This window comes from Corynebacterium sp. MSK150, from assembly GCF_030229215.1.
GTDB lineage: Bacteria > Actinomycetota > Actinomycetes > Mycobacteriales > Mycobacteriaceae > Corynebacterium.
Genome location: NZ_JASPHM010000011.1, coordinates 1 through 55,227 on the forward strand (window position 1 = coordinate 1; position 55,227 = coordinate 55,227).

Annotated in this window: 61 protein-coding genes and 1 riboswitch (1 of these 62 only partly in view); of the genes, 38 read left to right on the plus strand and 23 right to left on the minus strand. The window is 63.4% G+C overall.

Translation table 11 applies throughout. The annotated features are described in order from the left end of the window. From QP941_RS07910 to QP941_RS07930, 6 genes are all read left to right on the plus strand, one after another. The coding region (locus QP941_RS07910) for a hypothetical protein (protein WP_284868610.1) at positions 1-751 on the plus strand (751 nt) is incomplete at its 5' end. A 373-nt stretch (positions 752-1,124) separates the two neighbouring features. Continuing rightward, positions 1,125-1,403, plus strand: a complete 279-nt coding sequence (locus QP941_RS11640) for a pentapeptide repeat-containing protein (protein ID WP_350309236.1) — start codon at positions 1,125-1,127, stop codon at positions 1,401-1,403. Positions 1,404-2,195: 792 nt separating this feature from the next. Next, complete coding sequence (locus tag QP941_RS07915) at positions 2,196-3,530, plus strand: DUF445 domain-containing protein (protein ID WP_284868611.1); 1,335 nt, start codon at positions 2,196-2,198, stop codon at positions 3,528-3,530. A 19-nt stretch (positions 3,531-3,549) separates the two neighbouring features. Next, on the plus strand, positions 3,550-3,987 hold the full coding sequence (locus tag QP941_RS07920; protein ID WP_284766097.1) for a CGLAU_01105 family protein: 438 nt from the start codon (positions 3,550-3,552) through the stop codon (positions 3,985-3,987). A 5-nt stretch (positions 3,988-3,992) separates the two neighbouring features. Beyond that, a complete protein-coding gene (locus tag QP941_RS07925; protein WP_284766096.1) occupies positions 3,993-4,283 on the plus strand; it encodes a DUF2516 family protein in 291 nt (96 codons plus the stop codon). Next, entirely contained in the window at positions 4,283-4,792 is a 510-nt protein-coding gene (locus QP941_RS07930; protein WP_284868612.1) for a beta/alpha barrel domain-containing protein, read from the plus strand. The genes QP941_RS07925 and QP941_RS07930 overlap by 1 nt, the downstream gene beginning before the upstream one ends. Here the strand turns inward: QP941_RS07930 and QP941_RS07935 are convergent. The 3 genes from QP941_RS07935 to QP941_RS07945 form a co-directional block, all read right to left on the minus strand. Then, the gene (locus QP941_RS07935; RefSeq protein ID WP_284868613.1) at positions 4,789-5,640 is read right to left on the minus strand and encodes an LmeA family phospholipid-binding protein; all 852 of its coding nucleotides are present in this window, start codon (positions 5,638-5,640) and stop codon (positions 4,789-4,791) included. The genes QP941_RS07930 and QP941_RS07935 overlap by 4 nt on opposite strands. A 64-nt stretch (positions 5,641-5,704) precedes the next feature. Continuing rightward, positions 5,705-6,517 carry a class I SAM-dependent methyltransferase gene (locus tag QP941_RS07940; RefSeq protein WP_284868614.1) on the minus strand — a complete coding sequence of 271 codons (813 nt, stop codon included), beginning with the start codon at positions 6,515-6,517 and terminating at the stop codon, positions 5,705-5,707. 20 nt (positions 6,518-6,537) lie between these two features. Further along, the gene (locus tag QP941_RS07945) at positions 6,538-7,029 is read right to left on the minus strand and encodes a DUF2505 domain-containing protein (RefSeq protein ID WP_179387320.1); all 492 of its coding nucleotides are present in this window, start codon (positions 7,027-7,029) and stop codon (positions 6,538-6,540) included. A 24-nt stretch (positions 7,030-7,053) separates the two neighbouring features. On the opposite strand from QP941_RS07945, the gene QP941_RS07950 reads away from it, so the two are divergent. Beyond that, a complete protein-coding gene (locus QP941_RS07950; RefSeq protein ID WP_284868615.1) occupies positions 7,054-8,160 on the plus strand; it encodes a UDP-N-acetylmuramate dehydrogenase in 1,107 nt (368 codons plus the stop codon). A 136-nt stretch (positions 8,161-8,296) separates the two neighbouring features. Here the strand turns inward: QP941_RS07950 and QP941_RS07955 are convergent, their stop codons facing one another. Further along, positions 8,297-8,773, minus strand: a complete 477-nt coding sequence (locus QP941_RS07955) for an S-ribosylhomocysteine lyase (RefSeq protein ID WP_239230480.1) — start codon at positions 8,771-8,773, stop codon at positions 8,297-8,299. 71 nt (positions 8,774-8,844) lie between these two features. On the opposite strand from QP941_RS07955, the gene QP941_RS07960 reads away from it, so the two are divergent. Next, complete coding sequence (locus tag QP941_RS07960) at positions 8,845-10,128, plus strand: YihY/virulence factor BrkB family protein (protein ID WP_284868616.1); 1,284 nt, start codon at positions 8,845-8,847, stop codon at positions 10,126-10,128. Here QP941_RS07960 and QP941_RS07965 read toward each other — a convergent pair. The 4 genes from QP941_RS07965 to QP941_RS07980 all read right to left on the minus strand — a co-directional run bounded on the left by QP941_RS07965 (position 10,125) and on the right by QP941_RS07980 (position 15,659). Continuing rightward, positions 10,125-11,663: an AMP-binding protein gene (locus tag QP941_RS07965; RefSeq protein ID WP_284868617.1), complete on the minus strand. Its 1,539-nt coding sequence runs from the start codon at positions 11,661-11,663 to the stop codon at positions 10,125-10,127. The genes QP941_RS07960 and QP941_RS07965 overlap by 4 nt on opposite strands. An 11-nt stretch (positions 11,664-11,674) precedes the next feature. Continuing rightward, on the minus strand, positions 11,675-13,384 hold the full coding sequence (locus QP941_RS07970) for a long-chain-fatty-acid--CoA ligase (protein WP_284815376.1): 1,710 nt from the start codon (positions 13,382-13,384) through the stop codon (positions 11,675-11,677). Positions 13,385-13,456: 72 nt separating this feature from the next. Next, entirely contained in the window at positions 13,457-13,942 is a 486-nt protein-coding gene (locus QP941_RS07975; protein WP_284868618.1) for a methylated-DNA--[protein]-cysteine S-methyltransferase, read from the minus strand. Position 13,943: 1 nt separating this feature from the next. Next, a complete protein-coding gene (locus QP941_RS07980; RefSeq protein WP_284766087.1) occupies positions 13,944-15,659 on the minus strand; it encodes a long-chain-fatty-acid--CoA ligase in 1,716 nt (571 codons plus the stop codon). A gap of 66 nt (positions 15,660-15,725) precedes the next feature. On the opposite strand from QP941_RS07980, the gene mshA reads away from it, so the two are divergent. The 4 genes from mshA (at position 15,726) to QP941_RS08000 (ending at position 19,807) form a co-directional block, all read left to right on the plus strand. Then, a complete protein-coding gene (gene mshA / locus QP941_RS07985; protein ID WP_284868619.1) occupies positions 15,726-16,991 on the plus strand; it encodes a D-inositol-3-phosphate glycosyltransferase in 1,266 nt (421 codons plus the stop codon). Positions 16,992-17,030: 39 nt separating this feature from the next. Continuing rightward, on the plus strand, positions 17,031-17,777 hold the full coding sequence (locus QP941_RS07990) for a phosphoglyceromutase (protein WP_238800529.1): 747 nt from the start codon (positions 17,031-17,033) through the stop codon (positions 17,775-17,777). Positions 17,778-17,840: 63 nt separating this feature from the next. Next, a complete protein-coding gene (locus QP941_RS07995; RefSeq protein WP_284868620.1) occupies positions 17,841-19,103 on the plus strand; it encodes a sensor histidine kinase in 1,263 nt (420 codons plus the stop codon). After that, complete coding sequence (locus tag QP941_RS08000) at positions 19,100-19,807, plus strand: response regulator transcription factor (protein ID WP_284868621.1); 708 nt, start codon at positions 19,100-19,102, stop codon at positions 19,805-19,807. Before QP941_RS07995 ends, QP941_RS08000 begins: the two co-directional genes overlap by 4 nt. Here the strand turns inward: QP941_RS08000 and QP941_RS08005 are convergent. Next, positions 19,804-20,730 (minus strand): DUF3109 family protein, encoded by a 927-nt coding sequence (locus QP941_RS08005; protein WP_284868622.1) that lies wholly within the window; start codon positions 20,728-20,730, stop codon positions 19,804-19,806. The two genes, QP941_RS08000 and QP941_RS08005, sit on opposite strands and share 4 nt — an antisense overlap. 33 nt (positions 20,731-20,763) lie before the next feature. Here QP941_RS08005 and QP941_RS08010 point away from each other — a divergent pair, with 33 nt between their 5' ends. From QP941_RS08010 to QP941_RS08030, 5 genes are all read left to right on the plus strand, one after another. Continuing rightward, the gene (locus QP941_RS08010; RefSeq protein ID WP_284868623.1) at positions 20,764-21,693 is read left to right on the plus strand and encodes a Ppx/GppA family phosphatase; all 930 of its coding nucleotides are present in this window, start codon (positions 20,764-20,766) and stop codon (positions 21,691-21,693) included. 9 nt (positions 21,694-21,702) lie between these two features. After that, positions 21,703-22,701, plus strand: coding sequence for an Rv0497 family membrane protein (locus QP941_RS08015; RefSeq protein ID WP_284868624.1), 999 nt, complete (start codon positions 21,703-21,705; stop codon positions 22,699-22,701). A gap of 71 nt (positions 22,702-22,772) precedes the next feature. Then, positions 22,773-23,564: a pyrroline-5-carboxylate reductase gene (gene proC, locus QP941_RS08020; protein ID WP_284868625.1), complete on the plus strand. Its 792-nt coding sequence runs from the start codon at positions 22,773-22,775 to the stop codon at positions 23,562-23,564. Between the two features lie 225 nt (positions 23,565-23,789). After that, a complete protein-coding gene (locus QP941_RS08025; protein WP_005276651.1) occupies positions 23,790-23,978 on the plus strand; it encodes a helix-turn-helix domain-containing protein in 189 nt (62 codons plus the stop codon). Between the two features lie 250 nt (positions 23,979-24,228). Beyond that, the gene (locus QP941_RS08030; protein WP_003855542.1) at positions 24,229-24,330 is read left to right on the plus strand and encodes a 30S ribosomal protein bS22; all 102 of its coding nucleotides are present in this window, start codon (positions 24,229-24,231) and stop codon (positions 24,328-24,330) included. A gap of 86 nt (positions 24,331-24,416) precedes the next feature. On the opposite strand, the gene QP941_RS08035 is transcribed toward QP941_RS08030, so the two are convergent. Further along, the gene (locus QP941_RS08035) at positions 24,417-25,454 is read right to left on the minus strand and encodes an HAD family hydrolase (RefSeq protein ID WP_005327220.1); all 1,038 of its coding nucleotides are present in this window, start codon (positions 25,452-25,454) and stop codon (positions 24,417-24,419) included. Positions 25,455-25,542: 88 nt separating this feature from the next. Between QP941_RS08035 and QP941_RS08040 the strand changes: the two genes are divergently transcribed. The 9 genes from QP941_RS08040 to QP941_RS08080 all read left to right on the plus strand — a co-directional run bounded on the left by QP941_RS08040 (position 25,543) and on the right by QP941_RS08080 (position 34,659). Then, on the plus strand, positions 25,543-25,785 hold the full coding sequence (locus QP941_RS08040; protein ID WP_198492452.1) for a glutaredoxin family protein: 243 nt from the start codon (positions 25,543-25,545) through the stop codon (positions 25,783-25,785). A gap of 73 nt (positions 25,786-25,858) precedes the next feature. Beyond that, complete coding sequence (locus QP941_RS08045; RefSeq protein WP_284868626.1) at positions 25,859-27,193, plus strand: glutamyl-tRNA reductase; 1,335 nt, start codon at positions 25,859-25,861, stop codon at positions 27,191-27,193. Further along, positions 27,194-28,081 (plus strand): hydroxymethylbilane synthase, encoded by an 888-nt coding sequence (hemC, locus tag QP941_RS08050; RefSeq protein ID WP_284868627.1) that lies wholly within the window; start codon positions 27,194-27,196, stop codon positions 28,079-28,081. It begins immediately after the preceding gene. Between the two features lie 208 nt (positions 28,082-28,289). After that, entirely contained in the window at positions 28,290-29,966 is a 1,677-nt protein-coding gene (locus tag QP941_RS08055; RefSeq protein ID WP_234447402.1) for a bifunctional uroporphyrinogen-III C-methyltransferase/uroporphyrinogen-III synthase, read from the plus strand. Between the two features lie 28 nt (positions 29,967-29,994). Next, a complete protein-coding gene (hemB, locus tag QP941_RS08060) occupies positions 29,995-30,978 on the plus strand; it encodes a porphobilinogen synthase (RefSeq protein WP_005322998.1) in 984 nt (327 codons plus the stop codon). A 9-nt stretch (positions 30,979-30,987) separates the two neighbouring features. Beyond that, positions 30,988-31,719, plus strand: coding sequence for a hypothetical protein (locus QP941_RS08065; RefSeq protein ID WP_284868628.1), 732 nt, complete (start codon positions 30,988-30,990; stop codon positions 31,717-31,719). After that, complete coding sequence (locus QP941_RS08070; RefSeq protein WP_239193833.1) at positions 31,716-32,207, plus strand: tellurium resistance protein TerC; 492 nt, start codon at positions 31,716-31,718, stop codon at positions 32,205-32,207. The genes QP941_RS08065 and QP941_RS08070 overlap by 4 nt, the downstream gene beginning before the upstream one ends. A gap of 37 nt (positions 32,208-32,244) precedes the next feature. Next, the gene (gene hemE / locus QP941_RS08075) at positions 32,245-33,279 is read left to right on the plus strand and encodes a uroporphyrinogen decarboxylase (protein ID WP_284868629.1); all 1,035 of its coding nucleotides are present in this window, start codon (positions 32,245-32,247) and stop codon (positions 33,277-33,279) included. Next, a complete protein-coding gene (locus QP941_RS08080) occupies positions 33,280-34,659 on the plus strand; it encodes a protoporphyrinogen oxidase (protein WP_284868630.1) in 1,380 nt (459 codons plus the stop codon). A 70-nt stretch (positions 34,660-34,729) separates the two neighbouring features. Here QP941_RS08080 and QP941_RS08085 read toward each other — a convergent pair whose 3' ends face one another. After that, on the minus strand, positions 34,730-35,767 hold the full coding sequence (locus QP941_RS08085) for an HNH endonuclease signature motif containing protein (protein ID WP_284868631.1): 1,038 nt from the start codon (positions 35,765-35,767) through the stop codon (positions 34,730-34,732). A 116-nt stretch (positions 35,768-35,883) separates the two neighbouring features. Then, positions 35,884-36,732, minus strand: a complete 849-nt coding sequence (locus tag QP941_RS08090; protein ID WP_284844339.1) for an NAD(P)-dependent oxidoreductase — start codon at positions 36,730-36,732, stop codon at positions 35,884-35,886. A 31-nt stretch (positions 36,733-36,763) separates the two neighbouring features. Then, positions 36,764-36,829, plus strand: a riboswitch (guanidine-III (ykkC-III) riboswitch). Positions 36,830-36,837: 8 nt separating this feature from the next. On the opposite strand from QP941_RS08090, the gene QP941_RS08095 reads away from it, so the two are divergent. The 8 genes from QP941_RS08095 to QP941_RS08130 all read left to right on the plus strand — a co-directional run bounded on the left by QP941_RS08095 (position 36,838) and on the right by QP941_RS08130 (position 44,130). Next, positions 36,838-37,152 carry a DMT family transporter gene (locus QP941_RS08095; RefSeq protein WP_284766068.1) on the plus strand — a complete coding sequence of 105 codons (315 nt, stop codon included), beginning with the start codon at positions 36,838-36,840 and terminating at the stop codon, positions 37,150-37,152. 607 nt (positions 37,153-37,759) lie between these two features. After that, complete coding sequence (hemL, locus tag QP941_RS08100; protein WP_284868632.1) at positions 37,760-39,070, plus strand: glutamate-1-semialdehyde 2,1-aminomutase; 1,311 nt, start codon at positions 37,760-37,762, stop codon at positions 39,068-39,070. 22 nt (positions 39,071-39,092) lie between these two features. Further along, the gene (locus tag QP941_RS08105; RefSeq protein ID WP_284868633.1) at positions 39,093-39,701 is read left to right on the plus strand and encodes a histidine phosphatase family protein; all 609 of its coding nucleotides are present in this window, start codon (positions 39,093-39,095) and stop codon (positions 39,699-39,701) included. Further along, on the plus strand, positions 39,701-40,312 hold the full coding sequence (locus tag QP941_RS08110; protein ID WP_284868634.1) for a TlpA disulfide reductase family protein: 612 nt from the start codon (positions 39,701-39,703) through the stop codon (positions 40,310-40,312). Before QP941_RS08105 ends, QP941_RS08110 begins: the two co-directional genes overlap by 1 nt. Continuing rightward, entirely contained in the window at positions 40,313-41,116 is an 804-nt protein-coding gene (locus QP941_RS08115) for a cytochrome c biogenesis CcdA family protein (protein WP_284868635.1), read from the plus strand. 7 nt (positions 41,117-41,123) lie between these two features. After that, positions 41,124-42,755, plus strand: a complete 1,632-nt coding sequence (locus QP941_RS08120; RefSeq protein ID WP_284868636.1) for a cytochrome c biogenesis protein ResB — start codon at positions 41,124-41,126, stop codon at positions 42,753-42,755. A 94-nt stretch (positions 42,756-42,849) separates the two neighbouring features. Beyond that, a complete protein-coding gene (gene ccsB, locus QP941_RS08125; RefSeq protein ID WP_179387345.1) occupies positions 42,850-43,869 on the plus strand; it encodes a c-type cytochrome biogenesis protein CcsB in 1,020 nt (339 codons plus the stop codon). Further along, positions 43,870-44,130: a helix-turn-helix domain-containing protein gene (locus QP941_RS08130; protein ID WP_284868637.1), complete on the plus strand. Its 261-nt coding sequence runs from the start codon at positions 43,870-43,872 to the stop codon at positions 44,128-44,130. Here QP941_RS08130 and QP941_RS08135 read toward each other — a convergent pair. Further along, positions 44,127-44,372 (minus strand): hypothetical protein, encoded by a 246-nt coding sequence (locus QP941_RS08135; RefSeq protein ID WP_179387346.1) that lies wholly within the window; start codon positions 44,370-44,372, stop codon positions 44,127-44,129. The genes QP941_RS08130 and QP941_RS08135 overlap by 4 nt on opposite strands. 38 nt (positions 44,373-44,410) lie before the next feature. On the opposite strand from QP941_RS08135, the gene QP941_RS08140 reads away from it, so the two are divergent. After that, a complete protein-coding gene (locus QP941_RS08140) occupies positions 44,411-44,737 on the plus strand; it encodes a DUF4229 domain-containing protein (protein ID WP_284766061.1) in 327 nt (108 codons plus the stop codon). On the opposite strand, the gene QP941_RS08145 is transcribed toward QP941_RS08140, so the two are convergent. Beyond that, on the minus strand, positions 44,734-45,624 hold the full coding sequence (locus QP941_RS08145; RefSeq protein WP_284766060.1) for a 1,4-dihydroxy-2-naphthoate polyprenyltransferase: 891 nt from the start codon (positions 45,622-45,624) through the stop codon (positions 44,734-44,736). The two genes, QP941_RS08140 and QP941_RS08145, sit on opposite strands and share 4 nt — an antisense overlap. A gap of 214 nt (positions 45,625-45,838) precedes the next feature. Here QP941_RS08145 and QP941_RS08150 point away from each other — a divergent pair, with 214 nt between their 5' ends. Continuing rightward, positions 45,839-46,510, plus strand: a complete 672-nt coding sequence (locus QP941_RS08150; protein ID WP_502869203.1) for a metal-dependent transcriptional regulator — start codon at positions 45,839-45,841, stop codon at positions 46,508-46,510. Here the strand turns inward: QP941_RS08150 and menE are convergent, their stop codons facing one another. The 9 genes from menE to QP941_RS08195 form a co-directional block, all read right to left on the minus strand. After that, positions 46,511-47,644, minus strand: a complete 1,134-nt coding sequence (gene menE / locus QP941_RS08155) for an o-succinylbenzoate--CoA ligase (RefSeq protein WP_005322961.1) — start codon at positions 47,642-47,644, stop codon at positions 46,511-46,513. A 56-nt stretch (positions 47,645-47,700) separates the two neighbouring features. Then, the gene (locus tag QP941_RS08160) at positions 47,701-48,528 is read right to left on the minus strand and encodes a metal ABC transporter permease (RefSeq protein ID WP_005322960.1); all 828 of its coding nucleotides are present in this window, start codon (positions 48,526-48,528) and stop codon (positions 47,701-47,703) included. Further along, positions 48,528-49,358: a metal ABC transporter permease gene (locus QP941_RS08165; protein WP_049377866.1), complete on the minus strand. Its 831-nt coding sequence runs from the start codon at positions 49,356-49,358 to the stop codon at positions 48,528-48,530. Before QP941_RS08165 ends, QP941_RS08160 begins: the two co-directional genes overlap by 1 nt. Further along, a complete protein-coding gene (locus QP941_RS08170) occupies positions 49,358-50,044 on the minus strand; it encodes a metal ABC transporter ATP-binding protein (protein ID WP_005322958.1) in 687 nt (228 codons plus the stop codon). Before QP941_RS08170 ends, QP941_RS08165 begins: the two co-directional genes overlap by 1 nt. A gap of 6 nt (positions 50,045-50,050) precedes the next feature. Then, complete coding sequence (locus tag QP941_RS08175; protein WP_049377867.1) at positions 50,051-51,217, minus strand: metal ABC transporter substrate-binding protein; 1,167 nt, start codon at positions 51,215-51,217, stop codon at positions 50,051-50,053. A 169-nt stretch (positions 51,218-51,386) separates the two neighbouring features. Then, positions 51,387-51,575 carry a hypothetical protein gene (locus tag QP941_RS08180; RefSeq protein WP_284868638.1) on the minus strand — a complete coding sequence of 63 codons (189 nt, stop codon included), beginning with the start codon at positions 51,573-51,575 and terminating at the stop codon, positions 51,387-51,389. Between the two features lie 91 nt (positions 51,576-51,666). Continuing rightward, a complete protein-coding gene (locus QP941_RS08185) occupies positions 51,667-51,816 on the minus strand; it encodes a hypothetical protein (protein ID WP_005322953.1) in 150 nt (49 codons plus the stop codon). A gap of 15 nt (positions 51,817-51,831) precedes the next feature. Beyond that, positions 51,832-52,800 carry a 1,4-dihydroxy-2-naphthoyl-CoA synthase gene (locus QP941_RS08190; RefSeq protein ID WP_284868639.1) on the minus strand — a complete coding sequence of 323 codons (969 nt, stop codon included), beginning with the start codon at positions 52,798-52,800 and terminating at the stop codon, positions 51,832-51,834. Between the two features lie 292 nt (positions 52,801-53,092). Next, positions 53,093-53,554: a DIP1984 family protein gene (locus tag QP941_RS08195; RefSeq protein WP_284868640.1), complete on the minus strand. Its 462-nt coding sequence runs from the start codon at positions 53,552-53,554 to the stop codon at positions 53,093-53,095. Between the two features lie 75 nt (positions 53,555-53,629). On the opposite strand from QP941_RS08195, the gene QP941_RS08200 reads away from it, so the two are divergent. Continuing rightward, entirely contained in the window at positions 53,630-54,670 is a 1,041-nt protein-coding gene (locus QP941_RS08200; protein WP_502869204.1) for an o-succinylbenzoate synthase, read from the plus strand. A gap of 87 nt (positions 54,671-54,757) precedes the next feature. Further along, positions 54,758-55,227 carry the 5' portion of an ATP-binding cassette domain-containing protein gene (locus tag QP941_RS08205; RefSeq protein WP_284868642.1) on the plus strand. The gene runs 1,933 nt beyond the window's last position, so only the first 470 of its 2,403 coding nucleotides appear in the window; its start codon is at positions 54,758-54,760; its stop codon lies off the right edge, out of view.

Here is a 55,227-nt window from a genome sequence, read left to right on the forward strand (position 1 = left end):
CGCATCCTGGTCAAATTTTCTCGGCATATTCCAGATTTTCCCATCTACTCAAACGGAACAAAACCTGGGACACTTCACTACTGGAGAGAAATGGGTAGCAAACAATGGAAGCTTAAAAATAAACGAAGGATCCTTACTTCCACAGCAGGACAGCATAATCAGTCCGGCGCCATCGAAGAACGCAGGAACAAAGACGAAGTTAATAGAGCGCGAAGATGGCAATCAGCTAGTTAGCATTAGCGATGGAGGCGTCCCTTTGGAACTTTCTTTTGAGTTCTCAGATTCTTTTCTTGAAAAGCTTCCAAGTGGGCACATTCTAGTACGTCCAGCAGAAGGTGAGGAACCTAGCGCATACATTGAACCTGCTTGGGCCAAAGACATAGATGGAAACGAGGTAAATACTCACTTTTCAATCGATGGAGATAGGATAATCCAGCACATCTCGTCGAGCCCTGCCGGCAAGCCGGTTACTTCAGATCCCTATATCCGAGACGTTCATGGCTGGGGAAAGAAAATCGGACAAGAGCTAGTCTTTTCCAAAGATGAGACGAGCGGGATCGCCATAGGAACCGCTTACTGCGCCGGTCGAGTAGTAGGAGTTGGCCTAGGTACCTGGCTAGCCAAAGGTGCGTGCGCAGGCGCTGCCGCAGTAGCAGCTCACGCCACTAATACAGGTCGATGCCTTACCATCCGAGCCCTCGGAGGAAAATACTCTCCAAACATCGTATTCCCGTATGCAACTCGATGCTAGAGACAAGAAATACAGTTTCGCTTTTCACTGTGAGTAGACATGGAAAATAGCAAAGTTCTTGTTTTAATTGGAATCACCCTAATTATTTGGTGCGCGTTATACAGGTACAGAACAACCACCGCTAAATGGGTTTTTATTGCAGCCTCTTTAAGCACCTGTCTAGCGTTTGTCCTAGGTCTATCAGGATTTCTAGGGTTAGGTCATGGTTACATCGATTTGTTGTCTCTAGTAAACGTATTTTTAAACGCATTTATATTGTTGGCCATAGGCCAGTTCCACAATCGAAACAGATCGGACCACGTAAAAGATGTATAGAGCAATGCCCCAAACGTGGGTCACGGGACTCGCTGGTAAAGACATTTCCGGAAAAGATATGTCCAACTATGACCTGACGGATATCAATCTCGAAGGAAGCATATGTAAAGGATGCTCTTTCCGCGGCTCCATGGTGGCATGGGCTAACTTGAAATCGGCAGATTTCACCGACGCAGATTTTACGAACGCAATTCTTAGCGAGTCAGACCTTCGTGGAGCGACGTTAACGCGCGCTAATTTTACGAACGCATATCTAGTACCTGTTACCGCCAATCCAAGGCAATTCTCTGGATGTACAGGTTTGGATGCAAGGAATGCGATATTTTATAGCCCTTGATTGCGCCTACACGAATTCCGTTTGAACCCTTTTTTATAATGAGCATTGAAAACGTGTAAACAACGCAATGTGAGGGTAAATCAGCGCACTCGCCGAGCCCGCCATAAATCAGAACATATGCTAAAGCATATGTTCTGATTTGTGGTTTTAGCTGCTGGTTTCCCTAGAGAAGATGAAAGCAAGGGGCAAATCGACATGATAATGCGTGTCTCTGGGTGAACCTGGGCGGATTTTTACTTTGCGTACTTCTGGGCATTAAAAGCCTCTGACGCTGCTTCCGGGAAAGTTGGAATTGGGGATGTGGTTATGACACTACGGTTGGGCTCTATCCAGCAATCGCTTTCGAGGGGATAGCCTTCTGCTGCTCGGACACGTCACCGCGTTTCGTGATGCGGACGTTCTCTTGATCAATAAATTCGCTGCGCCAGCAGAGTGTCAGCGCAGCGATGTGCAGAGACAGAGACGAGGAGGCCGAGGATTAGTCGTCCTTCAGGCCGCCGATAACCTTGTTGGCCTTATCCTTCATACCCTCGGCAGCATCGAAGAGCTTATCCTTAGCCTCGGAAGCGACCTGGTCAACCCCATTAAGACCACCTGCTTAGATTAACGAAGTTAGTGTTTGTGCTGGTGGGTGTCTATCTTCTCTAACAGAACAGAGCCTGGGCCCCTTCAGTTCAGATTCTTTGTCGTCCATAAACTCAATTACTGAAGGCAGAGGTCGAGTGCTTTTAAGTACGCACTAGTCTTAATGGTCGAAGCCCGAATACACCTTCACAACCTCAAGGAGAACTCATGACGCACCGCGCGGAGGAAGGCCTCGAGATGGCTACGGCATCGGCATCGTCGGGTGCAGCTCCCGTACCGCAGGCTGGCAACCAAGAGGCCCGGCGTGCGGACCTGCGCCGGTGGAAGGCGATTGCGCTGTCGTTCCTGATTGGTGCAGCGGTGATCTTTTTGGGGTGTTCGTGGTGGCAGGCGTCGGAAAGCGGAGCTCCGGTATGGGTGGGCTACGTGCGTGCAGCGGCGGAGGCCGGCATGGTGGGCGGTCTGGCGGACTGGTTTGCGGTGACTGCGCTATTTCGCCGGCCGATGGGGCTGCCCATCCCGCATACGGCGCTGATTCCGAATAATAAGGACCGCGTGGGCGATGCCTTAAGTGACTTTGTGGAGGAGAACTTCCTGACCGCGGATGCACTCAGCGCCAAGGTGCGCGAGGCGGAGCTGCCGCTATGGCTGGCGCGCCAGGGTGTGGAGCCCGGAAAGGCGGAGGAGGTCTCCGCGTGGATTGGCGAGCGTGCCGCCAGCGTGGTGGAGGATCTCGACCCCGAAGAAGCAGAGCAGTTCATCCGCACCCAAGTCATGGACCGCCTGGCCGAGCCTGAGTGGGGCCCGCCGCTGGGTAGGTTGCTGGAGGGCTATATTGCTGACGGCAAGGCTCGTCCGCTGGAAGACGACCTCATCGAGTGGGCGCACGGCAAGATTCTGAGCATGGAGCCCACCGTGGTCACCGCCATCGATGAACGCATGCCAGGATGGGCGCCGCGCTTTGCCCGCGAGATGGTGGGGGAGAAGGTCTATACCGAGCTCGTGGAATTCGCCGATGAAGTGCGCCGCAATGGCAACCACGAGGCCCGCCTGGCCATTCGCCGCAACCTGTCCAAGCTGGCCGCGGACCTGCAGTGGGATGCGGACATGCGCGGGCGCATCGAGGGCATCAAGCAAGAGATGCTCACCTCCGACCAAGCCCAGCAGGCACCGGCGGCCATGTGGCGCACGGTGTCCACCACGCTCATTGACCAGCTCAATGACCCAGAGTCTTTCCTGCGCCTGAAGATTACGGCGAAGGTAAAGGAGTTGGCGCACCGTCTGCTCGAGGACTCCGAATTCCTGGCCCAAGCCAATGCGCTCGTGGATAAGGCCGCGCGCTACGCCGTGGAGAAATTCGCGCCAGAAATTATCGCGATTATCCCGGAGACCATCAAGCGCTGGGATGCGGAGGAAGCCTCCCACAATATCGAGCTCATGGTGGGCAAGGACCTGCAATTTATTCGTTTGAACGGCACTATCGTCGGTTCCCTGGCAGGATTGGTGATATTCGCGATCAACCACCTTATCTTTGGTGCTTAAACACAAGGAGTAATGAGCAATGAGCGATAATAAGAAGATTTTTGATTCCCTAAAGGATGCCGGCAGCGCCGCTTTCGACGTAGCCAAGGACTTTGGCGGACGCCTGCAAGAAGAGCGCACCCAGCACGCTCATGGCGCGCAGGCGGAGAGCCCCTATGGCAGCACTGGCAAGGACGGCCTAGTTGATAAGGCCACCGCCACCGCGAAGGAATTTGGTGCTTCCTTAAAGAAGGCCGCGGACGGCACCCGCGAGTCCGCGTCTTTCGCTGACGCCAAGGGCAAGTTCACTACCGCCTATCAAGAGACCCGCGAGGGCGTCGTAGACGCCTATAACTCCGCCCAGGCCCGCCGCGCGGAGAAGAAAAATGGCCCGCGCCCCGGCCAGAATTCGGCTCCTTCGCAGGGCGATAATATTATCGATGGCGAAGTAATCGACACCGACGACCCACAGAATTAATCTGCATGTATTTACTTTATGATCTTGTCCTGAATCTAGACAGGTACATCTTCCAAATCCTCGCCCTGACTGCCATCGTCGGCGCGGTGATTGCCGCCGCCACGCGCGAGGATGCCTTCCGTGCCGGCGACCGCCAGGGCAAGTGGGTGTGGGTTGGCCTGCTGGCGGGCTCGGCCGTAGCGATGGCCACCGGTATGCCCTTCTTGTCATGGATTGGCGCGGTCATTACCGGCGTGTACTGGTTTGATGTGCGCCCGCAGCTCAAGGCCATCATCAACGGCGATTACAGCTACTAATGCTTAACCTGCTTGCTGCCCCGGCCGCGACGGTCAAGGACTGCGCCGCCGATAACACCGTCGTGGTCTCCCCGCACCATGTTTCCATTGCCGCGGGGGCCGGCGCGACCGATATCATCTCCGTCGCCGGCTATCCCACCGGCCGCCACCACACGCTCATCAAGGCCTCTGAGGCGCGCTTGGCCATCCAATCGGGCGCCAGCGAGGTGTGGGTCAGCCTCGATGAGACCGTGTCGGATGCCAATGCCGTGCTCTCCGAGCTCATCGCCATCCGCGAGGCCTGCCCGGATCCGGCCCGCTTGGGCCTCATCGTCCCAGACGCCCCGCTTGCCGACGCCACCCTCAACGCCGCCCACCAAGCCGGCTACCAGCGCCTCATTGTGCGCAGCTCCGCGGCCGCAGCCGAGGACCGCGCGGAATCCGGCGCCGGTGAAGAAGACAAGAAAAAAGGACCGGAGTTGGCCGCTGCCACACTTCCGGTCCTCGAGTTTCCCGCTCCCGCGGTTTAGGCGGCTTTCTCCTGCGCGTCCTGCTGCGGCGCGCCCTTGCCCGTGGCCCCGCTCTGGCCCGCGGAGTCACCGCCGCCGGCGAACTTATCCATGTCCTTCATCGGAACATCGGTGCCGGTGATGGTGAGCTTGAGTTCGCCATCGAGCACCTCCACGGAATCGACGTTCATGTCCGAGCCCACGAACTGATCCGACATGCCGTTTTGCAGCGCGGAGGAGATGGCTTCGGTGGCCTGATCCGGCAGCTCGAGGCCGAAGATGGAGGCCTCGGTGGCGCGGATATCGAGCTTTCCATCGTGGGCAGTGGGCTCCAGCGAGAGGTTGGCCAGGCCGCCGGCGAACTTCACGTCCAGCACATGGTCCTGCTCATTGGCGGTAATCTCCGTGACCACCATATTGCCCACCTTGTCGCTGCCGGCTTGCTCGGAAATACCCTTCTGGAAGGAGGCCAGCAGGTAGTCATCCGGCACGGTGGTAGAAGCGCGCAGCTTGCCGGCCACCGGGTTGTCCTGGTCCGTGCTCATATCTTCCACGTGGATCTCGGAGGCAGGCTGGCCCTTGATCTCGGTGCCGTCGATTTGCAGGGTGGACGGCGTGGTCATATCCATCTGGGAAATGGAGCCCTGAAACAGGCCCCACAGGAGCGGGCTGCCGCCGAAGCTGACGGAGGGGTCTTCTTTGACCTGGATGCCCTCTTGCTCAGCGGCCTCGTTGAACTGCGAGGTCATCTGGTTGCCGATGAACCAGCGCAGGCCAAACTCAGCCAGCAGAATGAGCACGAGAAGTGCTACGAGGATGCCAATGATGATTTTCCAGGCGAGTGAACCCGCCGATTTCTTCGAAGCCATGCGTACCAGTGTGGCGCATGAGACGGCGCGGGGCAAAGTCTGCGGCGAAGTTAGCAGCACATTTTTAGCCTTGCGGCGCCACCGATTCCCAGTCCACGGTGAGCACATTATCGCGCAGGCGCCGGCGGATGGGGTGGATGTTAAAGGGGGCGTCGGCAAGCATGGCGCGCGCCCTACGCCAGCGCACGCGCGGACCGTAAGGCGCCCAGCCAGCCGCGCGGTCCCAAGCTTCGTCGGCGGCCTGAAGCAGCTCGTGGATGGGCTCACCGGGTACGTTGCGGTGGATGAGGATTTTGGGCAGGCGCTCGGCAATATCGGAGGGGTGCGCCACATCGAACGGGTCCCACGCCAGGGTGAGCGTCCGCGGACCATGGGCATCGAGCAACAACCAGGCCGCGCGCCGGCCGAGCTCATCGCAGGTGCCCTCCACAAAGAAACCGCCTGGGGCGAGGCGGGAACATACCGTCTGCCAGGCCTCTTCCACCTGGTCCACGTCATACTGGCGCAGCACATTAAACGCGCGCACCAGCTGCGGCCGGTAGCCAGCCAGCTCAAAGCCTCCCAGCTCGAAGCGCACGCCATCGCGCGGCGGCAGCACCCGGTCCGGGTGGATCTCCAACCCGCGCACGTCTACCCGCGGATTCGCCCGGCGCAGCCACCCTGCCCACTCCACGGTGGTGGCATGCGAGGCCCCGTAGCCCACGTCAAGCGCCAGCGGCGTATCCACATGCCGCAGCAGCGCGGAAATCTCCGGGTGCGCGAGCATCCACCTATCGCAGCGCCGCAGCCGATTGTGGTTGGTGGTGCCGCGGGTAATAACGCCAAAAGGCCGACCCGCAGCTGCGCTGGCGCGCAGATTATGTGCGTGGTCGGCCATAGATTTTGGGTCTTTAGAGCTTAGGCGTTCTCAGAAATCCACTGTTCGGTCAGCTTGCCCTCGTTATCGAAGAGCTCGCCCAGGGACTCGCCCACCTTCGGCTCGATGGCGGCGCCCATCATCGGAATGTTGACGGAAATCTCGTTGACGTAGGACAGCTTGGTCATCTCGCCCTCGCCGGCCAGGGAGATATCGCCCTTGAAATCAACCGGGGTGCCCTTGACATCCGCGGTGTAGTTAACGTCAGCAGCCTCACCGTTGAGCTCGCCAACGGTAACCACGCGCTTGACCTTCAGGTCCTGGGAGACCATGGCGCGCACTGCCTCTGGCAGCAGGGTGGTCGGCAGAACCTCGAAGAGGGTGGCTACGTTATCGCTGAAGTCGTGCACCTGGCCCGCCTCAGGGGAGAGGTTGGCCACGATGTACTCCCAGTATTCCTTGGTGAGCAGCGCCTTGTGAACCTTTTCGATGGGCTGATTGATGGTTACGGTGTTTTCACTACGGGTTGACATGCCTAACAGACTACCTTGGTAGGCGTGCTTGATAAATCTTTGACGCAACAGCTCACAGAGATCGACGGCGTGGAACTGGACCCCGCCGCCACCTTCGCGGACCTGACTACGCTGCGTGTAGGCGGAAAACCGCAGGCCGCACTGCGCTGTTCGCAGCCAGAGGCTGCCGTCGCCGTGGTGCGTGCCCTTGATCACGCCGAAGTGAAATTCATCGTCGTTGGCGGCGGCTCCAACCTCTTGGTGGCCGATGGTGCAGTGGATCTCGTCGCGGTTATCCTCGACTTCGATGAGGTCTCTATGGACACCGAGACCGGAGTGGTGCGCGCACAGGCGGGCGCCGTCTGGGATGACGTGGTGGCTCGCTCCGTGCAGCTCGGCCTGGGTGGTATCGAGTGCCTCTCTGGCATCCCCGGCACCGTGGGCGCGGTCCCGGTGCAGAATGTGGGTGCCTATGGCGCGGAGATCTCTGAGGTCCTTACCCGCGTGCGCCTTTATAGCCGCCGCACCGATAGCGATGAGTGGGTCCCCGCCTCCGATCTGGAGCTAGCGTATCGCTATTCCAACCTGAAATTCACCGGCCGCGCCGTGGTCCTTGAGGTGGAGCTCCAGCTCGATACCGAGGGCCTTTCCCGCCCGCTGCGCTTTGGCCAGCTCACCCAGAACCCGGGCGAGCGCCGCCCCGTGGCCGAGGTCCGCGAGGAGGTATTGAAGCTCCGCCGCGGCAAGGGTATGGTGCTCGACCCCACCGACCATGACACCTGGTCCGCCGGCTCCTTCTTTACCAACCCGGTGGTGGACTCCGCTCTTGCCGACGCCGTCCAGGCCAAGGTCCGTGCCTCGCTTGGCGACGCCACCGCAGACTCCATGCCCCGCCACCCCTCTGCCGAGACCGGCCGGGAAAAGTTGTCCGCCGCCTGGCTCATTGACCGCGCCGGGTTTGCCAAGGGCTACCCGGGCTCCGCCCGGGCCACGCTCTCGACGAAGCACACGCTGGCGCTGACCAACCGCGGCGAGGCCACAGCCGCCGATATCGTGGACCTTGCCCGCACCATCCGTGACGGCGTCCAGGAAACCTTCGGCGTGGAGCTCGTGCCCGAGCCCGTGTGGATCGGCCTTTCCCTCGACGAGTAGTGCGCGAGCGCGCTTTTGCTCCGAGTCTCTGGGGCATAAAACCTACAAAGCAGCCACGATAGCGCCCTTAACCACGCGGTTTTCGGGTCTATCGTGGCTGCTTTTCAGTTCGACGCCTATCGCGCCGGCGACTCGCTTAGGCCGCCATGACCTGGAGCCACTCATCCTTAGCGCCCAGGAATGCGCGGGCCGCCTCCTGCGCGCCCTCCAAGCTGTGGTGCGCACCCCAACCGCACTGCTCTTCATTGGCGGCCGGTACCTCGGTAGCGTTAAGAATATCGTTGAGCGCGCCTTCCACCGCGCGCAGCAGCTCGTCCTGCTCCATGCCGTTGGTGATGGCGTAGAAGCCGGTGCGGCAGCCCATTGGGGCGAAACCGATGAGCTTATCGGTGTAGTTGCGCATGAAGTTTGCCATCATGTGCTCCACCGAGTGCAGCGCCTTGGTGTCCAGGTGGTCCTGGTTAGGCTGGCAAAAGCGCAGGTCATACTTGATGATTTCGACGCCGCCGCCCAAATCCGTGCGGTCGGCCACGCGGATATACGGCGCGCTGACTAGGCGGTGGTCGAGTTCGAAGGACTTAACGTTGAGCTTTGTGTCATTCTGTTCAGTCATGCTTCCCCAGTGTAATCACGGTTGAGTGTCACTTCCTGAAATAGATTCTTTACCGCATACGCTGGGATAATATGAGCACTCTGGACGACGCCGCCGAGGCCCCCGGCGCCGCACGCACCCCTGGGGACTTGCCTTCTGCCGAACAGCCTGACGGCGAGCAGCCCGCCGGCCGCCAGCCTGCCGGGACTCCGTCGAGCGCCGCGGCTACTCCGGTGAGCGAATCCGGGTACGAGGGGGCGGATAAGATCGTGCCCAGCACCGCGCCCACCGTGGTCAAGATTGAGGGTCACACCGAGGAAGTAGATCCCCTGGCCCGCGGTAACCGCTTACGTAAGGAAAGCTGGGGGCTGGTGGCGCGCCGCGTGTGGGCCGATTTCTTTCACGATGCCTTGATGGACCGTGCGGCCACGATGACGTACTTCACGCTCATGGCCTTTGCCCCCACGGTGCTGGCCGCCTATTCCATCGCCACGCTCATTTTCTCCTCGCGGCGTGCCGAGGTGCACGAATTAACCTCGCACTTCATTGCGGACTACGTGCCCAGTTCCATGACGGAGCAGGCCGAAAAACTGGTGGGCTCCATCATTGGTTCCACGGCGCAAGGCACCTTCGCTCTGGTGGTATCCGTGCTAGTTTCGCTCTTTGCGGCCTCGGCCTATGTGCGCGCCTTCTCGCGCACGGCTAATACCGTCTATGGGCGAGTGGAAGGCCGCGGAATCATCCGCACCTGGGCGTTGATGTGGGGGCTTACCATCGTCCTCGTCATCGGTGCGGTCATCGTGCTCTTTGCTAACCTGCTGCGCGATACCATCGTGAGCGGCGTTATCAATCCGCTCGCAGGCAAGCTGGAGATGCAGGGCACCGCGGACTTTTTGGGTGGGATCTTCATGCCAGTGTGGAATTGGCTGCGCTTCCCGCTCACCGTGGTGATCGTGCTGAGCTTGATCGCTATCTTGTATCACTTTTCCCCGAACGTGCGGCCGGCGCGCTTTCGGTGGATAACCCTAGGCTCCGTCGTAGCGCTGAGCACCAATGTTGTGGTGTGGGGAGTATTTGCGCTGTATACTCAGCGCTTTGCCGGAGCCAGCGTCTATGGCGCCTTCAGCCTCATCATGGCCGTATTCATGGCCGTGTGGCTATCTAATACGATGCTCATTCTGGGCATCAAGCTCGATGCGGAGATCCTGCGCGCCAAGGAACTGCAATTGGGCCTGCGCGCCGCGCGGCATATCCAGGCCCCGCCGCGTTCCGACGCCGCCGCTAAGTCCCAAGCCCGCGCCCAGCACGACCTTGAGGAGCGTTCCGAGCGCATCTACCAACAGGCGGTGCGCCGGGAAGAGCGGGAAGAAGGCTAGCCCTGGTTGAGCAGCGCGAGGAGATCGCGCTGGACATCGCGGCGGCGCAGCTTGCCTAGTTGATCACCGGCGAGCGTCTCCATGGCAAAGAAGCGCTGCGGGACCTTATAGCGAGCCACCAACCCGCGGCAATGGTCGCGCAAGGCGGATTCGTCGAGCTGCGCGCCGGGGGTAAGCACCACGCAGGCGGCGACGTGCTCCGAACCATCAGAGCGAGGAAGGCCCACGACCGCGGCTTGGGCAATATCAGGATGGGAGGTTAAAGCCTCCTCGACCTCGCCGGGGTAGACATTGAAGCCACCGGTGATGATGATTTCCTTGATGCGGCCCACCAACCGGATATGGCCGTCGGGCTCGCGCACGCCCATATCCCCGGTGCGGAACCAGTCGTCATGGAAGGCGGCGGCGGTGGCGGGGGCGTCGGCAAGGTAGCCGCTAAAGACTTGCGGGCCGCGGGCGAGGATCTCGCCGGCCTCGCCATCCGGCTGGGTGCGGCTGAGGTCGTGAGGATCGCCGATGCGCAGCTGCGTATCCGGCAGCGGCAGGCCGATGGTGCCGGCGCGCCGGGTGTCATCGAGGGGGTTGATGGTCAGCACGGGAGAGGTCTCCGTAAGCCCATAGCCTTCCACCAGCATGCCGCCGGTGCGCGCCTCCCATGGCTCGATGATGCGCGAGGGGAGGGAAGCTGCGCCCGAGATGGAGTAGCGTACCCCGCCGAGATCCGTGGGCGCGTCAGAGGCGGCGGTGCCTGCGGCCAAGGGAGCGGCCGCCATGGCGCGCTCGTAGATGGTGGGCACGCCCGGCATCCAGGTGGGGCGGCGGGCGGCAAGCGCCTTGGTCACCGCGTCGGTGTGTGGGGCAGGCAGCAGGATGATCTCGGCCGCGCAGCGCACCGCGAGGAGCACGCTCATCGTCAGGCCATAGGAATGGAACATGGGCAGCGCGGCCAGAAAGCGCTCATGTCCAGGGCGCAGCGGGGCCTGGGTTTCCAGCTGCAGGCAGTTGGCCGCGAGGTTGCCGTGGGTTAAGACCACGCCCTTGGGGCGAGCGGTGGTGCCGGAGGTGTAGAGGATAAGGGCGGCGTCGGTAAGCGCGGCAGGGTGCGGCTCCACCGGGGTGCCGGTGAGGGGAAGCGGCTCGCTGAGGGAAACGGCAATGGTGGCCTCTACCTGCGCGGACACGGTGGGGGCAATGTCCTCCCAGGCAATCGCCACGCGGGCGCCATGGTGGGCGAGCAGAGGGGTGAGCTCGTGCGCGGTATAGCGCGGATTGTGCTCCACCACCACCGCGCCCAGGCGCAGGATGGCGAAGAATGCCACCACGTGCTGCGGGCAATTAGGCAGCAGGAGCGCCACACGGTCGCCGGGGCGCACGCCCATCTCGCGCAGGGCACCGGCCGCGGCCGCCACCTGGGCGTCGAGCTCGCCATAGGTGAGCGTGTGGCCAGCGAAGTAGGTGGCGGGGCGCTGGGGAAACCTCGCGACGGCGGACGCGAGGAAATCCGTCAAGGTAGCGCCATAATGAATATCTGCCATAGCCGCTAAGTTTAGGCCTTTGCCTCCAACAGCTCGAGTAGGTCCTTGCGCACCTGGTGGCGGCGGATTTTGCCCAGGTGGTCGCGCGCCAGATCTTCGAAGTGGTAGAAGGTGCGCGGCACCTTATAGCGGGTCAGGCGCTCGCGGCAGAATTCCTTCAAGCCCTCTGGATCGAGCACGGCGCCATCGCGCAGGGTAACGCAGCCGACGACATCCTCGGAGCCATCCTGGCGCGGGCGGCCCACGGCGGCGACATCCACGACGTCGGGATGCTGGGCAATCGCCTCTTCCACCTCGGCGGGGTAGACGTTGAAGCCGCCGGTGATGATGATTTCCTTGATGCGGCTGACCAGCTTGATATAGCCATCCGGTTCCATGAGTGCCATATCACCGGTGCGGAACCAGCCATTGTGGAAGGTCTTTTCGGTAGCGGCGGCATTGCCAGAGTAACCCTGGAAAATCTGCGGGCCGCGCGCGAGCATCTCGCCCGGTTGGCCATCGGGCTGGGTCTCATCCAGGTTCTCAGGGTTGGCGATGCGCACCTCCGTATCCGGGAAGGGCACGCCCACATAGCCGGGGCGGTGCTTGCCGTTCATGGGATTGGCCGTAAGCACTGGGGAGGTCTCCGTCATGCCGAAGCCCTCCACCAGCCGGCCGCCGGTCATGGTCTCCCAGCGCTCCACAATTTCTACGGGCAGCGTGGCGGCGCCGGAGAAAGCATTGCGGATGCCGCTTAAGTCGACGTCCTTTTCTTCCGCCGCGTCCATGATCTTCTGATACAGCGTGGGCACGCCCGGCAGCCAAGTAGGCGTGCGTTTCTTTACGATGTCCATAATCAGCGGCATCTGCGGGGAGGGGACCAGGATGAGCTCGGCGCCAAGGTAGATGCTGAAGATGCACAGCGTGGTCATGCCATAGGCGTGGAAGATGGGCAGTGCTGCGAGGAAGCGCTCTTGTTGCTTGCCCATCTGTGGCACCCAGGCCTTACCTTGGATGGCATTGGCAATGAGGTTGCCGTGCGAAAGCAGGGCGCCCTTGGGCTTTCCGGTGGTGCCGGAGGTATAGAGGATGAGCGCGATATCGTCCTGGGAGATCTCAGGGATATCGAGGTCCGAGCCATCGCCGCCAATGGCCGCGCCGATCAGGGTGGACCATTCCACGGTATTGGGTGCGGGGCTGGTGAGCTGCTCGCGCTTGGCGGCCAGCGGCGGGATGGGCAGGCGCAGCGCGAGGCGCTTGAGCGGTGGCATGGCATCGACCATATTGACGGAGACGATGGTCTCCAGCGGGGTGGTCGAGCGTAGCTTTTCCAGAGTGGAGGCGGTTTTATCCCAGGAGATGACCACGCGCGCCCCATGGTCATTGAGTAGCCCTTCCAGCTCCGGGGCGGTATAGAGCGGGTTGTGCTCGACCACGGTGGCGCCGAGCAATTGCACCGCATAGAACGCGGCGACGTGTTGGGGGCAGTTCGGTAGCACGATGGCCACCTTGTCGCCGGGGCGAATACCAAAAGCCTTGAGACCGGCCGCAGCGGCGCGCACCTGGGTATCGAGCTCCGCGTAGGTCTGCGTCTTACCGAAGAAGTAGGTGGCGGATTTATTGGCATTGACCCGCAGGTTATTGCGGTAATAGTCGACGATGGTTTTATCGCCGTAGTCCAGCGTGTGTGGGGTCCAATCGCTGTAGTGCTCGAGCCAGGCTCGGGAGGTGGAAGCGGACACGCGGAAAACCTTTCGTTTGGCTACAAAAACTATTTCTGAGGGGATAGCATATCCCAAATATGAGGAATCCCTCTAGTTTTCTTCCAGTGTCAGCAGAAAACGTTTGGCTTCCAGACCGCCCGCATAGCCGCCGAGCCCGCCATCGCTGCGCAGCACCCGGTGGCATGGCCGCACGATGAGCAGGGGATTGGCGCCGCACGCACTGCCCACGGCCCGCGTCGCGCCGGGCCGGCCCAGCAGCTTGGCCATGTCGCGGTAGGTGACCGTCTCCCCATAGCCAATCTCGGCCAGCCGCGCATGCACCGCGGCGCGAAAGTCGGTCGTCGCAGGCGGGTCGAGGGGCAACTCGAAGGCGCGGCGCTGGCCGGCGAAATACTCCGCGAGCTGTGTCTGGGCGGCGTCGAGCACGTCCGCGCTGCGCTTTTCGACGCCCCCTTCTTCCACACCGCCCACCGCTTCCTGCAGGGTGCTGGCCGCGGTGATGTCCACGCGGGAAAGCCCCCGCGGGCTTGCCTGCAAGCGCAGGGGTCCGAGGGGGCTATCGATGAGGCGGAACATGTTAATTCTGTTCGGCCTCGAGGCGGCGGATGAGGTCTGCCTGGACCTCGCGGCGGCGGATTTTGCCCATCTGGTCCTTGGCCAGCTCCTCAAAGTGATAGAAGGTGCGCGGGACCTTGTAGCGGGTCAGGCGCTCGCGGCAGTAGTCCTTGAGTCCCTCCGGGTCCAGGGCGGCGCCATCGGCGAGGTCGAGGCAGGCCACGACGTCCTCGGAGCCATCCTCGCGCGGGCGGCCGACCACGGCGACGTCATCGATGCTCGGGTGCTCGCGCAGGATTTCTTCCACCTCGCCCGGATACACGTTGAAGCCGCCGGTGATGATGATTTCTTTGATGCGGCTGACCAGGCGGATGAAGCCGTCTTCTTCCATGACGCCCATGTCACCGGTGCGGAACCACTCGCCGTGGAAGGCGGCCTCGGTGGCCTCTTCATTGTTGAGGTAGCCCTTGAAGATCTGCGGGCCGCGGGCCAGAACCTCGCCTTCGACGCCGTCCGGCTGGGTCTCATCCAGGTTATCCGGGTTGGCAATGCGCACCTGGGTATCCGGGAACGGAATACCCACGTAGCCCGGGCGGCGGTCGGTGCTCATGGGGTTGCCCACGATAATCGGCGAGCACTCGGTGAGGCCATAGCCCTCCACCAAGAGGCCGCCGGTGTAGTTCTCCCACTTATTGACCGTGTCCGAAGGCAGGGTAGACGCGCCGGAGAAGGCTGCGCGCACACCCTTGATGGGGATTTCCTGATCCTCGGCGGCCTTCACGATGCGCTCGTAGAGCGTTGGCACGCCCGGTACCCAGGTCGGCGTGTGCTTCTTCATCAACTGCATGATGAGCGACATATCTGGCTTGGGCAGGATAACTAGCTCGCCGCCGATGAACTGCGCCAAGGTCACGTTCATGGTCAGGCCATAAGCGTGGAAGAAGGGGAGGGCTGCCAGCATGCGCTCCGGCTTATCGCCCAAACCTGGTACCCACGCCTTGCCCTGCATCAGGTTAGAAAACAGGTTGCCGTGCGAGAGCATGGCGCCCTTCGGGGCGCCGGTGGTGCCAGAGGTGTACATAATCAGCGCGATGGTGTCCTTGTCCACGTCCTCCGGCGTGGTGATATCGCTACCATCGCCGCCGATGGCGTTGCCCACCAAGGTCTCCCACGGCACGGTATTTGGCGCCGGGGACGAGAGCTGCTCGCGCTTGGACTTCAGCGGCGGGATGGGCAGGCGCAGGGCCGCGCGCTGCAAGGTAGGCATGGCGTTGATCATGTTGATGGACACGACCGTTTCCAGGTTGGTGGTTGCGCGCAGCTTCTCCAAGGTCGGGGCTGCCTTATCCCAGGCAATGGCAATGCGCGCGCCGTGATCCTGGAAGAGCCCCTCCAGCTCGTGGGCGGTGTAGAGCGGGTTGTGCAGCACCACCTGGGCGCCCAGCTTCAAGATGGCGTAGAACGCCGCGATGTACTGCGGCGAGTTTGGCGCCACGATGGCGACGCGGTCACCGGGGCGCACACCGAAGGCCTTCAAGCCAGCGGCCGCAGCGCGCACCTGACGGTCCAGCTCCGCATACGTTTGGGTACGTCCGAAGAAGTAGGTGGCCGGTTTATCGGCGTTGACCTCAAGATTGTTGTCGTAGATATCCAACAACGTGGTGTCGCCGTACTCGAGGTGGTGCGGTGTCCATTCCGGGTAATACTGGAGCCAAGCCTGTGATTCGTATGCGGACAAAACTATACCTTTCGGTGGCGTAGGTTTCTGGCAGGGGCCAGTATAGCGCCGGTAGAATTGAGCGCCATGCGCATCGCCATGATCTCTATGCATACCTCGCCGATTGAACAGCCCGGCTCGGGGGATGCCGGCGGCATGAACGTCTACGTCCTCAATAGTGCGCGCCAACTGGCTCGCCGGGGAATAGAGGTGGACGTCTACACTCGCGCCACCCGGCCTAGCCAGGGCGAAATCATTGCGGTCGAGCCCGGCCTGCGCGTTATCAATATTGTCGCGGGCCCGTACGAGGGCCTGGATAAAGAGGATCTGCCCACCCAGCTGGCCGCTTTCGCAGGCGGCATGGTGCAATTTGCCAAGTGGCAGGGCAAGAAATATGACCTCATTCACTCGCACTACTGGCTCTCCGGCCAGGTGGGCTGGCTACTGCGGGATCTCTGGGGCATACCGCTCATCCACACGGCCCATACCCTGGCCGCGGTAAAAAACGCTTCTCGGACGGCGGATGACACCTTGGAGTCCGAGGCCCGCCGCATTTGCGAGCAGCAATTGGTGGATAACGCGGACCTGCTCGTGGTCAATACCGAGCAAGAGGCCCGCGACTTAGCCGAGCACTACGACGCCGAGTGCGACATCATTCGCGTGGTCTCGCCCGGCGCCGACGTCGAGCTATTTACCCCAGGCACGGACCGCAATACCGAGCGCTCCCGTCGCGAGCTGGGCATTCCACTGCACACCAAGGTGGTGGCCTTTGTGGGGCGCCTGCAAAAATTCAAGGGCCCAGAGGTCCTCATTCGTGCCACGGCCGAGCTCTTCCGCCGCGAACCGGCCCGCAACCTGCGCGTGGTCATCTGTGGTGGACCATCGGGAGCCAATACGGCGCCGGAGTCCTATAGGGAATTGGCGCGTGAGTTGGGCGTCGATAAGCGCGTTCGCTTTTTGGGTGCCCGCCCGCCAGAGGAGCTGGTGGGGGTCTACCGCGCGGCCGATATTGTGGCGGTGCCTAGCTATAACGAGTCCTTCGGACTGGTGTCGCTGGAGGCTCAGGCTTCTGGCACGCCGGTGGTAGCCGCGGCCGTTGGCGGGCTACCCATAGCCGTGGCCGAAGGGGAGACCGGCTTGCTGGTGCACTCGCATGACCCATCCGACTGGGCCGATGCTCTAGCCCGCCTGCTTGACGACGACCCCATGCGCATCGCCATGGGCGAAGCCGCTGTTGCCCACGCTGCGCGCTTTAGCTGGGCCAGCTCCGCCGCCGCGCTCGCAGAAATTTATGACGAGGCCAGCCGCATCGAGGTCCCGGATTGCCATCAACGGCGGGCGATTGGGGATTAAACCCTGACGCCGGTAATAATTTCGTGGCATGCTGGAGACATGACTAACGGAAAGCTGATTCTTCTTCGCCATGGCCAATCCAAGTGGAACGAGTCCAACCAGTTCACTGGCTGGGTCGATGTAGATCTGACCGAAAAGGGCGAGGCGGAAGCCAAGCGCGGCGGTGAGCTGCTCGCGCAGGAAGGCGTTCTGCCCGATGTCCTCTATACCTCTCTTCTACGCCGTGCAATCCGCACCGCAAACATCGCACTCAACGCCGCCGACCGCCACTGGATCCCAGTGGTGCGCGACTGGCGCCTCAACGAGCGCCACTACGGCGCCCTGCAGGGTCTGAACAAGGCCGAGACCAAGGAAGAATACGGTGAGGAAAAGTTCATGGCATGGCGCCGCTCCTATGACACGCGCCCGCCGGAGCTGGCCGATGACTCCGAGTACTCCCAGACCAATGACCCGCGCTACGCCGACCTGGAAAAGGTCCCGCAGACCGAGTGCCTGAAGGACGTCGTCGCCCGCTTCGTTCCGTACTTCGAGGAGGAAATCCTCCCACGCGCCAAGAAGGGTGAAACCGTACTCATCGCCGCGCACGGCAACTCCCTGCGCGCTCTGGTTAAGCACCTGGACAATATCTCCGATGATGATATTGCCGGCCTGAATATTCCGACCGGCATCCCGCTGGTGTATGAGATCACCGAGGATGGCTCCGTAGTAAACCCAGGTGGCACCTACCTGGATCCGGAAGCCGCCGCTGCCGGTGCCGCCGCCGTTGCTGCGCAGGGCGGTAAATAAGAAACTGCGCCACAGTCCCCGGGGAGTATTCCCTGGGGACTTTGTGGTGGATAGGGTAGACACGTGGAATTAATTCTTTCCTTTGCCGCCGGCGTGGTGGCCTGCGGGCTGGCGCTGCCGGCGATTTCTTGGCTGCGCGGGCGCATTGCGCACTACCGCCAAGCCAGCGATGCCGAGGCCAACCAGGTCACGACGGTCAGCCATGTACTGCACTTGGCCGTGCAAGGCTCGCCGACGGCCCTGGCGGTGTTGGACCGCAGCCAAGAAATCGTCATGTCCAATTCCGCCGCCCACGAGATGTCCCTGGTGCATGATCGCGCCGTGAACCCGGACGTGTGGCAGACCGCGCAGGAGGTCTTCGAGGATAAGGAGACCCGCACCGTCGACCTGGCCATTCCCAAGCGCCGCACTGGCCACCGCGTCACACAGGTCAAGGCGGTAATTAAGCCGCTGACGCTTAACGACGGCCGCTTTGTCATCATCTACGGCACCGATGAGAGCGAAAACGTCCGCATGGAATCCGCCCGCCGCGACTTCGTGGCAAACGTCTCCCACGAGCTCAAGACCCCCGTCGGCGGCATTGCCTTGCTGGCTGAGGCCTTGCTACAAGACCCCGGTGACCAGGAAACCGTGGAGTACTTTGGCAATAAGGTTTACAAGGAAGCCAACCGCATGGCCGATATGGTCAGCGAGCTTATTTCCCTGTCCAAGCTGCAGGGCGCCGAGGCATTGCCGGAAATGGAACCGTTGGCCGTCGATGACCTCATCGAGGAAGCGCTCTCGCGCAACCAACTGGCTGCGGAGGCTCGCTCCATCGAGCTCAACCGGGGCGCCTCCGTCGGCGTGCAGGTCAAAGGAGATAGGTCCCTGCTGGTTACCGCACTATCTAACCTCATCTCCAACGCGATTAACTATTCGCCGGAGAAGATGCCGGTATCGGTCTCCCAGAAAGTCGTGGACGGTGGGGTCGTGCTCATCCGCGTCACCGACCGCGGCATCGGTATCGCACCGGATGATCAAAAGCGCGTCTTCGAGCGCTTCTTCCGCGTAGACCAAGCCCGGTCGCGGCAGACCGGAGGCACTGGCCTAGGATTAGCAATTGTTAAACACGTGGTGGCCAACCATGGCGGCAACATCAAACTGTGGTCTCGGCCCGGTACGGGTTCTACATTCACCATTGAGTTGCCTATCTACAGGGAAGAAAAGCCAGCGCGGGATGCTGGCATGAAGGATAATGAGAATCAGGATGCCGTCACTGCGGCGGCGCCTGGGCTCCCGCGTGCAGTAGCACGCGTTGCAGCACGTCGAAAGGATAAAGCACAATGACCACCATCCTCATCGTTGAAGATGAAGAGTCGCTGGCAGATCCGCTGGCATTCCTTCTCCGCAAGGAGGGCTTCGAGCCGATCATCGCGCACGATGGCCCCACCGCGCTGGAAAAGTTTGCCGCTAACGACATCGATATCGTCCTTCTAGACCTCATGCTGCCCGGCATGTCCGGCACCGAGGTATGCAAGCAGCTGCGCACCACATCGTCCGTGCCGGTCATCATGGTGACCGCGCGCGATTCCGAGATCGACAAGGTCGTCGGCCTCGAGCTTGGCGCCGATGACTACGTGACCAAGCCTTATTCCTCCCGCGAGCTCATCGCGCGTATCCGCGCGGTCCTGCGCCGCGGCCACGATTCCGGCGCCGGTGCCGACACCGAGGTGGAGGAAGAAGTAGCCGATCAGATCCTCGAGGGCGGCCGCGTCAAGATGGACGTGGAACGCCACACCGTTACCGTCGCGGATGAGCCGGTATCCATGCCTCTTAAGGAATTTGACCTCCTGGAGTACCTGCTGCGCAACGCCGGCCGCGTACTCACCCGCGGCCAGCTCATTGATCGCATCTGGGGCGCCGATTATGTTGGCGACACCAAGACGCTCGATGTTCACGTCAAGCGCCTGCGCTCCAAGATCGAGGAGCAGCCCTCCCGTCCGAAGCACCTGGTTACGGTGCGCGGCCTGGGCTATAAATTCGAGCTCTAGCTCTCCGCCTGCTGGCTTCCTGCCTGTAGGCTCCCGGCCTTCACGCTGGCCGGGTGCTGCGTGAGCTGGACGCCGTGCTCTGCTGCCGCGGCGCGTGCCTTGCAGTGCGCGGCCAGAATCTCATAGGACTCTCGGCCCATGAGCGCTACCAGCTCGTCTTCGTGCGATTGCCACATCGGCAGCGGGTTGGCGTGGCAGGCCGCATCAGCCGAGCAATACCAATCAAAGTCTTCGCCGCCATTACCCCAACCGCGGCGGTCATACTCGCCGATCTGCGTGCGCAAAATCTCCTGCCCATCTGGGCGCTCTTCATAATCCTCGTATCGGCGCAGCGGCAACTGCCAGCACACCTCGGGTTTTACCACCGTGAGCTCCTCGCCGGTATCGACAGCCCACTGGTGCAGCGCGCAGCCCGTACCTGTAGCCCAGCCGGCGCGGTTGGCAAAAATGCACGCGCCATCCACAATGGGTGTCTTCAGCGCAGGTTCCGGTTCGCCGTCCTCGCCGTCGAGCTCATCCCACTCCAGCCACGGCTCCAACTCGTCCGTAGCGTCCTGCGCGAGGAACTCATCTACCCCCGCTGGGCGCAGCTGCCAATACTTGGCAGGCATGCGCGAGACGGCGTCGTAAAGCTGGTCGCGGTCTTCCTCATCGGCCATATAGGCGCCATGCACGCAGCAGCCCACGTCGGGCTGGCTCTTATCGATGCCCCGGCATGCCGACGTCCCAAATTGGCAGCTGTAGTGCGATTCCACCCATGTCAGGTCGATGGAAAAGACGTGGTGTGGGTCGTTCGGGTTGGTAAATTCAAACCACTCCCGCGGGAAATCGGGGGCCTCTTCGCGGCCCGCTCTTATCGACGCCGCCGCGGGCGAGCTCGCGGGAAAACCTAGGTATACCGTGTCAGATTTTGGGCGATTCACACCTAACCACGGTAGACCTACTACGCTATTAGTGTGCGATTAGGTGTATTAGACGTCGGAAGCAATACCGTCCACCTCGTTGCGGTCGATGCCGCGACGGGCGGGCGGCCCACTCCGATGAGCGATTGGAAGACCCCGCTCCGGCTGGTAGAACAACTGGACAAGAAGGGCAACATCCATGAAAAGGGTGTAAAGAAGCTGGTCAGCGCCGTAGCAGAGGCGAGCGAGCTGGGCGAAAAGTTGGGCTGCGCTGAATTTATCGCCTTTGCTACCTCGGCGGTGCGCTCCGCGCATAATTCGGAGGCCGTGCTCGATGAGGTGGAAAAGCAGACCGGCGTACGCCTGCAGATTCTCTCCGGCGTGGAAGAAGCCCAGCTGACCTTCCTCTCCGCACGCCGTTGGTACGGCTGGTCCGCCGGCCGCATTACCAACCTGGACATCGGCGGCGGCTCGCTAGAGCTGTCCACCGGTACCGACGAGCACCCCGACCTTGCGTTCTCCCTCGACCTGGGCGCTGGCCGGTTGACCCATAATTGGTTCGATACCGACCCGCCGGAGAAGAAAAAGGTCAGCGCGCTGCGAGATTATATCGATGCGGAGCTCGAAGACGCCGCCCAGCAGATGAAGGCTATGGGCCCCGCTGGCCTTGCCGTGGGTACCTCCAAAACCTTCCGTACGCTGGCGCGCCTGACCGGTTCCGCCCCCTCATCTGCCGGCCCATACGTCAAGCGCACGTTGACTGCACCGGGTCTGCGCCAGTTGATTTCCTTCATCTCTCGCATGACTGCGGCAGACAGAGCGGACCTAGAAGGTGTAAGTTCTAACCGATCGCACCAAATCGTTGCCGGCGCTCTGGTGGCCGAGGCATCCATGCGAGCCTTGGACATCGAGAAGCTGGAAATCTGCCCGTGGGCGCTGCGTGAGGGCGTCATTTTGCGCCGGACCGATAAGGGATTGGAATAGGAAGAGATCATGGCTGACAAGAACAAGTTGACCGTGGCAGAGCTGCTGGCTCGCGATAAAAAGGCCCGCGGCGAGAAGGGCGGCAAGGATGACAAGCGTTCGCGCCGCCACCGCCGCAGCCTCGATGAAGGCGGCATTTCCGTTGCCGAGCTAACCGGCAACCTTAAGAAGGTCGAAGCGTCGCCTGCCGAGGCCAAGCACACCTCCGTCTCTATCGACGAGGACGCTCCCGTCATCCGCGCCCCCAAGACTGCCGACGCGACCGATGCTGACTCCGCAAAGAAGTCCGCCGACAAACCTGCTTCCCGGCCCGCAGCCAAGGCTGCCGCCAAGCCAGCGCAGACCGCACAGCCGGCCGCGTCCGCCCCGTCGGCTGCACAGCCCACCGCAAAGAAGTCGGCTTCTGCCGGCGCGGCACAAGAGGCGGCGAAGAAGAAGCAGCTTTCTGCCGATGACACCGCGGTAATCCAGCGCGTGGATAAGGCGAAGGCGGACGACGCCAAGCCTGCCGCGGCGAAGGCCGCAGCCGAGAAGCCGACCGTAGACAAGTCCGGCGCGGACAAGGCCACCGCAGCGAAGCCCGTTGCTGAAAAGCCGAAGGCCGACAAGGGCGCGAAGGCGGCCGGAGCGGGAGCTGCCGCTGCAGCGGCGGTGCCGGCGTCGAAGAAGGCGGGCGTCGCTAAGAGTGCAGAGGAAACCGGCAACCTTCCCAAGGTCGAGGACGACGAAGAGTGGATCGAGGAAGAGCACGAGAAGCTCAACCCAGTGTCCATCCTGCTGATGATTGTCGCGGGCATCCTGCTGGCGATTGTCATCTTCAAGGGCTTTGAGATTCTGTGGGATAGCTTCCCGCGCCTGATCGTCGCCATCCTCGCGTTGTGCGTCACCGCAATTATGGTGGGCGTGACGCACGCCCTGCGCACCGCGCGCGATGGATTCTCCATGTTCCTGGCCGGCTTTACCGGCCTTATCCTGACCTTCGGCCCGCTGCTGTTGGTGATGCTCTAAGCCCCGCTTGTCGACGCCCCGGTTACCCCACGCGGTAGCCGGGGTTCCGCATTTTTGGCATGGTGGAGACTATGACAAAGATTGCAATTTTAGGCGGCGGACAAATCGGTGAGGCTTTGACCTCGGGACTCGTAGCATCGGGCTTTGCGGGCTCGGATATCACGGTCACCAACCGCACCGAATCCCGCAGCAAGGAACTTCAAGACGCCTATGGCGTCACCACCACCAGCGATAATGCAGCGGCGGTGGACGGCGCGGATTATATCTTCGCGTGCGTGAAGCCCTACGCCATCCTGGACCTGCTCGAAGGTCTTGAGCCGGCCAAGGGTGCCGTGGTCGTGTCCATGGCCGCAGGTCTGACGCTAGAGCAGCTGCAGGGTGCGGCGGGCGATGGCGTGCCGGTGGTGCGCGTTATGCCCAATACCCCCATGTTGGTGCGCCGCGGCATGTGCACCTGCGCGGCCGGTGAGCACGTGAGCGAGGCCCAGATGGACGGCGTGCGTGAGCTGCTGGAAGCTGTCGGCGAGGTAGCGGTCATCCCAGAGAAGAATATCGACGCCGCCACCGCACTGGCAGGTTCCTCCCCGGCCTACTTCTTCCTTGTGGCAGAGGCGCTTGTCGACGCCGGCGTACAGCTCGGCCTTCCCCGCGACGTCGCCGAGAAGCTTGCCGCCCAGGCCGCAGCCGGCTCTGGTGAGATGCTGGCTAGCTCCGGCCGCTCGGCCACCCAGCTGCGTGCTGGCGTAACCTCGCCGGGCGGCACCACCGCGGCCGCCGTCCGCGAGCTGGAGGAGTCCGGCCTGCGCGGCGCGTTCTACCGCGCGGCAGAGGCCTGCTCCGATAAGGCCAAGGAACTCGGCTAGCGCCGCCGTGTGCGACCTCCCCGTGGTGGGGGTGTACCCGCCCGGGAGTGTTGGGGCGGGTGTTAAGCAGCGCTTTTAGGGGAAACCCTAATGAATGCTGTGAAAAAATTTGGCACTTGGGTCGCATTAGTCACATGTTTCACGATAGGCTAGGGCAAGCACGTGCGTGAAGTCCTGTGGGAGGGGAAGCCTACAGCGCGTAACGAGCTGAAGGGTTAGATATATATGGCAAATGAAGAAAAGGGAACCTTTCTGACGATCGCGGAGGTCGCCGAGATTATGCGCGTCTCCAAGATGACCGTCTACCGTTTGGTTCACGCAGGCGAAATGCCGGCTGTTCGCGTCGGACGCTCCTTCCGCGTTCACGAGTCCGCCGTCAACGAGTACCTAGAGGCTTCCGTCTACGGAGCCTAGGCTCGCGCCGCACAGACAGTGCCCACCTCTGTTGGCCCTCGTGGCCAGCGGTGGTGGGCGCTGTTGTTTCTCACTGTTGTTGTCGCGGGGCCTTTTTGGTCACGGGCTGGGTGCTGGGTAAGATGGTGTGCATTCGTGTCGGCTCGCTGATGTGGCCCGCGGTCCGTGTGGCCACGGCGGCAAGAGTGCACCTTCGCCGTTTTAGCGCTGACAAGTTTGACAGTACGTACTACACGAAAGTGAGGACTCCATGGGTTCCGTCATTAAGAAGCGCCGCAAGCGCATGTCCAAGAAGAAGCACCGCAAGATGCTGCGCCGCACCCGCGTGCAGCGTCGTAAGCTGGGCAAGTAAACCCCAGCCCGCTTCTTGCCCTCCGCCATTGTGCGGAGGGTTTTTGCATGCTTGCCGACGTCCCCCAGCGCCCCCTACCGCCCTTGCTACCGCCGGTAGTAGCGCCAGCCGCCATAGGAAAAGGCGGCGGTGGCCAGCGCCGGCAGGCCATAGGTGCGGATGGCGCGGCGCACGGAGCGATAGTCGCGCACGAGCCAGCCGCGGTCGCCAGCGATATCGCGCAGCTTGCGGTCTGGGTTAATGGCCACGGCGGTGCCGACCATGGACAACATGGGCACGTCGTTGGCGGAATCCGAATACGCAGTGCAGCGCGAGAGGTCGAGGCCTTCGATGGTCGCGAGCGCGGCCACGGCGTGCTTCTTGCCGGGCCCGTGGAGGATATCGCCGACCAGCCGGCCGGTGAACTTGCCGTCCTTGACCTCCGCGACGGTGCCGAGCGCGCCGGTAAACCCGAAGCGCCGGGCGAGCACCTGCGCTAGTTGGACCGGGGTGGCAGTGACCAGCCATACCTGCTGGCCGGCGGCTAGGTGCATCTCCGCCAGCTGCGTGGTGCCGGGGTAGGCGCGGCGGGCGAGCGAGGCGTCCACGATCTCCTCGCACAAATCCACCAGCTCGTCGACGCTGCGGCCTTTGACAAACTCTAGCGCCTGCGCGCGGCCGGCGGCCACGTCCTTGGCATTTTCGCTGCCGGAGACGCGGAACTTGAGCTGCTTCCACGCAATCGGGAGGATTTCAGAAAGCCGGAAGTAGCGCTTGCGCGCCAAGCCGAAGGCGAATTCCACGAGGGAAGAGCCTTGGATGAGGGTGTTGTCGACGTCGAAAAACGCTGCCGCGCCCACATCTACCGGCACGTCTGGGTCCTGGGCGGTGATGCGCTGGGCGCCAGCCGCATCATAGGAGCCGGTGACCGAGTCCACGCCGGAGGCGAAATCCTCCAGTTCCAGCCCGAATTCCTCCAACGCCGCGGCGGCCGCGGCCTCACCGGCGGTGCGCTGTGATTCCTCATCCAGCGGAGCGAGTGCTTGGGTCTCCAAGAAATTACGCAGGTTACCGCGCGAGGCGGTCCAATTGGCCAAGAAATCGCGGGGGGATTCGGGGAACCCTGGGGGAGTGGTAGCGGACACGAGTGAGACAAACAGCTTTCGCAAACGCGGGGTGGACTAACGTATCCATAGTAATGGTTTCAACCGCTGCCGTCCTTGTGAGGAGAATATGTCCCAGCATCTCGTCGAGCTCATGGTGCGCACCACCTGCGGTTCTTGCGCGCGCGTGAGGGAGCAGATCACCCCCGTCGTCAAGCGGGCAGGCGCGGAGCTTGCCGTGCGTAACGTGGATGAGGACGCGGAGCTGGCCATGGAGTTCGGTGACCGCGTGCCCGTTGTGGTCATCGACGGCGAAGAGTTTGCCTGCTGGGAAGTAGACAACGAGGAGTTAGCGGCCGAGCTGGCCGGTTGATTCGGGATCCGCGACACCGACGGGTAGTCTTTTGGAGGATTCAAATCAATCAAAGGGTTGAGGAGTGTTGTGCATGAGCGTGCTCGTCGTGGGCATGTCCCACCAGTCGGCGCCGGTGGCGCTGCTGGAAAAGCTGAGCATGGATAGTGCGGTCCAGGATTCCGCCTGCGGGCAACTCGTGGCGGCCGAGCCGCTGTCAGAGGCGATGATTATCTCCACCTGCAACCGCATGGAGGTCTACACCGTCACCAACTCCTTCCACGCCGGCGTCCAGGAAGTCGTGCGCGTGCTCACCCAGGTTTCGGGCGTAGGCGAGCAGGAGCTGCGCAACTACCTCTACGTGCGCTATGCCGACGCCGCGGCCGAGCACCTCATGTCCGTGACCTCCGGCCTGGATTCCATGGTGGTGGGCGAGCAGCAGATCATCGGCCAGGTGCGCAGCGCCTACCAGTCCGCCTCGGAGCAGGGCACGGTCGGTCCGCGCATTCACGCGCTGGCGCAGGCCGCGCTGCGGGCGGGCAAGCGCGTGCACTCCGAGACCGATATCGACGAGGCCGGCGCTTCCATGGTGTCCTTCGCCTTCGACCAGGCCCTGCAGCGCCTCGACGCCGAAGACCTGACCGGCAAGACCGCGCTGGTCCTTGGCGCGGGCGCCATGGCGTCGCTCGCCGCCACCCACGCCGGCCGGCTGGGCGTCAAAGAGCTGGTGCTGGCCAACCGCACCCGCGAGCGTGCCGAGCGCTTGGCCAGCCACGCCGAGGAGGCGGGCGTTGCCACCCGCGTCGTAGATTTTTCCGAGCGCGCCGCCGCGCTTTCCGACGTCGACCTTGCCATCTCCGCCACCGGCGCCGATAACTTCACCATCGAGGCCGCCGACCTCCCCGCCGGCCGCGATCTCATGCTCATCGATCTCTCCCTGCCGCGCGATATCGACGATGCCGCCGCCGCGGCCGAGGGCGTGGATTTGGTCAATATCGAGCGCCTGAGCAAGTCGCTTTCGGCCGCCGATACCGATGTCGCGGCCGGGAGCAGCCCGCACGCGCAGGCCCGCCACATCGTCGACGAAGAGCTGGCGGCCTATACCTCGGCCCAGCGCGTGCGCGACGTCGCCCCGGCCGTAAGCGCCCTGCACCGCCGCGCGGCCGATCTCGTCGAGTGCGAGGCCGCGCGCCTGCAGCACAAGCACCCCGAGCTCGCGGGCAAGCAGCTCGAGGACGTTCAGCGCGCGCTCAAGCGTGTGGCCGATAAACTGCTGCATGAACCGACGGTTAGGGCGAAGAAGCTGGCGGCGTCGGAAAGCAGCGTCAGCAGCGAAAACGCCCTGCAGGAGCTTTTTGGCTTGCAGCTGGAAGGCTCCGGTGTGTCCGTGGCCGTCAATGAACTGCCCACCATGGCAAAGGAGGCCTAAATGTTTCAGATTGGTACCCGCGGCTCCAAGCTCGCCACCACCCAGGCGGGTCATGTGCGCGATTGGCTTATCGACGCCGGCTTTGACTCCCAACTCCACATCGTCACCACCGCCGGCGACGTCAATATGGCGCCGGTCGAGCGCATCGGCGTCGGCGTATTTACCCAGGCGCTGCGCGAGGCGCTCTATGCCGGTGAATGCGATATTGCCGTGCACTCGTTTAAGGACCTGCCCACCGCGCCCGATGAACGCTTCCGCCTCGTGGTGCCGCAGCGCCAGGATTCCCGCGAGGCGCTCGTCGCCCGCGATGGTCTGAGCCTGGCGCAGCTGCCGCAGGGCGCGCGCGTGGGCACCTCCGCCCCGCGCCGCATCTCCCAGCTGGCCGCCCTCCGCCCGGACCTGGAGATTCGCCCGCTGCGCGGCAACATCGATACTCGCATGTCCAAGGTCACCGACGGCGAGCTCGACGCCGTCCTGCTGGCCTACGCCGGCCTGCTGCGTGGCGGCTACGCGGACCGCGCCACCGAAATCTTCGAACCCTCCGTCTTTATGCCGGCGCCGGCCCAGGGCGCACTCGCCATCGAGGCCGTGGCCGGCACTGAGGCCGCCGCGGCCCTGGACGCCATCGTGGACGAGCGTGCCTCGGCCGCTGCTGCTGGTGAGCGCGCCGTGCTGGCCCGCCTCGAGGCCGGCTGCACCGCGCCGGTGGCCGCCACCTCGCGCTGGGACGGCGACCAGCTCACCGTGCGCGGCGGCGTCTTCGCGCTCGACGGTTCCCGCCAGCTCACCGCCACCGCCTCCGGCTCCGCGGCCGAAGCCGCCGATCTTGGCGCGCGCATCTCGGATGAGCTTTTCGCCGGTGGCGCGGCCGAGCTGCTGGGCAAGTAATTTCGCCTTTAGGCGCTAATAATTTAAGGTGTAGATACCACAGATCATTGTCCCGCAATGATCCGGCCCCCTTTAAGGGCATCCCAGGACGCAAGGCCTGGGATTTTGGCCGTTAAGACCGTGTCACCCACCGCCGGCGCGGGGAACCACACCGCATGCGATCATGTCCGTGCGCGGTGCCGCGCGCCCGATTTTAGAAAAGAACTTTATGAGCAATGCCGCGCCAGACACCCAATTGGGCAAGATCGTCTTTGTGGGCGCTGGTCCAGGTAATCCCGACCTGCTGACCGTCCGCGCCCGCGAGGTTCTGGCAAATAGTGCCATCGCCGTGACCGATCCGCAGGTCATGCAGGGCGTGCGCGATGCCGTCGCCGCCGCGCTGCCCGTTCCGCAAGAGCTTCTCGACGCCGCCGAGGCCGAATACGCCCAAATGTGCGCCGATGCCAAAGCCAAGGGCGCGCGCCGCAAACCGCCGCGCCCCGCGCCGCCAACGGCCGCGGTGTTGTACGAGCCGGCCGAAGATATCGTCGGCCAGTTGCGCGAGTGCTTGGTCGAGGCGGATGGCGAGGATGTCATCCGCCTGGTCACCGGCAACCCGCTGCACCGCGAGTCCATCAAGGCCGAGATCAACGCCGTGGCGTCTGCCGGCCTGGAATTCCAAGTAGTGCCGGGCATGTCCCTGCCGTCTACCGTGCCGTCCTTTGCCGGCATTGCCCTCGGCTCGACCTATACCGAGGCCGACGTTACCGACGGCGCCGATTGGGACGCGCTCGCCAACGCCACCCAGCCCATCGTCCTGCAGGCCACCAAGGAGGACTTGCCGGTCATCTCCGACGAGCTACAGCAGCGCGGCATGCCGGCCGAGACCGAGGCTTTTGTCACCGTCCACGGCACCACCCGCCTGCAGCGCACCTATGAGACCACGCTGGGCACCATGGGCAAGCTCGATGCGGACCTCACCGGCCCGCTTGTCGTCACCCTCGGCCGCAGCATCGACGACCGCACCAAGTACTCCTGGTGGGAAAACCGTCCACTCTATGGCTGGCGCGTGCTCGTCCCGCGCACCAAGGAACAAGCCGGCCCGATGTCCGCACGCCTGGCTGGCTACGGCGCCATCCCGCAAAACGTGCCCACCATCTCCATCGAGCCGCCGCGCAACCCAGCGCAGATGGACCGCGCCATCAAGGGCATCGTCGAGGGCCGCTATAAGTGGATCGTCTTCACCTCCGTCAACGCCGTGACCGCGGTGTGGGATAAGATAGCCCAGCTCGGCCTCGACGCCCGCGATTTCGCCGGCGTTCACCTCGCGGCCGTGGGCACCAAAACCGCGGCCGCCATCCGCGCCAAGGGCATGGTGCCCGAGCTCCTGCCACACAAGAAGAAGCAGAACGCCGAGGGCCTGCTCGATGTCTTCCCCAACTTCGTAGAAGATATCGACGCCGTCGGCCGCGTCCTGCTCCCGCGCGCCGATATCGCGGCCGATACCCTAGTTGACGGGCTCAAGGCCCTCGACTGGGAGGTCGACGACGTCGTGGCCTACCGCACCGTCCGCGCCGCCCCGCCTTCGGCCGAGATCCGCGACATGATCAAGACCGGCGGCTTCGACGCCGTCGCCTTTACCTCCGGGTCCACCGTGCGCAATCTGGTGGGCATTGCAGGCAAACCGCACCAGCGGACGATCATTGCGTGTATCGGGCCGTCGGCAAGAGCGGCCGCGGAAGAGATGGGCCTGCGCGTCGATGTGGTGCCCGAAGTCGCCGATGTGCCCGCGCTTGTCGACGCCCTCGCAGACCACGTCGCCGCCCTCCGCGCCGCCGGAAACCTGCCCGCGCCGCGCAAGAAACGCCGCTCGCGCAAGAAGGCTACTAAGGTCGACAAGGCATAAGTTTTAGTCTCGCTCTAAGGAGTACCCAATGAGCACCTTCCCAGCCCGCCGCCCACGCCGCCTGCGCACCACCCCGCAGATGCGCAACCTCGTGGCCGAAACCGAGGTCCGCCCCTCGGATCTGATTCTGCCCATGTTCATCGTGGACGGCCTCGACGCCCCGCGCGAGATTCCCTCCATGCCGGGCGTCTACCAGCACACCTTCGACTCGCTGCGCCGCGCGGCTGAAGAGGCGTTGGAGGCCGGCGTGCCGTGCATCGACCTTTTCGGCGTGCCGCTCGATGAGGACAAGGACGATACCGGCTCCGTCGCCTGGGACCCGCAGGGCATTTTGAACCGCGGCATTTCCTGCCTGCACGAGGAATTCGGCGATGACCTCATCGTTATGGCCGATACCTGCCTCGACGAGTTCACCTCCCACGGCCACTGCGGCGTATTAGATGACAAGGGCCGCGTGCTTAACGACGAATCCGTCAAGCTCTACCAAGACATGGCCCGCTCCCAAGCCCGCGCCGGCGCCCAAATCGTCTCCCCGTCCGGCATGATGGACGGCCAAGTTGCCGCCATCCGCGCCGATCTCGACGAGGCCGGCCACGAGGACGTGGCCATCATGGCCTATTCCGCCAAGTACGCCTCCGCCTTCTTCGGCCCGTTCCGTGATGCCGTCGGCTCCTCCCTGGAAGGCGACCGCCGCACCTACCAGCAGGACCCGCGCAACTTCCGCGAGTCCCTGCTCGAGGCCGAGCTCGACATCGAAGAGGGCGCGGACTTCGTTATGGTCAAGCCCGGCCTGCCCTACCTGGACGTGCTTTCGGCCGTGGCGGAGACTTCTCCCGTGCCGGTTGCGGTCTACCAGGTCTCCGGCGAGTACGCGATGGTCAAGGCCGCGGCCGCCAACGGGTGGATCGACGGCGAAGCCATCATGCTCGAGTCGCTGACCGCATTCAAGCGCGCCGGCGCCGGCCAGATTCTGACCTACTTCGCTACCGAAGCCGCCCGCCTGCTCAAGTAAAGGACCCCTGTGACTGCTACGCCCCCGTCGCCCGCCCCTGCCCCTCGCACGCAACGCCCGCCGCGGCAGCAGCGGCCGAAGTCCGTGACGTACATGCTGTGGCTGTGGCTGGGCGCGCTATGCGGCGAGGCCGTGCACCAGGTGCTCAACGTGGTGCTCACGCTGCTCAACCACGACGTGCTTATGTCGCAGGCCAAGGAGATGGCGAAGTCCGCACCGGCCGGCGTGGATGAAGCCCAGCTTTCCGACGCCTTCCTCCGCACCGCCGCCTACGGTTCCGTCGCTCTTTCGGCGGCCATATCCCTGGCGATTATCGTGCTGCTGGCCTTCCTGTTGCGGTCCCTTGCTAACCGCAGCAAGCGGGCCGGCACCTCGCGCCGCGTGTGGTTCGCTTTTTCGCTCTACTTCGGATTCCGCATCCTGCTGACCTTCATGGTCACCCCGGCCGGCGCGGACGTGCCCGATTGGCTCTTTGCCGCCGATGGCATGGTGCAGATCCTTGTCGGCGTCGCGGCGGTACTCGGCCTGATTTTCTCCGTGCGGGCCGAGACCTTGGACTACACCGGCGAACTCGAGCAGATGCGCGAGCTGGAAAAGGAACTCGAGCAAGCGCAGCGCGAGAAGAAGCGCGCCGAAGAAGAGCGCAAGCGCTCCAAGGATGACCAGCGCGGCAAACGCGACGGTAACAGGCGCGACCGTGCCGACCGTGCTAGCCGCACTGACCGGGAGAACAAGCGATGAATAATACCGAGCGGCCCGGGCCCCGCGACTATAACCGCGCGGCCCGAAACACCTCCGCCAAGGAGAACCTCGACGCGTGGCCGCGACCGCTGCGCTGGGCATATTGGGTGCTCGTCGTCAGCGCCGTGATCATGCTGGTGAGCGGCATGGTGGGCATCTTCGGCTCGGGTGGGCCACAGGTGGAGCCACAGAATGCGCAGGTCGCGGAGTACCTCCATTCGAATCGCCTGTTTGTCGCGGTGACCAATGCCGTCGGCGCTATCCTGCTTGCGCTCTTCGCGGCGCAGCTGGCCGGCGGGTCCAAATGGGCGCGCCGCATCATCACCGTGGTCATCGCATTCGCGCTTTTTACCAATATCGCCGCTCTTGCACTCGGCATCGGCGGGCTCGGGCTGCTGATTATCCCCATCACCTTGATCGTCGCCCTCGCGCTGCTTTTCCAGCCGCAGTCCAACCGCTTCATCAAGGACCGCAGCTTGCGTGGCTAATTAGCCCTCACTCCAACTTTTGATTCATAATTGGGGCATGTCTCGACTCAATCGTGCCCCGCTTATCGACGCCGCCCTCGGCCGCACCCCCTCCCGACCCCCAGTCTGGTTCATGCGCCAGGCCGGCCGCTCGCTGCCGGAGTACCGCGCTGCCCGCGAGGGGATTAGCATGCTCGATTCTTGCTTCATGCCGGAACTGCTGGCAGAAATTACACTCCAGCCGGTGCGCCGCCACGACGTTGACGCCGCCATCTTGTTCTCCGATATCGTCGTCCCGCTCAAGGCCGCGGGCGTCAAGGTCGATATCGTGCCGGGGCGTGGGCCGGTGATGGAGCAGGCGGTGCGGAGTAGGGAGGACGTCGGCAAGCTGCCGCTGCTGGAAACCGACGTCCCCGAGGTCACCGAGGGCATCGCCCGCATCCTAGCCGAGCTCACCGAAGCCCAAGCGCTCATCGGCTTCGTTGGCGCGCCGTTCACGCTGGCCAGCTACCTCATTGAGGGCGGGCCATCCAAGAACCACGAGCGCACCAAGGCGCTCATGCACGCAGAGCCGGAGACCTGGCACCTGCTCATGCGCCGCTTGGTGCCGACCATCACCCGCTTCCTGCAGGTGCAGGTCGACGCCGGCATTGACGCCATGCAGCTTTTCGATTCCTGGGCCGGCTACCTCAACGAGCGCGACTACCGCGAGTTCGTGCTGCCGTACTCCCGGGAAATCTTGGCTGGCGTGGATATCCCGCGCATCCACTTCGGCGTCGGCACCGGCGAGCTATTGCCGGCCATGTCGGAGGCGGGGTCGGAAGTTATGGGCGTCGATTATCGCGTGCCGATGGACGCCGCGGCCGAGCGCGTGAGCGCCCGCGTGTTGCAGGGCAACCTCGACCCGGCCATGCTTTTTGCCGGCGACGACGCCGTGCGCCAGGCCGTGCGCACCATCCGCGGCGAGGTCGATCGGGCCCGCGAGCGCGGCGATATCGACGGCCATATTTGGAACCTCGGCCATGGGGTCTTGCCAACTACCGACGCGGAGGCCATCACCCGCGCTGTATCCATCATTCACGAGGAGGGCTAAATGCGTATTGCGATTATTGGTGCTGGCCTGGCGGGCTTGACGGCCGCCTACGAGCTGCGCGACCACGATGTTGAGGTTTTCGAGGCCGCCGGCCGTATCGGCGGCAAGCTGTACTCCGTGCCGTTTAATGACGGCCCGACCGACATGGGCGCCGAGGCCTTCCTGGCCCGCCGCCACGACGCCGTCGAATTCATCGAATCCCTCGGCCTGGGCGATAGCCTGGTTGAGCCCTCCGGTCTGCACTCGCTGGTGTACTCCGGCGAGCTTAAGCCGCTGCCGCGCGGCGGGATGATGGGCATTCCTTCGCACTCGGAGCCGGTCGCACACCTGGTCTCGGCCGAAACTGCGCGCCGCATCGATAACGAGGAGCCTTTCGAGTGGACGGCCGGCAGCGACGTCTCCGTCGGCCGCCTGGTGCGCCAGCAGTTTGGCGACGATCTCGTCGACCACGTTATCTCCGCCCTCCTCGGCGGCGTGTACTCCTGCTCGGCCGATGACCTGGGGTTACGCGCGACCATCCCAGCGCTGGCCGAGACCCTCGACGCGCTGTCCGAGCGCGGCTTGGTCACCCTCTCGGCCGCGGTCCGCTCGCTGGAAGAAGCCCGCGCGGCCAAGCCGAGCAGCGGCGGACCCGTCTTTCAGACCTTCCGCGGCGGCTACGCAGAACTCTACGAGGCGCTGGCCGATGAATCCCGTGCCAAGATCTACCTCGATACCTTCATCTCCGGCATCACTCGCGAGGGCGAGAAATTCCGCTTGGCCGGCGCACCCGGCGATACTGTCCCCTTCGACCGCGTGCTGGTGGCCACCCCGGCCCCGACCGCAGCGCGCCTGCTGCCCAAGGTGTCCCCGCGGGCGGCGGAGCGGTTGAAGAGCGTGAAGCTGGCGGCGTCGGCAGTCGTGGGCCTGAAGTTTGAGTCTGACACGGACCCGGCCGGCAACGCGTTGCCGCAGAACTCCGGCATCCTCGTCGCCACCGACCAAGACGACGTTCACGCCAAGGCCTTCACGCTGTCCTCGCGCAAGTGGCCGCACTTGGCCGAGCGCGGTGGTGCCTTGGTGCGCGCCTCCTTCGGCCGCTTTGGCGACGACGCCATCGTCCGCGCCGAGGAAGACGACCTCGTCGACTACGCCCTCGACGACCTTCAGCGGCTCACCGGCTTCGACGGCCGCGCCGCGGGCGTTGCCGAGATTTTTACCCAACGTTGGTTCGGCGGTTTGCCGCGCTTTGATGCCGGACACCTGGAAACCGTGGCCGGTGCGCGCGGTGCCCTCGCGGCGACGCCGGGCATCGATGCCACCGGCGCTTGGGCCGGCGGGGTTGGGGTGCCAAACGTCATCGCGGACGCCCGCGCTGCTGCGGCTCGTATCGCTCGCTAGCTGCGGGGTTCGCTAGCTGCGGGCATGCCAATGCGGCAGCAGGGCATCCTGCTGCCTGGCGGTTTAGAGGCTAGTGGGCCGATGGCGGTGCTGGCGCGGTGTCAGCCCAGGGCGGCTGCCACACCACGCGGCCTCGGCGTCGCACGAGGCGCCCGCGCACCGGTGAGGCATTTGGATCGTCGTCGTTGACGCCGTTGTGGTACGGGCAGCAGGTGGCGAGGTTTGCCATATTGGTATCGCCGCCGTGCCGCCACGCCTGCAAGTGGTGTACCTGGCATTTATCCGCCGGATAGTTGCATTCGACCCACGGGCATACCGGATTTTCGGCAGCAGCCATGAGCCGCTGCTTTTCGCTGGCCATGCGCTCCGTGCGGTAGAGGTTGACCGCGCCTTCGTAGGGGTGAACGAGGGTGAAAAGGCCGCGCTCTGCCAGCGTGCGCGAGACGAGTTCCGCGCCAGTGAGGCGGGCGCCGTTGGTGAGCTGGATGGTGATTTCTTCGCCGTCGCCATCGATGATGCGGTCAAGCTCGTCGAGCGTGATGATCGCGTTGGTCATAATGGTCGGGCGGGCAGCCGGTGAGGCGCCGGAAGGGGAGAAGAGCTCCGCTACGGAGTCGAGGGGAGAATCCTCATCCAGACTGGATTCTAAGTCCGCGATGAGCGAAGAGGGACCGGTAATCGCGAGGGTCCACGGTGCGTCCTTGCGGCGGCGGATGCGCACGCCGGGGCGCGGCGGGGCCGGGGGATTGAGCTCGCGCAGCTTCTTGCGCGCCAGCTTTTCCATCTCATCGGTATCGGCGGCGGTGCGGCACAGTTCCACGCGCAGGCGCCAAGCGTCGCGCTTGGTCTTGGCGCGGGAAGCGTAGCGCTCGATAACCTCGAGCGTGGGCAGCGGGTGGGCGCGGTCGCGGGCGGCGGTCACTGCCTGGCGCTGCAGGCGGGTAAAGGAGGTGGGGGCAAAGAGGGCGTCGGCAAGCGTGAGCAAAGTGCGGGCCGTCTTATTGGGCGCACCGGCAGCGCGCAGTTGGTCTTCAGACATGCCGGCGCACCCGGCAACGATGTCGATGCCGGGCGCCAGGGCCGCGAGATAGGTCTGAAGAGCTGTCATGCCCCGCAGCCTAAGCTACGGCGCGCAACCTGTGCGAGGGCGAGCGCGCGAACCTGTGGATAACTAGGGCCCACAGGGCGAATTTCGGCCCGCATGCCCGGCAGGCCTGTGGATAACTAGCCCTTATTGCGGAAGACGAAGATGGAGGAGAAGTCCTGATCACCGTGGCCCATGGCCTGCATTTCCTCGAAGCGGCCGATGGCGGCGGTCAGGGCGGGCAGTGGCTTGGTGGAGGTCATCTCCATGAGCTTGGCGTCCTTGGCCAGGGCGTCGACGGTGAAATCGCCCGGGTCGGTATTGCGCTCGCCGGTGATAAACGGCGCCTTCATATTGGCGATGAAGGACAGGCCGGTGATATCGAGCATCTGCAGCACCACCTCGGAGTCCAGGCCCTCGGACTCGCCGAGCTGCAGGGCTTCGAGCAGGCCCTCGGCGGTGACGGCGAGCGCGAGGTTCGCCAGCAGCTTTCCGATGGCCGCCGTGGCCGCCGCCTCCACTCCGATGAGCTTGTCTTCGCCCGCCCAGGACTCGGCGAGGGACATGGCTTGCTCACGGCGGGCGTCGTTAGGCGTGCCCACATAGACGCCGAGCTTGCCCTCGCGGGCCGGGCCGAGCGTGCCGACGACCGGGGCGTGGACGTAGGTTTCCACGGCGGCGGCGAATTCGCGGGCATCGTTGGGCGAGACGGTGGTGGTGTCGATCCAGGTCACGCCGGCGGGGATGAGTTGCGGCTCGACGACAACCTCGCGGACATCGTCGGGCCCGAAGAGAGAGGTAATAATGACCTCAGCGTTCGCTACGGCCTCGGTAGGCGAGGCGGCAAGCTCGGCGCCTTCCTCCGCCAGCGGTTGGGCGCGCTCGGCGGTGCGGTTCCAGACGGTCAATTCGATGCCGTCTTGCTCGTTGAGCAGGCGGCGGGCTAGTTCGGTTCCCATGCGGCCAGTTCCAAGAAATGCAATCTTCATGGTTTCCTAGTGTGCCATCATTGGGTGTAGGTTCGCCGCGACTTGCACGAGCCCCGGACGAGGGAGCCGTACCCGGCAACGCGACAAGACGGCCAGGAAGCAGTTATGGCGTGGTTCATCTTGATTTTCTCCGGCGCATTCGAGGCCGTGTGGGCGGCGGCGCTGGATAAGTCCGCAGGTTTTACGCGCCTGTGGCCCTCGCTTATTTTCCTCGTGGCCTGCGCGATTTCCATGGCCGGCCTGGCGTGGGCGATGCGCAGCATCCCGGTGGGCACGGCCTATGCGGTGTGGGCGGGCGTTGGCGCGTCGGTGGCGGTTATCTATTCTTTCGCCGCCGGACACGAGGCCGCCACGGTGTGGAAGGTACTATTCCTCGCCATGATTATCGGCGGCGTCGTGGGGCTGAAAGCGGTGAGTTAGAGGCCCGGAATCCGCGGCGCGGGTGGCAGGGGCAGCGCCGGTGGTGGGGCGGGCGCGGGCATAGCGGGCACTGCCGGCACATCAGGCACCGCGTCCTCGATGCGCCCGCGCACCTCGTGCGGCGGAATATTGAGGTTCGGCAGGCCGCTTTTGTCCCGCGCAGGTGGGCGTGGGGCCGGCGCCGCAGGTTGCGGGCGGGGTGCCGGTGCGGGCGCTGGCGCGGGACGCTGCTGAGGCGCGGCAGCCGAGCTAGGACGCGAACCGGGTGCAGACTCAGGCGCCGGCGCCGCGTCCGACGGCGAAGGTGGCTCGGTCGGCGGCGAGGGAACCGGGGCGTCCTCCCGAGGAAGGTCGCGCGGGGCGAGTGGGCGGGGAGGGGGCTGCCAGGAGGGGGCGTCGGCAAGCGGGGTAGCACCCACCGAGGTAGGCAGCGGCCGCTCGGGCCTGGGCTGAGCGCAACCGGCGAGGCAGAAAGCGGCCAGGATGGCGAAAATGAGAGTGCGCTGCATTGAAAATCCCCCCGAATTGAAAAGTGCAACGCCCCGAAGTTTAGCGGCTGACTGTGAATCGCGCACTCCAACTTTTGTATAGCGCGCGAATCGCTAGAATGTCAGACATGCCTAATACTTCCCAGTCGCAACAGTGGTTTGAGCGTTCCTCCAAGGTGATTCCGGGCGGGGTGAACTCGCCGGTGCGCGCGTTTGGCTCCGTGGGCGGCCAGGCCCGCGTAATTGAGCGCGGTGCGGGCTCGCGCCTGTGGGACGTCGACGGCAATGAGTACGTTGACCTGGTCAGCTCCTATGGTCCGATGATTCACGGCAATGCGCACCCAGAGATTGTGGAGGCCGTGCAGCAGGCCGCTGCGGGTGGCTTGAGCTTCGGCTCGCCCACCGAGGGGGAGGCCTTGCTGGCGGAGGCCATCGTCGCGCGCACCGCGGCCGATAAGGTGCGCATGGTCAACTCCGGCACCGAGGCCACCATGTCTGCGGTGCGCCTGGCCCGCGGCTACACCGGCCGCGCCAAGGTGCTGAAGTTCGAGGGTTGCTACCACGGCCATGTGGATGCGCTGTTGGCCTCGGCCGGCTCCGGCGTGGCGACCTTTGCGCTGCCGGATTCCCCGGGCGTTACGGGCGCGACGGCGGCCGATACCATCGTCGTTCCTTATAACGATATCGAGGCCGTGCGCGAGGCATTTGCGCAGAACCCGGGCGAGATTGCCTGCATTATCGCGGAGGCTTCGGCCGGCAACATGGGCACCGTGGCACCAGAAGAGGGTTTCAATGCCGCGCTTGCCGACGTCGCCCATAGCGACGGTGCCCTCCTCATCCTCGACGAAGTCATGACCGGCTTCCGCACCTCCTATAAGGGCTGGTACGGCGTCGACGGCGTGGCGGCGGACTTGGTGACCTTTGGCAAGGTCGTCTCCGGTGGCCTGCCGGCCGCTGCTTTCGGCGGCCGCGCCGAGGTCATGGACTACCTCGCCCCGGACGGTCCGGTCTACCAGGCCGGTACGCTGTCCGGTAACCCGGTGGCCATGGCCTCCGGCCTGAAGTCTTTGGAGTTGGCCGATGAATCGCTCTACGAGCGCCTACAGGCCAACGCGGACCGCCTGACCGGCATGATTTCCTCCGCGCTATCGGCCGAGGGCGTAGCGCACCACATCCAGCGGGCATCTTCGATGTTCTCCATCCGCTTTGCCGAGGGTGAGGGCCGCAATTTTGCCGATATGCAGGCGGCCGAGACCTTCCGCTTCACCCCGTTCTTCCACGCCCTGCTGGATAACGGCATCTACGTCGCGCCGAGCCCATTCGAGACCTGGTTTGTCTCGGATGCACTTACCGACGCCGACTTTGAACTCATCGAAGCCGCCCTCAAGCCCGCCGCGCAGGCGGCGGCCGCCGCGCGTCCCGCACATTAAGTCCCGCACACCAAGGAGAGACATGACACGCACCATCGTTCACCTCGTGCGCCACGGCGAGGTCCACAACCCGGAGAAGATTCTCTACGGTCGCATCCCGGGCTATCACCTGTCCTCGCGCGGGCATTCCATGGCGGCGCGCACCGCGGAGTCCTTCCGCGACCACGATGTGACCTACCTGGCGGCCTCGCCGTTGCAGCGCGCCCAGGAAACCGCGCGGCCGATTGCGGAGGTAACGGGGCTAGACGTGGACGTCGATAAGACGCTCATCGAGTCCGGCAACCGTTTCGAGGGCCTGCGTACCAAGGGCCTGCGCTCCGCGCTGTGGAACCCGCGCCGCTGGCCGCTGCTGGTCAACCCGCTGGAGCCCTCGTGGGGCGAGCCCTATGAGCAGATTGCCGAGCGCATGCTGGGCTCCATCGAACGCGCCCGCACCGCCGCGGCCGGCCACGAGGCGATCTTGGTCAGCCACCAGCTGCCCATCGTGATGGTGCAGCGCACCGTGCTGGGCCAGCGCCTGCCGCACGCGCCGTGGAACCGTGAATGCGACCTGGCCTCGGTCACCTCGCTGCTTTTCGATGACAACCAGGTCACCGATATTTTCTACTCCTCGCCGGCCCAGGAGATTTAATGGCACTACAACGCAAACGCGCAGTCGGCGCGGTGCTTGCGGCGGCGGCCGTCGCCCTGCCGCTTGCTGGTTGCTCGCAGGACGCCGATAACGCGCAAAACGCGGTTGCTACCGGCGGCAACTTCGAGTTCATCACGCCCGGCGGCGAAAAGGTCATCAACTACGAGGAATCTGAGCGCAAGCCGCTGCGCACCTTCTCCGGCGAGGATGTGCGCGATACGGATAAGACCATTTCCCTGGAGGATTATGAGGGCGAAATCGTCGTGCTCAACTCCTGGGGCCAGTGGTGCGCTCCGTGTCGCGCCGAGGCCGATGACCTCCAAGAGGTCCACTCCGAGCTACAGAAGCGGAAGATTGGCACCGTCTTGGGCATCAATGTGCGCGACTATAACCCGCAGGTGTCCAATGACTTCCTCGAAGACAACGGGCTGAAGTATCCCTCCATCTACGATCCGCCGTTTAAGACCGCGGCGGCCCTTGGCGGCGTGCCCACCTCCGTGGTCCCGACCACCATCGTCTTGGATAAACAGCACCGCCCGGCTACGGTCTTTTTGCGGTCCATCACCGCCCAAGATGTGATGGACGTAGTGGACAAACTAGAAAAGGAATAAATGGACAACGCAGCGAGCATCGGCAACTCCTTTGCCGAGGCCGCGACCTCCGGCCCACTCATTCTGGGCCTGCTCGCGGCCGCCGTGGCGGGGTTGGTGAGCTTCGCCAGCCCGTGCGTGATCCCACTGGTGCCTGGCTATATTTCCTACCTAGCCGGCGTGGTGGGCGGCGAGGTTACGTTTGACGGCGAGTTGGGGGTGGGCGTCGGCAAGCGCAGGCAATGGGCCGTGGTACTGGCCGCCGCCTTGTTCATCCTGGGCTTTACCGTAGTTTTCCTGCTGGCGACGGTCTCCGTATTCGGCGCGATTTCCGCGCTCCGCCTCAATGAGGAGACGCTCATGCGGGTAGGCGGCGGCGTGACCATCCTGATGGGTGTGGTCTTCTTAGGCGCGATTCCAGCGCTGCAGAAAGATACCCGCTTGGCGCCGAAGCGCTGGACCACCTGGCTGGGCGCGCCGCTACTCGGCGGGGTATTCGCGCTGGGCTGGACGCCGTGCCTGGGGCCAACGCTGACTGCCATCATGTCCGTATCGGCCGGCACCGAGGGCATGACGGCCGCGCGCGGGGTGTTGCTCATCATTTTCTATTGCCTGGGTCTGGGCCTGCCGTTCCTTCTGGTGGCGCTGGGCTCCTCGCGGGCGATGCGCACGATTTCGTGGGCCCGCAAGCACTCGCATACCATCCAGATAATCGGCGGCGTGGCCATGATCCTCGTCGGCTTGGCACTGGTAACCGGCCTGTGGGGCGAGTTCATTAGCCTCATCCGCCAGTGGACCGGCACCTACGGCGTAACCCTTATTTAGGAGAGACGTGAAATATTTCCGCAAAGCCTGGCATTGGCTGACCAGTATGCGCACCGCGCTAGCGCTGCTTTTCTTGCTGGCGCTGGCCGCGATTCCCGGTTCTTTGCTGCCGCAGCGCGACCTCAACGAGCAGAACGTGCAGGACTTCATTGAGTCCAATGGCAACGTGGCGAAGATCTACGACAAGCTGCAGCTTTTCGACGTCTTTTCTTCCGTCTGGTTCCAGGCCATCTTCATCCTCTTGGCCATTTCCCTGGTGGGCTGCATCCTGCCGCGCTCCTGGGATCATTACAAGGCGTGGAAGACCCCGCCAACGCGCGCGCCGAAGTACCTCCACAAGCTGCCGCTGGCGGCCGAGGGGCATTCGGATAAGAGCGAGGAAGAGCTATCCGCGGAAATTAAAAAGCGCCTAAAGAAGTGGCGCGTGGCCGAGTACGCCCCAGAAGAAGACCGCGCCGGCGTGCATACCTTTTCCGCAGAGCGCGGCTACGGCCGCGAGCTGGCCAACCTCATCTTCCACGTGGCGTTGGTGGCCATCTTGGTCACCGTCGCCGCCGGCCGCTTGGTCAACTACGAGGGCCAGGTCATCGTGGTCACCGAGTCCGGTTCGCAGGGCGGCGGCCAGACCCTGGACCAGTCCACGGAGTTCTGTAATACCTCCACGTCTAACTTTGATTCCTTCCGCGCCGGCCCGCTTTTCGACGGCACCGGTCTCCACCCCTTCTGCCTCATCGCCCATGACTTCGCGGCCGAATACCTGCCCAACGGCCAGGCGGAGATGTTTACCTCCAACGTTTCCTACGCGGAGGACGAGGATATCTACAAGGATGACTCCGAGTGGAAGGATTATGAGCTTAAGGTCAACCACCCGCTGCGCTTGGCGCACAACCGCGTCTACTTGCAGGGCCACGGCTACGCGCCGACGGTGACGGTGGAATGGCCCAATGGCGAAAAGCGCACCCAGACCATTCAGTTCCAGCCGAATGACACGACCTTCTTCTTGTCTTCTGGTGCGATGCGCTTCGACCCGCCGGCCGGCATGCACCCGGATCTCTATGACCGCCGGCAGAACCAGATCGCCATCCAGGGTCTCTTCGCGCCCACGGCCGAGTGGTCCGGCGAGAACGGCAAGCTGCTGCAGTCCGCATACCCCGGGCTGCAGGATCCGGCGATGGCCATCGATATCTACCGCGGCGATGCTGGCCTGGACACCGGCACCCCGCAGTCCTTCTTCTCGCTGGACCCGAACCTGGTGCAGTCCGGCCAGCTGCAAAAGATTGACCGCGTGAACCTCAACCAGGGCGAGGACGTCACCCTTGACGATGGTACGAAGATCACCTTCGACGGCGCCAGCGAGTTCGCCAACTACCAGGTCTCTTATGATCCTTTCCAGAAGTGGGTGCTGGCCTCCGCGCTGGTGATGCTCATTTCTTTGGTGGGATCGCTGGTGATTAAGCGCCGCCGCGTCTACATCCGCCTGCGGCCGAATGCGGCCGGCGGCACCGACGTGGAGATGGGCGGTCTCGCCCGTACCGACCGCGCCGGCTGGTCCGAGGAGTTCCACGAGCTGCACCGAGCGCTGCTGGAGCTGCCGGACCCAGACGAGGTCGAAGAAGACGAACTTTATACCGATGATTAGCGCCCCGGCCCGATCCAACAAAAGTTGGATTGGGCCGTTTCGCTGAGTAAGGTAATCAGCACTTACCCCGCACGTGTGAAGGCTAGGAGCATTCATGCAGATCGATCAGAATCTGTCTAATTTCTCGGATATCGCGGTGCAGACCGCCTTTGTGGTGTACTGCGTCGCGCTCTTTTTGTCGCTGTTTTACTACGGCCGCATGCAGGGCATCATCGAGGGCCGCCGCGCCGTGAAGTCTGAGGCCGCGAAGGTCTTGGTGGGGGCGGGCGCTGGGGGCGTCGACAAGCAGAGCTATGCCGGCGAGGTTGCCCAGTCTTCTTCCGGAATCACGGCCGATGAGCTGAAGGAAAAGGAACGCAAGGCCGATAAGCTCGGCGGCATGACCAGCGCGCTGATGTGGGTGGGCATTGCGTTGCACGCCGCGGCGATCGTGCTGCGCGGCCTGGCCACCGGCCGCTTCCCCTTTGGCAACCTGTACGAGTACGTGCTGATGGTGAGCTTCGGTGTGCTGCTGGTGGGCAATATGGCCATGCAGCGCAAGGAATGGCGCACCGTGTGGCCGTGGCTGCTCACCCCGACCCTCGCGCTGATGTTTTATGGTTCCACCAAGCTCTATGCCGAGTCCGCCCCGGTGGTGCCGGCGCTGCAGTCGCACTGGCTGCCCATCCACGTCACCGTGGTTTCTTTGGGCGCGTCCATCGGTATTATCTCCGGCATTGTCTCGCTGCTGACGCTGTTCCGTATGGCGCAACCGAAGCATGCCGAGCATGGCTTCTTCGGTGCGGTGGCCCGCCCGCTGCCTTCGGCCGCGAAGATTGACCAACTGGCCTACCGCCTGGCTGTTATTACCCTGCCGACCTTGGGCTTGGGTATCATCCTGGGCGCCATCTGGGCCGAGTCCGCGTGGGGTCGCTTCTGGGGCTGGGACCCGAAGGAGACCGTATCCTTTGCCACCTGGATCCTGTATGCCGCTTACCTGCATGCGCGTGCGACGCCGGCCTTCCGCAAGGCGGCACCGTGGATCAACGTCATGGCGATGGCGCTGATGGTCTTCAACCTGTTCTTTATCAATATGGTCGTCTCCGGCCTGCATTCCTATGCGGGGCTGAACTAGATGGCGGAGCATAATAGCCCACGCCATAAGCAGGGAAAGCCGGCCGGCGATAATGCGGTGATTCTGGGTCTTGGCGCCCAATTCGCCGAGCGCCGCCGCGAGTTGGGAATTTTGCAGCAGCAGCTTGCCGACGCCGCCGGTATCTCCCGCTCCACCCTCCACACCATCGAGCACGGTGGTGCGGGCGTGCGGTGGGAAAAGATCACCGCCGTGGCTGAGGCCTTAGGCCTAGAGATGCGCTTCGTGCCGAAGGAAACCTAGTCCTTCTCGCCGTCGGCGTCGCGTTTGCGGCGCTGGCGGCGCTTTTCTTCTTCTGCCTCCTGTGCGCGGCGCTGCTTGAAGCGCTCCTTTTCCAGTTTCCAGAGGAACTCCTCGTCATCATCGGGGCCTTTGATAGCGCGGGGTTGTTCCACCTCGCGCTTTTTCCATGTCGAGGGCCCGAAGGCCTTCCAGACGAGGTAGGCGGCGAGGACAAAGAGTAGGAGGAGGATTATTCGGCCCATGCGTGCGATTCTACCTGCACCGCGTACAATCAACCCCCATGACGCATAACCCTGAGCCACCCAAGCCGGACCCAGAACTGCGCCGCCGTTCGCGCGCGGCGCTGTGGAAGTACGGGCTCGCCCGTGTGGTGCTATTTATCGCATTGACCGTGGTGATTGAGCTTTTGGCCATCACCATCGGCTTTCCCATCCCGGTTCTCATCGCGGCGCTGCTGGCGCTCTTTGTGGCGCTGCCGCTATCGATGCTGATCTTTAAAAAGTGGCGCATCGAGGCCACCCAGACGCTGGCCGAGTACTCCGCCCAGCGCAAGGCCCACAAGCGTTGGGTCCAGGCGGAGCTGGAAGGCCGCGCCGCCCAGGACTAGACGATGATGAGTGCGGCGGCCTCGATAACGGCCCACAGCAGCATCGCGCGGCCGGTCAGGCCGAGCACTGGGATAAGCTCTGGGCCTTGGGCGCCGCGGTTGACGGTGCGGATGGCGCGCAGCGCAAGGGGGAAGTAGACCAAGCCAGCGACCGCGAGCCAGCTGCCGAAGGCGATGCCGATGGTCAGCAGGAATGGCAGCAGGAGCAGCACCGTAAAGAGCAGGCGCGCCTTCTCGTTGCCGAGGCGCACGGCGAGGGTAATCTTGCCGGTCTCGGCGTCGGAAGGAATATCGCGGATATTGTTGACCAGGTTGACGCCGGAGCTCATCGCGCCGATGCCCACGGCCAGTGCGAGGCCCGACCACGACAGCCTGCCGGCCTGGGTAAATTCCGTACCGAACACGGCGACGAGACCGAAGAAGATAAAGACGGCGACCTCGCCAAGCCCGCGGTAGCCATACGGGTTCTTGCCGCCGGTATAAAACCACGCGCCGGCGATGCACAGCGCGCCGACGAGGATGAGCCACCACGCATGTGCCGCCAAGGACAGCGCGATGCCGGCGATTCCAGCCACGGCGAAGGCGGCAAAGGCTGCGAGCTTTACGTGCTGCGGGCGGGCCAGGCCGCCGCCGGTGAGGCGCTGCGGACCGGTGCGGTCGTCGTCGGTGCCGCGGATGCCATCCGAGTAATCGTTGGCGTAATTGACACCGATGATGAGCGCCCACGCCACCACGAGGGCGAGAAGCGCGCGGCCGAAGTGCGCGCCGTCGGCAGCCGCTGCGGCACCAGTACCAGCGATGACTGGGGCGAAGGCATTAGCCCACGTGTGCGGGCGTGCGCCTTGGAGCCAGTCTTTGGCAGTTGCGGGATAGGCAGAAAGTGACATGTCAGTTATTGTGCCACGCCACCGCGGGCATGCTGTGCACAAGGGACGCACACGGCGGATATATAAAAGCCACGGGTATGGCGGAAGCGCGTCGTACGTACCCAAGAAAGGACGGCTGTGGGCCACACCCGTGACAAAAGTTCAATGCGTTGAACTTTCTTAAAGTTATCATGTGAATCGCTCGCGGGGCAAGGCCTTTACTACGATGAATGTCATGCATTTAAGCGATCTCCCTGAACGTACCCAGGACTACCTCAAAGTCCTGTGGGACCTCTCCGAGCACTCCGGCGGCGCGCCCATCGCGCTCAAGGAGCTGGCGGGGCGATTGAACCAAAAGGTGCCCACGGCGTCGGAAGCCGTAAAGCGTCTCGTTGCCCAAGGGCTGGTGGAGCATGAGCGCTACGCTGGCGTTTCGCTGACCCCAGAGGGTCAGGCACTGGCCATGGGCATGGTCCGCCGCCATCGTCTCCTCGAGACCTTCTTGGTCAAAGAGCTGGGGTACACCTGGGACGAGGTTCACGAGGATGCCGATCTCCTCGAGCATGCATGCTCCGATCGCTTCATCGATCGACTCGATCAGCACCTGGGCCATCCTCAGCGCGATCCCCACGGCGATCCCATCCCCGACGCGCAGGGCAGCATCGAGGACCTTGGCACGCTCACGCTTGACGACGTCCCCCTTCACACCCCTGTCACCATCGAGCGGGTATGCGACGGAGACACCGAGCTGTTGCGCTACCTCGACAGCCATGGCGTCGGCCTGGGCGTCGAGGTCGTAGTCGATTCCCGCGTTGCGGGCCTGCTCAACCTGCACGCAGGGGACGAGGAGTTCTCTCTTGCGGAAGTCGCGGCCGCCGACGTGACGGTGCGCGCTAACGAAGTCTAATCAGTTCTTAAAGAGCCCTGCGACACCACGACGGTCCACCTTGCCGGGGCCGGTCAGCGGCATCTCAGCAATGCGGATAATCTCGCGCGGAATCTGCCACCGAGGCAGGTCATCGAGCGCTTCGAGGATGTCGGTGCGCGAGGCCCAGCCGGTGTAAGCTGCGGCGATCATCTGGCCAAGACGTGGATCAGGGATGCCCACCACGCATACACTGTCGACGCCCGGTACCTGCAACAAGAGCTGTTCCAGTTGTTCTGGGTGCAACTTCAACCCGCCCGAGTTGATGATGCTGTCCAGACGTCCAGTGACGGTGAGTTGACCGTGGGCGTCGAGCTCCCCGGCGTCGGAAGTTGCGAACCAGCCACCGACGAAGTCGCGCGATTCCACATTGCGGTAGCCCTGCGCAATGGTCGGCCCGCCCAGGAAAATGCGGTTATCTTCCCCGATGCGCACCTCGGTGCCGGGCAGGGGAGTGCCGTTGTAGACGCAACCGCCCGCAGTCTCCGAGGAGCCATAGGTGGTTACCACGGTGATGTCGAGCTTGCGCGCAGATTCCAATAGCTGGGGATGTGGCGCTGCTCCACCTACCAGGATGGAGTTGAAACGGCGCAGTGCTTGGATGCCGTCCAGCGAATCGAGTGCCTTGTGTAGCTGCATCGGTGTGAGCGCGGTGTACATGCGGTCCTCGGTGTGGGCGAGTTCTTCTGCTGCGCGGGCGAACTCGGTGATGTTAAAGCCTTGGGACAGGTCGAGGCACAGTGGCTCCACACCCGCCACCAACGAACGCACGAGCACCTGGATGCCCGCGATGTGGTGGGCGGGCATGGCCAGTAGCCATTGGCCGGGGCCACCCAGGAAAGAATGGGTGGCATCCGCACTCGCCACCAGGTTAAGCGGGCTTAGCTGCGCCCCCTTCGGTGTGCCCGTGGAACCCGAGGTGGACACCACCAAAGCAATGTCCTCAGCAATCGATTCGCCCGCGCGCATGTGGTTGCGCAGCAATTCCGTCCGCGTGCGGTCCGCTGCGGGAAGGGGTAAGAGCGTGGTCTGCCCAGCGATGGCCTTCTCGAGGTCATCCAAAATTCCTGCGGGATTGCGGGGATCGACTGGGAGTGGGGCGAGGATATGAGTCACGAATAATCAGGTTACCCGGGCATATCGCTCGTCCCGGGAGGCGGCGCGCCGGGCGTTTAGAGCAAGGCCCGCAGCCCCATGCTGAGCAAATAGAACACACCCGCCAGCACCGCGATGCAGCCGCCCGCCGACAAACTGAGTGCGGCCGCCAGCCAGAGCCCGCCGCATGCCAGCGCAATGCCCGCGATACCGGCACCGAGCATGAGCTGGGTCGGGCGCTTGATCCACGGTTGCAACGCCGCCGCCGGGGCTACCAGCAGCGCCAGGGACAAGATAGTGCCCACCGCGGGAATCACCACCACCATGGTCACGCTGATAAGCGTGAGGGTAAGCAAGTCATAGCAGCCGGGATTTCCACCTTGTGCGCGGAAGGACGTCTGGTCGAAGTAGAAGGAGACCAACGTCCGGCGAAATGCTACCAGCACGCCAAGGCTGACCACCACCAGGGCGCTGACAAACCAGACATCCTGCGCATTGACAGTGGTCAGCGAGCCCACGAGAAAGCTATCCACGTGGATAGGTAGCGGTTGGAACCAGCGCAGCAACAAGATGCCCAGGGAAAATCCCAGGGTGAGCGTCACGCCGGCGGCAGCGGTCGAAGAAATGCCCTCGACGGTACTCAACCACCGCATAAGCCAGGCCAAAGGTAGGCAGAACAGTGCCGCGCCCACCATCAAACCCGTGGAGAGATCCAAGCTCAGAAGGTTGGCCACCACTACGCCGAGCACCGCGCCGGGGAAGATTCCGTGCGACAGGCTCTCGGCGAAAAAGACGCGCTTGCCCATGACCATCAAGGTTCCAACCAAGCCAGATAAACATCCCACAGCAATGGCCTCAAGGAGGGGCATCCGCAGGATCTCTGGATCAAGATGAGACAGTCCCATTAGCTAAATACCCCCTTCAAGCCCGCTAGCGGCACGGTGACAACCAGCATCAAGCTGACGATTGCCTGCGGCGAAATCTGGTGCGCGGTTTGGGACAGCATGATGGCAAATCCCACCACCACTGCCAGCGTGGACAAGCCCGCAGCCCAGAAGCACATGCTGCGCGGGGATCCTGCGATCAAGCGCGCCGAGAGGCCTGGAATGACAATAAAACCGATAACCAGCAACACACCCACTGCCGAGCTAGCCGCCACCACGATTAGGCCAACCGCGACATTCGCAATGAGCTCATAAGCCGCCACGTTGACGCCCATGGCGCGGGCCGCTGCTGTATCGAAAGCGACGAGAATCTGCATGCGCCAGGTTGTCAGGATGAGCAGTGCCGCAATCACGCAGAGCGTGACGGAGGTTGCCAGCCTGGACTGCGTGACGTCGAGAAGCCGGCCAAACATGAGCGCCTCCAGCTGCCCGGACTTGTCGCCATAGGCCAAACTGATGACCACGCCGATGCCGTACATGAAGGTCAGCACCACGGCCGTTCCGGCTTCTATATCCAGCTTCCGCGCTGACTGGCGCCGCCCAGAACCTAGAGAAGCCAGCACCAGCACCGTCACCGTGGCCACCGCGGCCGCACCCGGCACGATGCCCGGGATGCCGCCCACGATGAGCCCTACCACGATGCCTGGAAAAACCGAGTGCACGAGGGCTTCCACCGTAAATTCCATGCGGCGGAGATTAACGAGGACGCTAATGACAGCCCCCACAATCGATAGGCACAGCAGGAAGAGGAAGGCATTGCGCAGGTACGGGGCGAAGAGAATCTGCTCCATTACAGTCGCGCACCTTGCTCCATATAGGTTTCCACTGCTTCCTCGGTTCCCATGGTGTGGACCTTGCCGTCGAGCACAAACGCCGCCCAGTCGCAGGTGTGCTGCGCCAAGATGGGGTCGTGAGTGGAGACGAGCAGGGCGATTCCTGCTTCCTTGAGATCCGCAATGATCTGAATCAGGATTCGGCGGCTTTCTTGATCAAGCCCGTTGAAGGGTTCGTCGAGAAGCACCAGCTCCGGGGCCGAAACCAACGCGCGCGCGATGAGCACGCGCTGGCGCTGCCCTCCCGAGAGCTGGCCAAACCGCGTCTCGGCGAGGTGCTCCATCCCCACTTGTCGCAGGGCATTGAGTACATGGCCGCGATAGCTACGCATGCTCGTGCACCTATGCCACCAGCTCACTGATGGCAAAAGGCCCATTTCCACGACCTTGTAAGCCGTGACGGGAAAACTCAGGTCGGAGTCTTGGTACTGCGGGACGTAGCCGAGCGAGGCGTCGATGGTGGCCATGCCGCGCAAGGCAGCCAGGCCAGTGATTGCCTTGAGCAGCGTAGACTTGCCCGCGCCGTTGGCCCCCAGGAGCGCCACGGCCTCGCTCGCGCGGATCTCAAGATCAACGTCGGTGAGGATATCCCGGGCGCCATAGCCGCAGGTGGCATTGCGCAGAGTGATTAATGGGGAAGACATATAGAGCTACTTGCGCTTGGCGACGTCGAATGCCTGCAGCGATTCCGGCAACGGTTGCTGTTCGGAGTCCCAGGCGCTGACCAGGGTGTTGATGTTGTGGACGATGGATCCGATGTAGGTCTCGCCCTCACTGCCTGGCACACCTAGCGAGTCGCCGTACAAAGCGTCGTCGGATGTAACCGCCTTGACGCCTGCGGCGCGGGCGATGGCCTCGATGGACTTCGAGCTGTTGGAATTCTCCGCAAAGATGGCCTTGGCACCGGACTCGCGGATCTGCTTTGCCTGCTCGTCGATGTGGCGCGAGGTGGCGTCCTGCTGGTTGTTGAAGTCAGACAGTGCGGAGCCGATGAACTTCACGCCGTATGCGTTTGAGAAGTAGCCGAAGGCGTCGTGGGAAGAGAAGAGCACGCGGTCTTGCTCAGGAACTGCGGACATGGAATCGCTGGCCCACTTGTCGAGGTCCTCCAACTGGTCGGTGTACTTCTTGCCGGCGGCGGTGAAGGCGTCCTTGGCCTGCGGGGAGGCCTGGGACAACGTGTTGACGATGTTGTCGACCTGAATCTTGGCCTGCTTCGGGGAGGTCCACACGTGCGGGTCGTACTTGAATTCTGGGGCCTCGCCGTCCTCCCCCGGGAAAGGCCACGGGCGCGGGCTCACGTGCTCGATGCCCTCGTCGATGGTGTACTTGCCGTTGCCATCGCCCATACCTTCGCTCTTGACGCCCGAGGTCACGGCCATGACGCCGTGGAAGCCGGAGGAGTCCACGGCTTGGTCGAGGAAGTGCTCGAGGTCGACTCCGTTGACGAACATGTAGTCGGCCTGGGAGAGCGCCTGCATCTGCTGTGGGGTCATCTCGTGCTCGTGGGCGCTGGCGTTGGGGGCGAGCAAACAGGTGAGGTCGAGGGTCACTGGGCCCTCGCCGGAGTTGGTCTCCGCACCCTGGGAGTCGACCTTGTGGAGCTTGAGGCCGCCGGCGGCTACCTGGGTGAGGTAGTCGCAGATCTGGGTAGTCGTGGCCACGGCCTTGACGGTGTCGCCGTCCTTCGGCTTTGCAGCGTCGATGGATTCCTTCGAGGCGCTGCAAGCGGCGAGGCTGGCGCCGAGTGCGAGGGCGCAGGTGCCTGCGAGAATGCGCTGTAGGGGCCGGCGTGGGGTGCTGTGATTTGAGCTCATAATGAACTTCCTTTGTATTAGGAGAAGTGAACTCAACAAACACTAGCACCCTTGAACTAGATTGTTCAACGTAATGAACTTAGGTGGTCCTATCTCTTCCTTAAGCTGCCAAAATTTAAAAATGCCTCTCACTTCAATGAGTGAAGTGAGAGGCTAGGAAGCGGTGGCCTTATTTGGCTACTTTTGCCTTTTTGCTGAAGGGGAGCTGATCCAGGGAGCGTATGCCGGGGCCGGCGGCGAGCATCAGGCCCGCGACGGCGACGGTCCATTCGGAGAACGTTTGCCAGCCCTGGGCGATGAGAATTACGCCCAGGGTGACGCGTGCTGCGAGCATGACGAATGAGTTGCAGAGTTTCATGTTCGACACTTTAAGTATTAACTATGGGCATGTCCACAATTGCTTGAGATGTCTCACTCCGGTCCGAGGGCGTCCCACGCCATTTACTCCGCTACATGTATGGATTGCGCGGGGTGTCCTCCTGATCGAAGGGACGCTCCCCGCTGTCCTGCGCATCCTTGATACGCTTGAGCATCCACACTCGCGAGACGATGACGCCCGCCAGTGCAAGTGTGGCCAAGCCGATGGCGAAAATCCACATCGTGCTAACTCCTGGCTAGTAGTAATACGGGAACTGCTCCCACTGCGGGTCGCGCTTTTCGAGGAATGCTTCTTTGCCCTCGACGGCCTCGTCGGTCATGTACGCCAGGCGGGTCGCCTCGCCGGCGAAGACCTGCTGGCCCATCAGGCCATCATCGGTGAGGTTGAAGGCGAACTTCAGCATGCGCTGGGCGGTGGGGGACTTCATGTTGATCTCCTGTCCCATGCGGATGGCGGCGTCTTCGAGCTCGCCGTGGTCTGCGACCTCATTGACCGCGCCCATTTCGTACATGCGCTGGGCATCGTAGGTACGGCCCAAGAAGAAGATTTCGCGGGCGAATTTCTGGCCCACCATCTTGGCCAGGTACGCCGAGCCATAGCCGGCGTCGAAGGATCCCACGTCCGCGTCCGTCTGCTTGAAGCGTGCTTCTTGGCGGGAGGCGACCGTCATATCGCAGACCACGTGCAGCGAGTGTCCGCCGCCGGCCGCCCAACCATTGACCACGGCGATGACCACCTTGGGCATGGTGCGGATAAGGCGCTGGACTTCGAGGATATGCAGGCGGCCGCCCTCCACCTTCTCGCGGGCGGTGTCCACGGTGGATTCATCCGCAGTGGCGTCATCGTGGGCGTGCTCGGTGGCGTAGCGGTATCCGGAGCGGCCGCGAATGCGCTGGTCGCCGCCAGAACAAAACGCCCAGCCGCCGTCCTTTTCGGAGGGGCCATTGCCGGTGAGCAAAATCGTTCCCACATCCGGCGTGCGGCGGGCGTGGTCCAAGGCGCGGTAGAGCTCATCTACGGTATGCGGGCGAAACGCATTGCGCACCTCTGGACGGTCGAAGGCGATGCGCACGATGCCGTTCTTGCGGCCCTCGCCGTTGAGCCGGTGGTAGGTGATATCCGTCAGGTCCTCAAAACCTTCTACGGCATGCCACAATTCCGGGCGGAACGGATTATCGGTGCTGTATTTTTTCTGCTCGCTCATGATGGCCAGCTTAGTGGCAAAAGAAGAATAGTCCCCATTCCCAACCCTCACCCACACACTGCCCAGCAGGCCGGTAATAATCAATACGCGATACTGCGAGGTTGTTGCCCCGCATAATACCCGTGTACGCCATACCAGCGCGGTACTCCATGCCATGGGGAGACTCGAACTCCCCGCCCCTTAAAGCGCTAAAGGGGGCCAGGGTCCCAGGATTTTCCCCTCCATGGGTGGGGGCCTGCTCGCTGCAGGTGTGTGGGCTACCATCGCGCGCTTTAAGCAGCGCGCGAGATGACTATCCGGTTTTCAGTTCGGTATTCCAGTTCAGCTGCTGGATGCGGGTATCCAGCTCACGGTACTGCTTAGACAAATCGTCGACGCGCTTGCGCAGATCCGCCACCGGGATGGTGGAGACAAACTTAATCTCGGTGCGGGAATAGCGATCCGAGCGAGTGCCCGCCCGCTGCGCCAAGTCGTGGTAGATGCGGCGTTTGCGCAAGAGGCCGTCGCGAAGCGCGAGGGCTTCCATTAGGTTCATCTTCTCATCAAAGGCGGTAGCGATATTCGTCGCATTGATGGCCTGCACCAGCTCATCGATGCGCCCGGCCACGCCGTCGAGCTCGCGCAGCAGCTCCTGCGGATCCTCATCCGGGGTATCGCCCTCCTGCACGCGGGCCACGGTCAGCAGCCGCTCGTGCAGACTATTGAGGCGCTCCTGCGCCTGCGCGCGCTCCGCCAATGCCTCAGCTAGCAGCATAATTCCTCCTTTATTGGTATAGGTCCCCAAAATAGCGCAGAGCGGGGGAGGGGTCAACGGCTGGCGAGCGCTACCATGAAGGCCATGCATATCGATGACGTCCTCGACCGCGCCCACGTAGTCTCCCTCCCTCTCGCCGTGCGTTTCCGCGGCATTACCACCAGGGAGGCCCTGCTCATCGAGGGTCCGGCCGGCTGGGGCGAGTTTGCGCCCTTCCTGGAATACGGCCCGGCCGAGTCCGCTGCGTGGCTACGCGCCGGGCTCGAGGCCGCCTACGAGGGCTTCCCGGAGCCGGTCCGCGATTCCATCGAGGTCAACGCCACCATTCCGGCCGTACCCGCCAGCGAGGTCCCGGCCGTGGTGGAGCGCTACCCCGGCTGCCGCACCTTCAAAATCAAGGTGGCGGAGAAGGGACACACGCTTGCCGACGACGCCGCTCGCGTCCGCGCCGTCCGCGACGCCGTCACCCAACGCGGCGATATCCCCATCCTGCGCGTGGACGCGAACGGCGGCTGGAGCGTCGATGAAGCGGTCGAGGCCGCGCAGATGATGATGCCGCTGGACTATATGGAACAGCCCTGCGCCACCACTGAGGAGCTTGCCCAGGTCCGTGGCCGCCTTATGCGCGCCGGCCTCTTTGTGCGCGTCGCCGCCGATGAATCCATCCGGAAGGTCGCCGACCCTTATCGCGTCGCCGAATTGCAGGCCGCGGATGTCGCCGTGGTCAAGCCCGCCCCGCTTGGCGGCGTGCGCCGCGTCCTCGAGGTGGCCCAACACCTGCGCCAGCGCCACATGGATATCACGGTGGCCTCCGCGCTCGATACCTCCATTGGGATCAATATGGGCCTTGCGGCCGTCGCCGCCCTCCCGCGCATCTACGACGACGAGGACATCGATGTCACCCCGGCTGCCGCCGGCCTTGCCACCGGCTCCCTTTTTGAAGAAGACGTCACCGCGCCGCGCCCGCTTATCGATGGCCACCTTCCCGCCGATATCCTCGCCCCCGACCCAGACCGTCTCGCTGCACTCGCCGCCCCCGCTGAACGCCGCGATTGGTGGTTCGACCGCGTGCGCGCCTGCTGGCCGCACCTTTCTGAATCGCACCTTGCTGACTAGGGCCTAGAGCAAGCTCTGGTGAAACCTCCACGCCGGAGCAGTCAATTCTCGCTGCCCAACCCGCCACCTGTGCGTACGCTAGGGGACATGTCTACTATCAAGGTCCGCGATGCCCACCTGCACAATCTGCGCAACGTCGACGTCGATATGCCCCGCGGCAAGCTCGTTGCGGTTACGGGTGTGTCTGGTTCGGGCAAGTCTTCGCTGGCATTCGGCACGATTCACGGCGAAGGCCAGCGCCGCTATCTCGAATCGGTGGCGCCCTTCGCCCGACGCCTCATTAGTTCGGCCGTCGATCCGCAGGTTAGCCAGGTAGAGGGCCTGCCGCCGACGGTCGCGCTGCAACAATCCACCTCCGGCGGCGGTGCGCGCTCCACGGTGGGCACCGTGTCCGCGCTCTCCAATAGCGTGCGCCTGCTCTATTCGCGCGCCGGGGATAACCCGGAGGGCCTGTACTCGGATTCCTTCTCGCCCAATACCCCGGAGGGCATGTGCCCGCAGTGCCACGGCACGGGCGTGGTCCACGAGCCCACCGAGAAGTCCATGGTCCCGGATCC

Excerpts from the sequence above, each read along its gene's own strand:
- QP941_RS11640 (WP_350309236.1), top strand. The coding sequence starts at position 1,125 with ATGTCCAACTATGACCTGACGGATATCAATCTCGAAGGAAGCATATGT.
- QP941_RS07915 (WP_284868611.1), top strand. The coding sequence starts at position 2,196 with ATGACGCACCGCGCGGAGGAAGGCCTCGAGATGGCTACGGCATCGGCA.
- QP941_RS07920 (WP_284766097.1), top strand. The coding sequence starts at position 3,550 with ATGAGCGATAATAAGAAGATTTTTGATTCCCTAAAGGATGCCGGCAGC.
- QP941_RS07925 (WP_284766096.1), top strand. The coding sequence starts at position 3,993 with ATGTATTTACTTTATGATCTTGTCCTGAATCTAGACAGGTACATCTTC.
- QP941_RS07930 (WP_284868612.1), top strand. The coding sequence starts at position 4,283 with ATGCTTAACCTGCTTGCTGCCCCGGCCGCGACGGTCAAGGACTGCGCC.
- QP941_RS07935 (WP_284868613.1), bottom strand. The coding sequence starts at position 5,640 with ATGGCTTCGAAGAAATCGGCGGGTTCACTCGCCTGGAAAATCATCATT.
- QP941_RS07940 (WP_284868614.1), bottom strand. The coding sequence starts at position 6,517 with ATGGCCGACCACGCACATAATCTGCGCGCCAGCGCAGCTGCGGGTCGG.
- QP941_RS07945 (WP_179387320.1), bottom strand. The coding sequence starts at position 7,029 with ATGTCAACCCGTAGTGAAAACACCGTAACCATCAATCAGCCCATCGAA.
- QP941_RS07955 (WP_239230480.1), bottom strand. The coding sequence starts at position 8,773 with ATGACTGAACAGAATGACACAAAGCTCAACGTTAAGTCCTTCGAACTC.
- QP941_RS07960 (WP_284868616.1), top strand. The coding sequence starts at position 8,845 with ATGAGCACTCTGGACGACGCCGCCGAGGCCCCCGGCGCCGCACGCACC.
- QP941_RS07965 (WP_284868617.1), bottom strand. The coding sequence starts at position 11,663 with ATGGCAGATATTCATTATGGCGCTACCTTGACGGATTTCCTCGCGTCC.
- QP941_RS07975 (WP_284868618.1), bottom strand. The coding sequence starts at position 13,942 with ATGTTCCGCCTCATCGATAGCCCCCTCGGACCCCTGCGCTTGCAGGCA.
- mshA (WP_284868619.1), top strand. The coding sequence starts at position 15,726 with ATGCGCATCGCCATGATCTCTATGCATACCTCGCCGATTGAACAGCCC.
- QP941_RS07990 (WP_238800529.1), top strand. The coding sequence starts at position 17,031 with ATGACTAACGGAAAGCTGATTCTTCTTCGCCATGGCCAATCCAAGTGG.
- QP941_RS08000 (WP_284868621.1), top strand. The coding sequence starts at position 19,100 with ATGACCACCATCCTCATCGTTGAAGATGAAGAGTCGCTGGCAGATCCG.
- QP941_RS08015 (WP_284868624.1), top strand. The coding sequence starts at position 21,703 with ATGGCTGACAAGAACAAGTTGACCGTGGCAGAGCTGCTGGCTCGCGAT.
- proC (WP_284868625.1), top strand. The coding sequence starts at position 22,773 with ATGACAAAGATTGCAATTTTAGGCGGCGGACAAATCGGTGAGGCTTTG.
- QP941_RS08025 (WP_005276651.1), top strand. The coding sequence starts at position 23,790 with ATGGCAAATGAAGAAAAGGGAACCTTTCTGACGATCGCGGAGGTCGCC.
- QP941_RS08030 (WP_003855542.1), top strand. The coding sequence starts at position 24,229 with ATGGGTTCCGTCATTAAGAAGCGCCGCAAGCGCATGTCCAAGAAGAAG.
- QP941_RS08040 (WP_198492452.1), top strand. The coding sequence starts at position 25,543 with ATGTCCCAGCATCTCGTCGAGCTCATGGTGCGCACCACCTGCGGTTCT.
- QP941_RS08045 (WP_284868626.1), top strand. The coding sequence starts at position 25,859 with ATGAGCGTGCTCGTCGTGGGCATGTCCCACCAGTCGGCGCCGGTGGCG.
- hemC (WP_284868627.1), top strand. The coding sequence starts at position 27,194 with ATGTTTCAGATTGGTACCCGCGGCTCCAAGCTCGCCACCACCCAGGCG.
- QP941_RS08055 (WP_234447402.1), top strand. The coding sequence starts at position 28,290 with ATGAGCAATGCCGCGCCAGACACCCAATTGGGCAAGATCGTCTTTGTG.
- hemB (WP_005322998.1), top strand. The coding sequence starts at position 29,995 with ATGAGCACCTTCCCAGCCCGCCGCCCACGCCGCCTGCGCACCACCCCG.
- QP941_RS08070 (WP_239193833.1), top strand. The coding sequence starts at position 31,716 with ATGAATAATACCGAGCGGCCCGGGCCCCGCGACTATAACCGCGCGGCC.
- hemE (WP_284868629.1), top strand. The coding sequence starts at position 32,245 with ATGTCTCGACTCAATCGTGCCCCGCTTATCGACGCCGCCCTCGGCCGC.
- QP941_RS08080 (WP_284868630.1), top strand. The coding sequence starts at position 33,280 with ATGCGTATTGCGATTATTGGTGCTGGCCTGGCGGGCTTGACGGCCGCC.
- QP941_RS08085 (WP_284868631.1), bottom strand. The coding sequence starts at position 35,767 with ATGACAGCTCTTCAGACCTATCTCGCGGCCCTGGCGCCCGGCATCGAC.
- QP941_RS08090 (WP_284844339.1), bottom strand. The coding sequence starts at position 36,732 with ATGAAGATTGCATTTCTTGGAACTGGCCGCATGGGAACCGAACTAGCC.
- QP941_RS08095 (WP_284766068.1), top strand. The coding sequence starts at position 36,838 with ATGGCGTGGTTCATCTTGATTTTCTCCGGCGCATTCGAGGCCGTGTGG.
- hemL (WP_284868632.1), top strand. The coding sequence starts at position 37,760 with ATGTCAGACATGCCTAATACTTCCCAGTCGCAACAGTGGTTTGAGCGT.
- QP941_RS08105 (WP_284868633.1), top strand. The coding sequence starts at position 39,093 with ATGACACGCACCATCGTTCACCTCGTGCGCCACGGCGAGGTCCACAAC.
- QP941_RS08110 (WP_284868634.1), top strand. The coding sequence starts at position 39,701 with ATGGCACTACAACGCAAACGCGCAGTCGGCGCGGTGCTTGCGGCGGCG.
- QP941_RS08115 (WP_284868635.1), top strand. The coding sequence starts at position 40,313 with ATGGACAACGCAGCGAGCATCGGCAACTCCTTTGCCGAGGCCGCGACC.
- ccsB (WP_179387345.1), top strand. The coding sequence starts at position 42,850 with ATGCAGATCGATCAGAATCTGTCTAATTTCTCGGATATCGCGGTGCAG.
- QP941_RS08130 (WP_284868637.1), top strand. The coding sequence starts at position 43,870 with ATGGCGGAGCATAATAGCCCACGCCATAAGCAGGGAAAGCCGGCCGGC.
- QP941_RS08135 (WP_179387346.1), bottom strand. The coding sequence starts at position 44,372 with ATGGGCCGAATAATCCTCCTCCTACTCTTTGTCCTCGCCGCCTACCTC.
- QP941_RS08140 (WP_284766061.1), top strand. The coding sequence starts at position 44,411 with ATGACGCATAACCCTGAGCCACCCAAGCCGGACCCAGAACTGCGCCGC.
- QP941_RS08145 (WP_284766060.1), bottom strand. The coding sequence starts at position 45,624 with ATGTCACTTTCTGCCTATCCCGCAACTGCCAAAGACTGGCTCCAAGGC.
- QP941_RS08150 (WP_502869203.1), top strand. The coding sequence starts at position 45,839 with ATGCATTTAAGCGATCTCCCTGAACGTACCCAGGACTACCTCAAAGTC.
- QP941_RS08160 (WP_005322960.1), bottom strand. The coding sequence starts at position 48,528 with ATGGGACTGTCTCATCTTGATCCAGAGATCCTGCGGATGCCCCTCCTT.
- QP941_RS08165 (WP_049377866.1), bottom strand. The coding sequence starts at position 49,358 with ATGGAGCAGATTCTCTTCGCCCCGTACCTGCGCAATGCCTTCCTCTTC.
- QP941_RS08170 (WP_005322958.1), bottom strand. The coding sequence starts at position 50,044 with ATGTCTTCCCCATTAATCACTCTGCGCAATGCCACCTGCGGCTATGGC.
- QP941_RS08175 (WP_049377867.1), bottom strand. The coding sequence starts at position 51,217 with ATGAGCTCAAATCACAGCACCCCACGCCGGCCCCTACAGCGCATTCTC.
- QP941_RS08180 (WP_284868638.1), bottom strand. The coding sequence starts at position 51,575 with ATGAAACTCTGCAACTCATTCGTCATGCTCGCAGCACGCGTCACCCTG.
- QP941_RS08185 (WP_005322953.1), bottom strand. The coding sequence starts at position 51,816 with ATGTGGATTTTCGCCATCGGCTTGGCCACACTTGCACTGGCGGGCGTC.
- QP941_RS08190 (WP_284868639.1), bottom strand. The coding sequence starts at position 52,800 with ATGAGCGAGCAGAAAAAATACAGCACCGATAATCCGTTCCGCCCGGAA.
- QP941_RS08195 (WP_284868640.1), bottom strand. The coding sequence starts at position 53,554 with ATGCTGCTAGCTGAGGCATTGGCGGAGCGCGCGCAGGCGCAGGAGCGC.
- QP941_RS08200 (WP_502869204.1), top strand. The coding sequence starts at position 53,630 with ATGAAGGCCATGCATATCGATGACGTCCTCGACCGCGCCCACGTAGTC.